A 56,753-nucleotide genomic window follows, 5' to 3' on the forward strand; every position below is an offset into this window, starting at 1 on the left:
GGACCGGGCGGCTCCGGCCGCCTCGGCGGAGCCGCCCGGCCCGGCGGAGCCGCCCGGCCCGGCGGAGTGCCGCCGCGCCTCAGCGGCCCTGCAGCGCCTTGACGTTGTCGCCGAAGGTCCAGCCCTTCGAGCCGTCCCAGTTGAGCGACCAGGTCATCAGGCCCTTGAGGGCGTTGCCGTAGTGGTTCCAGGCCTGTGACACCTGGCCCGTCGACATGTGGCCGCCACCCGCGCCCGGCTGGGCCGGCAGCCCCGGAACCTGCTTGTCGTACGGGACCCTGATCGTGGTGCCCTGGATGACGAGTCCCTTGTCCAGGCAGTCGGTCTGGGCCGTGAATCCCTCGACCGTGCCCGCCGAGTACGAATCGCCGGCGCACCCGTACATGCTGCCGTTGTAGTACTGCATGTTGAGCCACCACAGGCGCCCGTTGTCCGCGTACTTCTTCACGATGGGCAGGTACGCGCCCCAGATCGAGCCGTAGGTGACGCTCCCTCCGGTGACATAGGCCGTCTCCGGCGCCATCGTCAGGCCGAAGTTCGAGGGCATCTTCGCGAGTACCCCGTCGATGATGCGGATGAGGTTGGTCTGCGAGGCCGACAGGTGGCCGATGTTGCCGCTGCCGGTCAGACCGGTCTCGATGTCGATGTCGATGCCGTCGAAGTTGTACTTCTTGAGGATCGGCACGATCGTCTCGACGAACCGGTCGGCGACGGCGCTGGAGTTGAGGTCGATGCCGGCGGCCGCGCCGCCGATGGACATCAGAGTGGTCAGCCCGGACTCCTTCGCCTGGCACATCTCGGCCGGGGTCGGGACCTTCACGGTGGAGTCCATCCCGTCCTCCCACAGGACGGTGCCGTCCGAGAGGATGACCGGGAAGGCCGCGTTGATCACGTTGTAGCCGTGCTGCGGGATGCGGCTGTCGGTGACCGGGATCCAGCCGAGCGGCGGGTGCACACCGTTGGCCGCGCCGTCCCAGTTCTCCCAGTACCCCTGGAGCACCTTCCCGGCGGGCTTCGACTTGACCGCGCAGGTCTCGTCCTGCGCGCTGCTCGGTGTCGCACCCACCAGCAGTTGTACGACACATGCCGCCGCGAGGCCGACCCCCAGCAGGCGCGATGTCCGACCGAACATGCTCAGTTCCCTTCCTGTCTCGGCCGGGCGCCGCCGGGGCGGTGCTGCTGCCCGAGGCGGCCCGGCGCGGGGCGAGTTGGCGCGTGAATGGCATGCCCCTGACAATCCCAGGCGGAATGCGGTCTCGCATTTCACGGCTCGCCACACGCTAGGGAGGCCCAGACCTTCCGTCAATAGGTCTGGACCAAAGTCGCGACCGGACGGCGGCACCGAACCGGGCCACGAGCGGACCCGAAGCGCTTACCGGGGGGCCGGTTGTCGCCATACAAAGGCTTAGCTTAGGCTTGCCTAACTCCTTGCGATCTGCATCGGGGCAGCCCGTCGTACCCCCGTACGGCCGCTCCTTCGGCATGCCCTCACGCGGTCTCGGGGACCTGCTGCTCCATCCGTTCAAACATGAGGAACATCCATGTCCCGGTTCACCCGCGCGCGTCGCCGGACGCTCGCCGCAACTGCCGCCGCCGCAGCCCTCGTTCTCGCCCTCGGCGGCTGCTCGTCGAGCGACGACGGCAAGGAGACCTCCGGCGCATCCGGGAAGAGCAGCGGCGCGTTCCCCGTCTCCATCAAGAGCGCGCTCGGCACCGCGGAGATCAAGGAGCAGCCCGAACGGGTCGTCACCCTCGGCCAGGGCTCCGCCGAGACCGCCATCGCGCTCGGCCACACCCCGGTGGGCATGGAGAAGTACGAGTGGGGAAGCGACAAGACGGGCTATCTGCCCTGGATCCACGACGCGGTGAAGAAGTCCGGCGACAAGCTGCCGACCCAGTTCACGGGCGGTGAGGACATCGACTTCGAGGCCATCACCGAGCTGGAGCCGGACGTCATCCTCGCGCCGTGGTCCGGGATCACGCAGAAGGACTACGACATCCTCAAGGACATCGCTCCCACCGTCGCCTATCCCGACCTGCCGTGGAGCACGGACTGGGACCAGCAGATCGACATCATCGCCAAGGCGCTGGGACAGCCGGACGAGGCGAAGACCCTCACCTCGAAGATCGAGAAGCAGCTGTCCGACGCGGCGGCGACCCGGCCGGAGTACAAGAAGCACACGTTCTCGTACATCTACAACACCGGCCCCGGCACCCTCGGTGTGTTCAAGCCGAATGAGCAGCGCGTCAAGATGGTCTCCTCGCTCGGCCTCAAGGTCGACCCGGTGGTGAACACCTTCAAGGAGACCAAGGGCACCGACTCGGCGCTCATCGGCCTGGAGAACGCCGAGAAGCTGAAGGACAGCGATCTGCTCTTCACCTTCTACATGGACGACAAGTCCCGAAAGGAGATCGAGGCCCAGCCGCTGTACGCGGCGATGCCCGCGGTCAAGAACGGCGCCGTGGTGGCCGGCAAGGACAACTCCTTCGTCACCGCCTCCTCGATCATCAACCCGCTCACCGTGCCGTGGGTGATCGACCGTTACCTGCCGTTGATCGACAAGGCCGTCAAGGCCGCCGACAACGGCTGAGGCCGGCCACCACCCACATGGCCACCACCACGCACGCACCGCCGAGCGGTGCCGGTACCTCACGGACCGGCACCGCTCGGCGGGTGTTCTCCGTCGTCGCCGCAGTCGCCGTCCTGGTGCTCGCCGTGCTCGCGAGCGTCATGTTCGGCAGCCGCACCACCTCGTTGGGCGATGTGCTGGACGTTCTGTCCGGCAGCGCGGACCCGAATGTCACCACCATCGTCGAGAGCCGCTACCCGCGGACCGCGCTCGGCGTGCTGGCCGGACTCTGCCTCGCCGTCGCGGGCACCCTCATGCAGGGGGTGACCCGCAACCCGCTGGCCGATCCGGGCCTGCTCGGGATCAACGCGGGCGCCTCCGCGAGCATCGTCGCGGCGACGGCGTTCCTGGGGGCGTCGGGCGCCACGGCCACCATGTGGTGGGCGCTGCCCGGTGCGTTGCTCGCGGGTCTGCTCGTCCATGCGATCGGTTCCGCGGGTTCGGGCGGCGGTCTCGTCCGGCTGGTGCTCGCCGGCGCGGTGCTCTCCGCCGTGCTGATGGCGTTCATCCAGGCGGTGACCCTGGGCCGCCCGAAGGTGTTCGACAGCTACCGGTACTGGGTCGTCGGCGCGCTCGGCGGACGGGACTTCGACGTCTTCTGGTCGGTGCTGCCGTTCGCCGTGGCCGGTCTGGTGATCGCCGCGGTGCTCGGTCCCGGCCTCAACGCGCTCGCGCTCGGCGACTCGACCGCGGCGTCCCTGGGGGCGAATCCGGCGCTGGTGCGGGCGGGCGGGCTGCTCGCGGCCACACTGCTGAGCGCGGCCGCGACGGCGGCGGTCGGTCCGATCGCCTTCGTCGGACTGGCCGTTCCGCATGTGGTGCGGGCCGTGGTCGGCGTCGACTTCCGCATGCAGGTCCTTTTCTCGGCGCTGGCAGGTCCGGCGCTGCTGCTCCTCGCGGATGTCGTGGGCCGGGTGGTCATGCGCCCGCAGGAGCTGATGGTCGGTGTCGTGACCGCGTTCATCGGAGCGCCCGCACTGCTCGTCGCCGTACGCAGGATGAGGGGCAACGCATGACGTCGCAGCAGACCGCGGTCCGCACCGCTTCGCCCCGGAAGGTGCTGAGGGCCGGCGGGAGGGTGGCCGTGCCGGTCCGGCGGGTGTCGGTGCTGACGGCCCTGGTGCTGCTGGCGCTGCTGGTGGCGGGCGCCGTCGCCACGCTGTCGCTCGGGCGGCTGGGCATTCCGCTCGCCGACCTGGCCGGAGCGGTGACCGGCGGGGCCGAGGGCAAGAACGCGTTCGTGCTGGAGCGGCTGCGCGGCCCCCGGCTGACGGTCGCCGTGGGCACCGGTGCGGCGCTCGGGCTCTCCGGGGCGCTGTTCCAGTCCGTCACCCGCAATCCGCTCGGCAGCCCCGATGTGATCGGGCTGGCGTCCGGGGCCGGGGCGGGCGCCGCGATCTCCGCACTGCTCTTCCCGGACACCGTGCCGGTGGCGCTCGGCGCGCTGATCGGCGCCGTCCTCGCCATGGTGCTGGTCTATGTGTCGACCGGCACCGGGTTCCGCAACCCGGCCCGGCTGGTCATCGCGGGCATCGGGGTCGCCGCGATCGGCACCGCGATCACCCAGTACGTCGTCTACGCCATGGAGCGGGACCGGGCCGCCGTGCTCAGTGCCTACGTCAACGGCAGCCTGTCGGCACGGTCCTGGGAGGACGCCACCACGATCTGGCTGGTGCTGCTGGTGGTGGCCCCGCTCACCGTGCTCCTCTCGCGGCGGCTGGACATCGGGGAGATGGGCGACGACATCGCGGCCGCACTCGGCTCGGAGCCCCGCCGCACCAAGACGGCCGCCGTGGTGCTGGCGATCGTGCTCTCGGCGGGGGCGGTCAGTGTCGCCGGTCCCATCGCGTTCATCGCGCTGACGTCCCCGCAGGTCGCCAAGCGGATCACCCGGGTCTCCGGCCCGCACCTGGCGCTGTCGGCACTGACCGGCGCGCTGCTGCTGGTGCTGGCGGATCTGTGCGCCCAGCAGCTGCCGCTCTTCGACAACCTGCCCGTCGGCATCTACACGATGGCCATCGGGGGCGTGTACCTCGGCTGTCTGCTGGTACGGGAGTGGCGCCGGGGAGTTCTGTGAGGCGTGGCGCCGTACGCTACTCGCCGCCGAAGTAGCCGTACGGCGCCACGGACACGCCCTCGACGACACACCTCGGGTCGTCCTCCCCGGCCGTCGGGTCCACCTCACGCGCCTCCAGCACGCGCATGGACCAGACGGTGAACCCGGCGTGGAAGTCGTGGCCGATGTCGCACGGTGTGCTGGTGTACCCCCTGGCGTGCAGTTCGGCGACGACGTCGTCGATCAGCCGGTGGGTCAGCTGGATCCCGTCGCAGCTCGCCTCGGCCTCGCCGCCCTGCCCGCTGTAGCCGATCTCGACGAGTTCCACGGTGTCGTCGGACGCGTAGGTGATCACGAGCTTCGGTGTGGTGTCGTACACGGCAGGGCGGACGGCGGCGGTGCCGGGGGCCGGCCGGCCGACGCGCTCCTCGACCCGGGTCCGGTGGTCGCCGATCATGGCGAGGGCGACGCCGCGTCCAGGGATGATCTCCATGCCGGGCATCCTGCCACCGGCGCCCGGGCTTTTGCCTCCCGCCCCTCGCACGCACACCTCCTCCCGCCCCCGCACACCCCCACTTGAACACGTTCAAGAAAGCTCGTAGAGTCGGCGCCGAGCACAGTTGAACACGTTCAAGTCGGGGGGCGGCGATGTCCGTACTGGTCAATTCGATCGTGATGCTGGGCATGCTGGTGGTGGTCCCCGCGGGACTGCGGCTGACCGGTGCGGCCGAGCTGGACCGGATCCGGCGACTGTGGCCGCTCTTCGCCGTTCCCGGCGCCGTCTCGCTGTGGCTGCCGCGCGGCACCGCCGCCACCGCCCTCGCGCTCTGTTACGCGCTCGGCACCGTACTCCTCGCGATGCACGCCCCGTACCGACTGCTCCGCAGTCCGTCGAGGTCCACGGCGCCCGCCGAGATCGCCCTGCTCACCGCCCTGGTCACCCCCTCGGTCGCAGCCCTCGCGCTGGTCGCCGAACGCTCGGGGCACCCGCTCTTCGGCTTCGGGCTCGGCATCCTCGCGCTGACCGTGCCGCACTTCCACTTCGCCGGATTCGCCGCCGCGCTGGTCGCGGGGCTCGTCTGCCGGGTCTCCGGCAGTGGGGCGGGAAGGTTCGCCGCACTGAGTGTTCCGCTGGGCACCCTGCTCGTCCTGATCGGCTACTTCATCGGCGACTGGGCCGAACTGGCAGGCGCGGCCGTACTGACGGCGGGGATGTGGACCGTCGCCGTCCTCACCTGGTGGTCGGTCCGTACCGGGCAGCGGGACCGGGTCACCCGGACGCTGCTCGCCGTCTCGTCCGCCGTGCTCGCCGTCACCATGGTGCTGGCCCTGAGCTGGGCACTCGGAGAGGCCACCGGAATCCCGCACCCCTCACTGGCCTGGATGGCCGCCACCCACGGCCTCGGCAACGCGCTGGGCTTCGCACTCTGCTCGGTGCTCGCCTGGCAGCGGCTGCACGACCGCACCGACCCCGTAGAAAGCAGGACCGCATGAGCTCCCTCAGCTACTCCGAGGTCGGCGCCACCCGCCTCGGCCCGCTCCCCACCGGGTACCACCACCTCCACCACCGGGCCCCGGTCGGGCGCGGCCGGGCCGACCTCGAAGCGGCGGGCGCCGCGGTCACCGAATGGCGCATGCACCGCGCCAGCGGGGCCCGGGTCCACGCCTCGGCGCCCCGTGCGGGGGACGGGGTGCGCCTGCGGGTGTCGCTGGGCATCGGCCCGATCCGGTTCGCCGCACCCTGCCAGGTCGTCTGGACCGCGTACGAGCAGGACCGCATCGGGTTCGCCTACGGGACCGAGGTCCGGCACCCGGAACGCGGCGAGGAGTGCTTCGTGGTGGAGCTCGCGGACGACGGGACGGTGTGGTTCACCGTCATGGCGTTCAGCCGCCCGGCCGCCTGGTACACCCGGCTCGCCGGGCCCGTCGTACCGGTGCTCCAGCGGCTGTACGCCCGGCGGCTGGGCAGCACACTGCGTCGCATCGTGGACGGGGAGCGCGGCGGGCGGGGCTGAATCGCCGATACTGGAGGTGATGGAGTGGTTCACCGCAGACGGGTACTGGCTCAGCCGGCTGGTCTTCCAGCGGGCCCTGGCCGCTGTCTACCTGGTCGCGTTTCTCACCGCCGCGCTCCAGTTCCGGGCGCTGATCGGCGAACGCGGCATGCTGCCGGTCCCCGATTTCCTGCGCCGCACCGGCTGGCGCGACGGACCGGGGCTCTTCCGGCTGCACTACTCCGACCGCTTCTTCGCACTCGTCGCCTGGACCGGCTGCGCGCTGGCCGTCGCCCTGCTCGCGGGTGCGGACTCGTACGTTCCGCTCTGGGCGGCGATGCTGCTCTGGGCCCTGCCCTGGGCGCTGTACCTCTCGATCGTGCAGGTCGGCCAGACCTGGTACGGCTTCGGCTGGGAGTCACTGCTGCTGGAGACGGGCTTTCTCGCCGTCTTCCTCGGCAACGCGCACACGGCTCCCCCGGTGCTGGTGCTGTGGCTGCTGCGCTGGGTGCTGTTCCGGGTGGAGTTCGGCGCCGGGCTGATCAAGATCCGCGGCGACGAGTGCTGGCGCAGGCTGACGTGTCTGTACTTCCACCACGAGACCCAGCCGATGCCGGGGCCGCTGAGCTGGTTCTTCCACCGGCTGCCGAAGCCCGTTCACCGGGCCGAGGTGGCGGCCAACCACGTCACCCAGCTGCTGGTTCCGGTGCTGCTGTTCACTCCGCAGCCGGTGGCGAGCGCCGCCGCGGGGCTGATGATCGTCACCCAGCTGTGGCTGGTCGTCTCGGGGAACTTCGCCTGGCTGAACTGGCTGACGATCACCCTCGCCCTGTCCGCCGTCGACTGGTCCCTGTTCACCGCGCCGCCCGCGCAGTCCGCGCCGCCCCTCTGGTACGAGATCGTGGTCATGGCGGTGACCGCGCTGGTCGTCCTCCTCAGCTACCGACCGGCGCGCAATCTGGTCTCCCGCCGCCAGGTGATGAACCGCTCGTTCGACCCGTTGCACCTGGTCAACACCTATGGCGCGTTCGGCAGCATCAGCCGGGTCCGGCTGGAGGTGGTGGTCGAGGGCACGGACGAGCAGGTGCTCCACGAGGGAACCGTCTGGCGGGAGTACGGATTCCGCGGCAAGCCGGGCGACCCGCGCCGGATGCCGCGCCAGTTCGCTCCGTACCATCTGCGGCTGGACTGGCTGATGTGGTTCGCAGCGCTCTCCCCCGCGTACGCCCGGCCCTGGTTCGGCCCGTTCATGGAGCGGCTGCTGGAGAACGACCGGGACACCCTGCGGCTGCTGCGTCACAACCCGTTCCCCGATGCCCCGCCCGCGCATGTCCGCGCCAGGGTGTACCGCTACCGGTACACGACCTGGCGCGAACTGCGGGCCACCGGGCGCTGGTGGCACCGGACTTACGTACGGGACTTCATGCGCCCCGTCTCGCTCGGTCCTGCCTGGCTCAGCCCGACCAGGCGATCTTGAACACCCAGGCGTGCTCTCCGGTCCGGCGGGCCGCCGCCGGTACGTCGATCACCAGCGAGCCGCCCCGGACCCGCCAGTTGAGCGGCCGGTCGTGACCGAGCAGGGTGATCCGGTCACCGCCGCGGACCGGCACCGGAGCCTCGACGGTGAGGGTCGCGCCGGGCCGTGCCAGGGAGTGGATGTAGAACGCCCGGTTCGGCCGCAGCGTGAACCGCAGGTCCTCACCGAGCTGCGGCATCCGTGACCAGTACGTGGTGTCGTAGACCGCCTCCCCGTTGGTCTTCAGCCACTCCCCCGTCTCGCGCAGCCTGCGCTGCATGATGTCGGGGATCGTGCCGTCCGCCCTGGGCCCGATGTCCAGCAGGAAGTTGCCGTTCTTGGAGACGATGTCGACGAGCGAGTGCACGATCTCCTCGGCCGTCATGTACTTCTCGTCCGGCGTCTGGGCGTTGTAGCCGTAGCTGAACGGGTCGAGGCCGCGGCTGGACTCCCACTTGGCGGTGACGATCTGGTCGTACGTCGTGTACTCGGGCGTGGTGAAGTCGTACGCGCCGATCCCGGAGCGGTTGTTGACGGTGACCTCGACCGGGCGGGCCCGGTTCTTCGCCTGGTTGAAGTACTCGGCCAGCACCCGGTGACTGTCGTTGTCGCCGCCGATGTCGCACCAGAGGATCTCGGGGCCGTACCCGTGGATCAGCTCCAGCATCTGCGGGCCCTGGAACTGGGTGACGTAGTCCTTGCCCGCTGTGTGACCGGTGTACGGGACGGGCTCCAGGGTGTACGGATTGCGCGGGGCGTGGCCCATCCACGGGTGGTCGGGGTTGAACCATTCGGGCATGGAGAAGTACAGCCCGGGGTGGAGCTCGGGGGTGTAGCGGCGCGAGGCGTCGAAGAGCTCCTTGACCAGGTCGCGCCCGGGCCCCATCTTCACCGAGTTGCGGTCCGAGAGCTTGGTGTCCCAGAGCGCGAAGCCCTCGTGGTGCTTGGAGGTGAGGACGTGGTACTGGGCGCCGGCGTCCCGGAACAGCTCCACCCAGGAACGCGGGTCGAAGCGTTCGGCGCGGAACCGCGGGATGAAGTCGTCGTAGGCGAAGGACTCGCCGTAGGTCTCGCGGTGGTGGGCATAGGTGGGGTTGTTGGGGTCCTGCATCTGGTTCCAGTACCACTCGGCGTACTGCGTGCCGACCGGCGCCCAGGCGGGAACCGAGTAGACCCCCCAGTGGATGAAGATCCCGAACTTCGCCTGCTGGAACCAGTACGGCGCCTGGTGGGTGGAGAGGGAGGCGTCCGTCGGTGTGTAGTCGGGGACGCCGAGGGTGAGCGAGCGCCGGACCGTGGCCGCCCGCGCCCCTCGTCCGTGCGCGACAACGTTGCCTTCCCGGGCGGTGCCGGGTGCGGTGCCGGGTCTGCTGCGGATGCCGATGCGGACGCGGGTCTGTTCGCCGGGGGCGAGGCGGCTGACGCGGGCGGGCGCGACGGTGCGGGCTCCGGGCACGTCCACGGAGAGGGTGAGGCCGTCGGCGGCGAGGATGCCGACGGTGCCGGCGTTGACGACGGTGGCCTCCACGCTCTGGGCGCCGGAGTCCAGCAGCGAGGTGGTGGAGTGGGCGTCGCGAAGCGCCAACGCCCTTCCCTGGGCGGCCGGTTGGAGCGAGAGCGCGAAGATGTGCAGGGACGGCTTGCCGGCCTCGGCTGGCTGGGTGGTCGGCAGGGTGAGCGCCACGGCTTCCCTGGCCGGGTCGAGCGGGATCTCGCTGACCGCGATGGACACCGGGTGCTGGTCCTTGGCGCCATCGGCGGTGTAGCGGTAGGCGGCGGTGAGGGCGCCGCTGCCGCCGTACCAGTCGGGCCCGCCGAGCGGCGGGGTCGTCGTGGTGCCGTCCGCGTAGTGGACCGTGGCCCTGCCGGACGCGGCGCCGTAGCTGCACGAGGTGAGGAAGAGACCGGAGAGGTAGCGGCCGGGCGGCAGGTCGATGCGCTGGCCGAGGGCGACGACATTGTTCTTGGTCCCGGCCGTGGAGCCGGGGAAGAGGAAGGCGGTGCCGCCGATCTCCCGTTCTCCGGCGGGGAGTTCATCACCCGGGAAGGTGTAGCCGGATCCGTCGAAGTCGCCGCCGCGGGCGTCGGCGGTGTCGATTCCGTCGTTGTCGAACCACGTGTCGAGAGGCACGGGGACGGCGGCGGGAACGGTGCCCCACCCGCCGCCGTCCGTGCCGGCTCCGGTGCGCGTGGCGGCCGCGGGGTGCGGGGCCGCATCGGCGGTGGCGGGGGTGAGCAGGGCGGCGCCGACTGCCGCCCCTGCCGTCATTCCGAGTACATGGCGTCTGGGAAGTTCGGTCATGACATCCGATGATTGGAGCGCGACGCGAACCTGTCAATGCAATCTTCCAGACAGAACGAAACAGGCTTCCCACATCCATCCGATGACTGAGTGAGGGCGCGATCGGGTCGTTCTCTCAGGGCCCGGCCCCGGCGGCACACGTCACTTGGACTCCTCCCGGGCCCGCAGCAGCTTGGTGATCTGTCTGACGAGCTCGTCGTCGCTGGTCACGGCCTTGCCGGAGACCAGGGCTCCCAGGCGCTCGGCGGTCTGGAAGTCGTAGGCGCGCTCCCGGTCCGTACCGGGGACGCTGTCGTACTCGTCCTCCGCGCGGAAGCCGACGGTCAGATCGACCGCCTTCGCGATGATCCAGGTGAGGATGAAGGAGAACGCGATCACGGAGACGACGGCGACGAGCTGCTTGCCCAGCAGCCCCCAGCCGCCCCCGTAGAAGAGCCCTTCCTTGCCGCTGATCCGAGCGGTGGCGAAGAGGCCGACCATGATCAGGCCGATCAGGCCGCCGACGCCGTGCACGCCCACCACGTCGAGGGTGTCGTCCACGTCGAAGCGGTACTTGAGCGTGATGGCGAAGGCGCAGACCGCCCCGACCACGAGGCCGGTGATGACGGCGCCGAGCGTGTCGACCTCACCGCAGGCGGGGGTGATGGCGACCATGCCCGCCACTGCGGCGGAGACGACGCCCATGGTGGTGACCGTGCCGGTGCGCCATTTCTCGACCAGCGGCCAGGTGACCATGGCGCCCGCGGCGCCGAGCTGGGTGTTGATGAACGCGGCGGACGCGGTGCCCTGATCGGTGAGCGCCGAGCCGGATGCGACTGCACCACCACACCCACCCCGATCACCACCCCGGAGCGCAGCCGGCCGTCGTGGTGGCCGTCGCGATCGGCGGCGCCGGCGGGGCCGCCGCCCGCTACGGTGCCGAGCGGATCTGGCCGACCGGCGCTTCGGCGTTCCCCTGGACGGTTCTGCTGGTCAACACCGTGGGCTGCTTCCTGATGGGTGTCCTGATGGTCACCTCGAAGCTGCGCTTTCCCGGTTCACCGCGGCTGATCAGTCCGCTGCTGGGCACGGGTGTGCTCGGCGGGTTCACCACGTTCTCCCACTACACGGACAATGTGCGGCAGCTCTTCGAGAACGGCAGGCCCGGCTATGCGGTCGGCTGTCTGCTGCTGACGGTCGTGGCGGCCCTGGCCGCCGTGACGGCGGGCGCCTTCGCCGCGCACTTCGTCCTCGGACGTGGCTACGCGGCCCAGGACGGCACCCGATGACCGACTGGCTGCTCGTGCTCGCCGGTGGACTGGCCGGCGCACCGCTCCGCTATCTGCTCGGTGTGGACGCCAAGTTCCGTCTTCACACCGCTTTTCCGTGGGGCACCTTCGCGGCCAACGCGAGTGCGGCGCTGCTCCTCGGCTTCTTCTCCGAGGCCGTGACCGACGGGGAGCTGGGGCCCCGGCTCCAGCTGTTGCTCGCCACCGGCTTCTGCGGTGCCCTGTCGACCTGGTCGACGTTCTCGTACGAGCTGCTGACCTTCGCCTCGGCCCGTCGGCTGTCCATGGCGGCGGGGTATCTGGTGCTCACCGTGGGTGCGGGCGTCGGGCTGTCGTTCGCCGGGGCGGCCGTGGCGGGCGCGGTCCGGTGAGACGGCGGCGCCGAGACCGGCCGAGCTCCGGCCCGCGCGATGCGGACCGGAGCTCGGCTGCGGTGCTGTGAGGCCGTGTCAGTCGATGCCGGGCAGGATGTGCGGCTCGGCGAGGTCGTCCTCGTAGCCGGCCAGCCGGATCGGTGCGGACCTGGCCCAGACCTCGATGTTCCGGAGCTTCTCGGGCCTGCGGGGCCGGTCTCCGTGCCGTTCGGCAGGTCGCTTCTCTTGCTTCGTCAGTTCCGGTGTCGTCACCGCGCACTCCTTTGTGTCGCGTCACCCTGGGCGTCGCCGATGCTCCGGCCTCATCGCCGGGAGACCAGCCACCCGTAGGGGCAGGGGCAAGAACAGTTCGGTCGCGGTGGCGCCGGGTACGGGGCGGGACGGCGGCTTGGTTGACAAGCCTGTCCCAGGACGGTCGAGGAAGGTTTGTGGACTCCTCGATTACGTCCGTTCACATCAGGGTAACCAAATGAGCGCTTCCGCGCTCGATGGAACGTGTGCTCTAGGTCACTTTCAGCCACCGGGCAGGGTGCCGGACATGGCGAAGACCCGGCCGGGAGCGGCTCCCGACCGGGTCGACGACTGTTCGTGCACGCCGTATCGGCGGCGACTACCAGTTGGCGGGCGCGTAGTCCTTGAGGAAGCAGCCGTACAGATCCTCGCCCTCCTCGCCGCGCACGATCGGGTCGTAGACGCGGGCGGCGCCGTCGACCAGGTCGAGCGGGGCGTGGAAGCCCTCCTCGGCGAGGCGGATCTTGTCGGGGTGCGGGCGCTCGTCGGTGATCCAGCCGGTGTCGACGGCGGTCATCAGGATGCCGTCCTTCTCGAACATCTCCTGGGCACTGGTGCGGGTGAGCATGTTCAGGGCGGCCTTGGCCATGTTGGTGTGCGGGTGGCCGGCGCCCTTGTAGCCGCGGCTGAAAACGCCCTCCATCGCGGAGACGTTGACCACGTAGGCCCGCTTGGCGGCCGTCGCGGCCATGGCCGGGCGGAGCCGGCTGATCAGGATGAACGGGGCGGTGGAGTTGCAGAGCTGGACCTCCAGCAGCTCGATCGGCTCGACCTCCTCGACCGTCTGGATCCAGCTGTTGGTGTCGTGCAGGTCGGGCACCAGCCCGCCCGCGTCGATCGCCGTCCCGGCGGCGATCCGCTCCAGCGACGCGGAACCGGTGACCAGGGCGAGCTCGGTGACGTCCTGCGCGCTCAGCCCCTCCTTGCGGGCGGCCGGCAGGGCCGCGACCCGGTCGACGGTGCCGCTGCCGAAGGTGCCGATGACCTCGGCGGCGGGCAGCTCGCCCGCCGGGAGCGGCGCCGACTCGGCGTTGACCAGCTCGCTGTAGGCGTTGGGCGAGCGGCGCACGGTCTGCGCCGCGTTGTTGATCAGGATGTCCAGCGGACCTTCGGCGGCGACCGAGTCGGCGAGGGCGACGACCTGGGCGGGGTCGCGCAGGTCGATGCCGACGATCTTCAGCCGGTGGATCCACTCGTCGCTGTCCGGCATCGCCTTGAAGCGGCGGATCGCGTCGTTGGGGAAGCGGGTGGTGATGGTGGTGTGCGCCCCGTCGCGCAGCAGCCGCAGCGCGATGTACATGCCGATCTTGGCCCGGCCGCCGGTCAGCAGCGCGCGCCGGCCGGTGAGGTCGGTCCGGGCGTCGCGGCGCGAGCGGTTCTCCTTCGCGCACTGCTGGCAGAGCTGGTGGTAGAAGGCGTCCACCTCGACGTACCGGGTCTTGCAGATGTAGCAGGAGCGGGGCCGCTGGAGCACACCCGCGATCTCCGCGCGGGCGGACGACGACGGCAGGACGCCCTGCGTCTCGTCGTCGATCCGGTCGGCCGAGCCGGTCGCGGTCGCCTCGGTGACCGCCTTGTCGTGGGCGGTCTTGGCGGCGCGGCGCTCCTGGCGGCGGCGCTGCTTCACCGTCCGGTAGATCCCGGCCGTGGCGCGGCGCACGAGGATGGCGTCCGGGTGGTCGACCTCGATGCTGTCGAGTTCGTCGAGCACGCTCAGGCAGACGGCCAGCCGCTCCGGGTCGATACCGGGACCGAACTCCTCAGTTCCGGGAGCGAGCTCCGGGCTGTCCTCTGTCACCGTCATTGCCGTTCCTCTGTCATCCGTCTCTCGTGGCGCCGACCGCCGTACCTGCTCCTGCCGGGCCGAACGCCCCGATCAAGTCTGCCATGCACCGGCCGCTGCTCCGTTCGCGTGACTTCCCGCACGGCTCCACGGTCGGTCGGCCGTGGGTGGGGACGACCGTGGGGCGGCCGCGCCCGGCCGCCTCCTCCACTGATCGGTCACATATGCTTCGCTGCCATACGGCCGGGGTGGGCCGTGCCGTACGTACAAAAGGGGGGTGCACTGTGACCGGGCTCCCCGCGGACGGCTCTCCGGCGAAACCCGTGCGTTCGGACGTCGTCCCCGTGCAGCCGGGCCCTTCCCCGGTCGGCAACGGATCGGTCTGGGACGTCGATGCCGTGATCCTGCTGGTCGAGGACGACGCCGGCGATGCGCTGCTGGTCGAGGAGATGCTCGCGGACAGCGAGCTGGACTCCGCGCTGACCTGGTGCAAGACGCTGGCGGAGGCACGGCGCTTCCTGGCCGGGAGCCGCACCCCGTGCTGTGTGCTGCTCGATCTGCATCTGCCCGACGTGTTCGGCCTGGACGCCGTCACCCAGCTCGTCGAGTCGGCCCCGGACGCGGCCATCGTGGTGCTGACCGGCCGGGCCGAGTCCGATACGGGCCTGTCGGCCGTGGCGACCGGCGCCCAGGACTACCTAGTCAAGGGGCGGCTCGATCCGGAGGCGCTGGGCCGTTCGGTCCGCTACGCCCTCCAGCGCAAGCAGGTCGAGCGGGCGGCGGCGGCGCTGCGTGCCAACCGTCTGATGGCGCAGGAGAACGCCCGCCTGGAGCGCGGTCTGCTGCCGGTGCCGCTGCTGCTCGACGACTCCTTCGAGGCGGTCGCCCGGTACGAGCCGGGCAGGGCGCACGCGCTGCTCAGCGGGGACTTCTACGACGTGGTGCAGACGTCCGACGGCACGGTGCACGCGGTGATCGGCGATGTGTCGGGGCACGGGGCGGCGGAGGCGGCGCTGGGGGTGTGTCTGCGGGTGGCGTGGCGTACGGCGGTGCTGTGCGCGACCGGCCAGCTCGAACAGGTCCGGCTGCTGGAGGAGATCCTGGTCGCCGAGCGTTCCGACCCGCATGTCTTCGCGACTGTCACCTCGCTGGCCTTCGACCCGGACCGGTGCCGGGTGCGGGTGGTGCGGGCCGGGCACCCCGGGCTGCTGCTGCGCGGCGGGGCCCGGGTGAGCTGGGAGGAGCCCGAGCCCGGGATGGCGCTGGGTCTGGTGCCGGGGACGGGGACGGAGCGGTGGAGCGCCTCGGAGCTGTCGCTGCCCTCGGACGGCCGGCTCGTGCTGTTCACCGACGGGCTCTTCGAGGGGCGTTCGGGACCGGGCTCCCGGCTGGGCGAGGAAGGGCTGCTCGCCATGGCCCGCAGGCACGGGGCGCTGGCGGCCCGGGACTTCGTGGACACCCTGGTCGACGAGGCGGCCGCGGCGGCGTCCCCGTACGGCGGTCTCGCCGACGACGTCGCCGTGCTCCACCTGGGCTGGGGACGGAGCGGCGCGCGATGAGCGGCCACGACACCTCGCCGGGCACCCGGCCCGGCATTGCCTCACGCCTGTCGGTCCAGCGCTGGGTCCATCTGATACTCGCCGTCTTCGTACTGATCGTCTGCGCCGGCGGGCTCGTCGGTGGCCTGGTGCAGTCCCGGATATCCGACCGCACCACCGACCTGGTGGACCGCATCCAGCCCGCCCGTTCCTCGTCCTTCCAGCTGCAGAACGCCCTGCTGGAGCAGGAGACCGGGGTCCGTGGCTTCGCGCTCACCGGTGACGCGACCTTCCTGCGGCCCTACGAGGAGGGGATGCGCGACGAGAGCCTGCGGCTGGCCCGGGTGCGCGCGCTCGTCGGGGACGAACAGCCCTTCGCCGACGATCTCGACCGGATCGCCGCGGCCGCCCGGGAATGGCGCGGCCAGCACGCCGAGCCGCTGGTCGCCGCGGTCCGCCGGGACGGTCCGGCCTCCGAGTCCTCGGCCCCGATCCGGCAGAGCAAGGACGAGTTCGACACGCTGCGGCGGCTGTACAAGACCCAGCAGGCCCATCTCGACGTGGCGCGCGACCTGGCCCGCGCCGATCTGGGCACCGCCCGCACCACCAGGGACCGGGTGTTCATCGCGTTGGTCGTGGGCTTTCTGGCGGCCGTGGTCGCGCTGGGGCTGCTGCTGCACCGGATGGTGGGGCGGCCGCTGAGCCTGCTGGCCGCCGCCTCCGACACGGTCCGGTCGGGGGCGTTCCGCAACCGGATCGAGGTCGGCGGACCGTCGGACGTGCGGGCGGTCGCGGCGGCCGTCGAGGACATGCGCCGCCGGATCGTCGGGGAGCTCGCCGATTCCCAGGAGCGTGAACAGCTGCTGGCGGAGCAGGCCCAGGAGCTGCGCCGGTCGAACGCGGAGCTGGAGCAGTTCGCCTATGTCGCCTCGCACGATCTGCAGGAGCCGTTGCGCAAGGTCGCCTCGTTCTGCCGGCTTCTGGAGAAGCGGTGCGCCGAGTCGCTGGACGGCCGGGCCCGTCAGTACATCGACTACGCGGTGGACGGTGCGACCCGGATGCAGGTGCTGATCGACGACCTGCTCGCCTTCTCCCGCGTGGGGCGGGTGCACGACAAGTGGAAGCCGGTCGGCCTCGACCGGACCCTCGACCGGGCGCTGGCCGATCTCGCGCTGGTCGTCGAGGAGTCCGGCGCCACGGTCGTACGGGAGTCCCCGCTGCCCGAGGTGACCGGGGACGCGACGGCGCTCTCCATGGTCTGGCAGAACCTGATCGGCAACGCGGTGAAGTTCCGCCGGCCCGATGTGCCGTGCCGGATCACGGTCGGCTGTGTCCGGGAGGGCGAGGACTGGCACTTCTGCGTCTCGGACAACGGGATCGGCATCGCGCCGGAGTTCGCGCAGAAGGTCTTCGTGATCTTCCAGCGGCTGCACGGCAGGGACGAGTACGAGGGCACGGGCATCGGTCTGGCGCTGTGCCGGAAGATCGTGGAGGTCCACGGGGGGCGGATCTGGCTGGACGAGGAATCCTCGGAGGGCACCCGGATCCGTTTCACCCTGCCGGTCTCCCCCGCCGCGCCCGCGCGCTCCGCGGCGGAGCACCCCCTCGCGGACTCGGCGGCCGGGCAGGTCGGCCATGGCTGAGATCTGCCTGGTTCTTCCCGGAGTGGGGCCGTTCGTCGCGGGTAGGCGGACGTCGAGAAGCTGTCACCGAACACCCCTGCGTCGCCCTGGCTGGAGCACATGAACGAACAGGTCACCTCACGACCGGCCGGCTCCCCCTGCCCGGACCGGTCCACGGAGGTTCTGCACAGCGCCGAGGTGTTCGACGGCGAGCCCGGCTGCATCGCGCAGGCGCGGGCGTTGGCCGATCGTTTTCTGGTCCGGCTGGCCGCCGAGTGGCTCGCGGTCTTCGGCGAGCACACCCGCAGCGATCTGCTGCTGGCGGTGAGCGAGCTGGTCACCAATGCGGACCGGTACAGCCAGGGCCCCTATCTGCTGGAGCTGGAGGGCACCGCGGAGCGCGTCAGCGTCACGGTGTACGACTCCAGCACCGCCCTGCCGCTGTTCTACTCCCCCGACCCGGCGCGCCCCGGCGGTCACGGCATGGAGATCGTGGTGGCGCTGTGCGACCGGCTGACCGCCGAGCGGGTGCCGGTGGGCAAGCGCATCCGGGCCGAGTTCGAGCTGAGCAGCTGAGCTGTGGGGCGGGCGGGACGCCGCCCGCCCCACGACCAGGTCACGGGTCAGGTGGCGGGGCACCCCGCCACGACCGGGTTCGACGCGTCGCGGACGAGCGCTTCCTGCGCCGCCCGGATCCGTTCGACGTCGGGTTTCACGATCCGGCGGTCGTAGGTGAGCAGTCCGTTCAGCTCGCCCTCGACGTCCGAGATCTGGGTGTAGACGGCGCCGTTGCCGCCCTTGCAGGCGAGCTTCCGCACCTCGTCGAGCCTGGCCAGATAGTCGTCGGTGTACGTGGCCGGGTCGACCGCGATGTACGACTGCTGTACGGCCCAGGCGTGCCCCGGCACTGCCAGGCCCAGCCCCCCGTACTCACCGCTGACCAGGGCGCGCTTCCCGTCGGGCTGCGGCAGCGCGGGGCTCGGATAGCCGTGCGCGTCGGCGATGTCGCCGTTGCCGCCGTCCACCGCTCCGCAGCAGTTGAGCCCGCTCATGTTGTTCACCGGCCGGGTCGGGTCCCAGGACTTGGCCAGGTCCGCGATGCGGGCCTGGTCGTACTGGCCCCAGCCCTCGTTGAAGGTGACCCACATGGCGACGGACGGATGGCCGGCGTGTTCGTCGATCATCTCCTTCATCTCGCGCTCGTACTCGGCGCGGGCGGCGGTGGAGGGGTTGACGGTGTTCATCGCGGGCATGTCCTGCCAGACCAGCAGGCCCAGCCGGTCGGCCCAGTAGAACCAGCGATCGGGCTCGACCTTGATGTGTTTGCGTACGGAGTTGAACCCCATCGCCTTGTGCATCCTCAGGTCGTACGCGAGGGCCTCGTCGGTGGGCGCGGTGTGCAGCCCGTCGGGCCAGAAGCCCTGGTCGAGGGTGGCCATCAGGAAGACCGGCTCACCGTTGAGTACGGTGCGCGGGGTGCCGTTCACCTTCTCGACGGCGATCGACCGCATCCCGAAGTAGCTCCCGACCCGGTCCGATCCGACACGGACCTCCAGCCGGTAGAGATGCGGGTCGGCGGCGGACCACAGATGCGGGTCGGGCACGGCAGGTCCAGTGCGGCACCGGTACGTCCGCCGGCGGTCGCCACCTTGCGCTTCCCGTCGTACGCGGTCGCCGTGACGGGCACCCCGTCCCGTACCCCGCGCACCTCGACGGTGAGCTTCTCGCCCCGGACGTCGGGGGTCAGCTTCAGCGAGTCGGCGTGGTCGGCGGCGACCGGCTCCATCCACACCGTCTGCCAGATCCCGGACGACGGGGTGTACCAGATGCCGCTGGGATCGAGGCGCTGCTTGCCCATCGGCGGGTTCTCACCGTCCGCCGCGTCGGTCGGGTCGTGGACGCCGACGATGAGTTCCTGGATGCGGCCGGGCTTCAGCGCATCGGTGATGTCGGCGCCGAACTTGTCGTAGCCGCCCTTGTGTTCGGCGACCTTGCTGCCGTTGACATACACCTCGGATTGCCAGTCCACGGCCCCGAAGTTCAGCCGGAGCCGCTTGCCGGAGCCGATCTTCCAGTCCCGGGGCACGGTGAAGGTGCGGCGGTACCACATCCGGTCCTCGTGCCGCTCGATCCCGGAGAGCTGCGATTCGACCGGGTAGGGCACGAGGATCTTCTCGCCGAGCTTCCTGCCGACCGGGGGCCGCTCCCCCGCCTTCGCCGCGGCGAACTCCCAGGAGCCGTTGAGGTTCTGCCAGTTGTCCCGGGTGAGCTGGGGCCGGGGGTACTCCGGCAGCGCGTTGTGCGGGCCCACCTCGTCGGCCCACCGGGTGCGCAGCTCGTACGTGGAGCGGTTCGGCCCGCCGGACCAGAAGGCCCCGACGGCCTTTCCGTCCTCCCCGGCCAGGGCTCCCGCGCCGTCGTAGCGGACGTCGGCGAGCCCGGTGGCGTCACCGGCCTTGTTGCCGACGACGGGTTCCTCCAGCGCCACGGTCAGGCTGCGCGGGTCGGCCGGATCGGCCTCGACCGCGCCGAGCGGCCACTCGGCACCGCCGATGACGGCGTCGAGGTGGTTCACCAGCCCGGCGGGCGGGGGCGCGAGCTTCTGCGCGAAGTCCAGCTTGAGCGTGCGGCCGTCGGCGAGGACGGTGGCGGCGATGGCCCCGTCGTACGCGAACCCGTCGGGCAGCCGGAAGGCGGACTGCGGCACCGGTACCTTGCTGCCGCCGGGTTCGGTCCACTTCAGGTGGAGGTTGGATCCGCCCTGGTGCTCGAAGAACTCCACCTTGAGGTCGTACGCCCGGCCGGCGGTCAACTCCACCGGCTGCGAGGTCTGTTCCCTCTCCCAGTCGTCGACCCAGTGGTCGATGACCGGCTTCCCGTCGATCCAGAGCCGGAAGCCGTTGTCCCCGATCATCGAGAAGAGATGGGCGCCGGTCTTCTCCGGCACGATCTTCCCGGTCCAGCGGATGCTGACGTCGTCGTTCTGTCCGGTGGCCGAGGCCAGCCGGGGCTCCAGCGTCGGGAAGTCGATGTCCGGGTCGAATCCGGTCGCCCTGAGCTGCCCGAAGTCGAAGGCGCCGGGGGCGGACTGAGTGTAGTACTCGCCCTTGAGACCATGCACGTCGCCGGGGTCGGGGGCGGCCGAAGCGGTGGGCACGGCGGTCAGGCCGGCGGCGCCGAGAACTGTGGCGAGAAGCAGTACCAGTTTCTTTCTGATGCGCACGGATCCTCCTAGCTGAGGAAGGGTGGCGGCTCGTTGCGGCACGATGTACAACGTTGGAAGGAACGGCAGTTGGCATGACAGCACGACACCCGAGCCGGTGTCCAGGTGCATGACAAATAGAGGGGGTCGCCGTGGTCCGGCGCATCGGGTATCGGGCTCCCCGGCCCGCCCTCAGATGCGATACGCGCCCGTCGGCACGCCGTGGGCCACGCCGTAGGGGGTCGTGCAACGGGCCCGGAGCGTGGCGGGCCGGCCGGTGTGCGGGGAGCGGCGGTGGGTCCGGCGCTCCCGGGTCAGGCGCTCCCGGGTCCGGAGCCTTCGAAGACGCAGTCCCCGCACAGGCCGCCGCCCGGCGTGCGGTAGTACAGACAGCAACTGCGGCGGCGGAAGGCCACGTCGTGCGGGGCGCCGGTGTTCCGGAGGTCGGGGTGGTCGAAGAGTTCGGCGGCCAGTGCGCGGGCCCGCGCCGCCGCGTCGGGGCGGTGGTGGGTGCGCGCCCAAGCGAGGAGCTGGCGCAGGGCTCCGGCCAGCGCGGACCCAGCGTTGCCCCACAGCAGCCGGTCGGACAGCGGGCCGTCCCGGTGGACCGCCTCGGCCAGGGGTACGAGGTGGCCGTACTGGACGACTTCACGGATCCGGCAGGCGGTGGCGGGCAGCGACCCGGTGCCGTCCAGCCACAGATCGTCGGGGGCCGGCTGCCGGGGATCCCAGTGGACGTCGCCGGGCGAAAGGGCGGGGAAGCGGCCGGTCAGTGCCGCCGGTCCGAGCGCGACCGACCAGAGACGGGAGGCCAGCCCCAGGTGCGCGACCGAGGCGGCGACCCTCCGCTCGGAGGTGCCCAGCCGGGCGGCGACCGTGTCGATCCGGGCTGTGAGCGGGGCCTGCTCCCCCGCGTACAACCGCGCCAGCGGGCGGTGCGCCCCTTGCGGCGGCGCGGTGGTCCGCAGCGCGAAGAATCCGCCCATCGAGGCCGCCGCGGACCCGTCCATCACACGTGCTCCTTCCCGGCGTTCCGGCCGCCGGTCCCGACTGCGCGGCCGCCCCGGCATGCCACGGCCCGGCGCTCACCGTAACCCTGAGGGGTTACGGCCCCTGAGCCCTACGGGGGAGAACTACCCTCCGGAGGAGGACACTGGGACCACGGTCGTACTACTGAAGCAGTACGCCGAATCGCCGTCTCAAGGACGACGACGCAGCCGCGTTGAAGAGACATCGTGGTGTACATGAGTTCCCTTGCGCTGTCCGTGCTGCTGTCACTGGTCTCCGCGGTCGCGTACGCGGCCGGGGCGATCGTCCAGGAGCGCGTGGCGACGACCGGCGGGGGTCACTCGCCGGCACCGCTGCGCAACCGGGTCTGGTGGGTCGCCGTGGCGCTGAACGGCGTGGGCGCGGTGCTCCATGTCGTGGCGCTGGCCTACGGCCCGCTGAGCCTCGTCCAGCCGCTCGGTGCGCTGACCATCGTCTTCGTCCTGCCGATGGCGGCGCTCTTCGTACGCCGCCGGGCGGGAGCCACCGCGTGGCGGGGCGCGATCATGGCGACCGTCGGTCTGGCGGGCCTGCTCGCGCTCACGGGGAACGCCGAGTCGCACGCCCTGAACGGACGGGACCAGCTGATCGTCGCCGGTGCGACGCTCGGTGCGGTCGCGCTGCTCCTGCTGATCTCCACGGGCGTCCACCGGCCGGTGGTACGGAGCGTGGTCCTGGCCGGGGCGGCCGGCATCGCGTTCGGCATCGCCTCGGTGTTCACGAAGACCGTGGCGGTGGGGCTGTCCTCCGGTGCGGTGGGGGCCGGGCTGCCGGCGCTGCTGGCGATCGCCGGTTTCGCCGCCACCGGGCTGCTGGTCTCCCAGGCCGCGTACCGGGGCGCCGGGCTGACCGCGCCCCTGGCGACGGTGACCGTGGTGAACCCGGTGATAGCGGCGGTCGTGGGCCTCACGATGTTCGGCGAGCAGTTCCGGCACGGCACGGCCGGGACCATGCTCGCACCGGCCTGTGCGGTGGTCGCCGCGGGCGGTCTGATCCTGCTCACGACGGAGCGGCTGGGCGCGGAGCACCGGGCCGCTGAGGCGGCGGACGGCGGGCTCGCGGACGCCCGGGCGGACGGGGAGCCCGTCGGCATGGAGCCCGTCGGCATGAAGCATGGCGACATGGAGCACGGCGGCGTGGAGCACGGCGACATGGAGCACGGCGGCGTGGAGCACGAGGACGTGGCGGCCACGGAAACGGCACCCGGGCCTTCCTCGCCCGGCGGGACCGCCGGGGCGGTCCGGGGCACGTTCTCCGCGGCGCGTCGTCCCATGCCTGTGCTGATGCCGCTGGAGTGTCTGGGCCGGGTGGTCTTCGGGCCGGGGATGTCGCGGTACACCGGACCCGCGGGACCGGCCGATCCCGATGACGCGGCCGACCCCCAGGGCGCCGTTCAGACTCTGACGCCGCCCGCCCTGAGGTAGACCAGCGGGTCGATGTCCGATCCGTAGCCGGGGCCGGTGCGGATCTCGAAGTGCAGGTGCGGTCCCGTGACGTTCCCGGTGGAGCCAGAGCGCGCGATCCGCTGGCCCGCCGAGACATGGCGGCCCTCACGCACGTGCAGCGCGGACAGGTGCGCGTACTGGCTGTACTTGCCGTCGCTGTGCCGGATGACGACCTGGTAGCCGTACGCGCCGCCCCAGCCTGCCGAGACGACGGTGCCGGAGGCCACCGCCCTGATCGACGTACCGGTCGGGACCGGGAAGTCGACCCCGGTGTGATAGCCGCTGGCCCAGGAGCCGGACTGGTGGTACGGGGTGCCGATGCCGGCCGCGACGGGTGCCACCAGACCAGCGTGCTGCTCCGTACGCGGCTTCGGCCGGTGGCTCTCGGTCTTCTTCGGGTGCGGCTTCGGCTTCACGGTGTTCTGGTGCGGCTTCGCGGTGCTCGGGTGCGGCTTCGGCGTCGCGGTGTCGTGGCGGGGCTTCGTCGCGGCGGCCTGTTGCTTCGCTTCGGCGGCCTGCTGGTGCGGCTCTGCCTTCGGGCGCTCCGGTGCCGCCGAGCGCTGCGGTGCGGTGGACTTCCGGGGCTTCGGCTCGGCCTTCGGCTTCGCCTGCGCGCTCGTGCCCGGCCTCGCGGGCCGGGCAGTGTCCAGGCTCAGGCGCTGCCCGGGCAGGATCAGGTCCGGGTCGTCACCGACGACCTCGCGGTTCTGCGCGTAGAGGTGCTGCCAACCGCCCCGGACCCGCTCGCTCGCCGCGATCGCGGAGAGCGAGTCGCCGCGTGCCACGGTGTACGACTCACGCTTGCCGGGGATGGTGGTCGGCGTGGCGGGGGCGGAGGTCCGCTCGGCCGTGGGCTTACCGGAGGCGGCCCTGTCCGGGGAGGTCTTGCCCGGCGCCTTCACATGGCTGGTGCGCTGCGACTGCGGGGCGACGTCGGCGGCGTCCCCGCGGCTGCTCAGCCCCGCCTTGGCCGAGCAGCCGGGCCAGGCACCCGGCCCCTGCGCTTCGAGCACCTTCTCGGCGATGGAGATCTGCTCGCCCTTGGTGGCCAGGTCGGCGCGCGGGGCGTAGACCGTGCCTCCGTACGCCGCCCAGGTCGAGCGGGTGAACTGCAGCCCGCCGAAGTAGCCGTTGCCGTTGTTGATGTGCCAGTTGCCGGTCGACTCGCAGGCGGCGACCTTCTCCCACACATCCGGGGTCGCGGCGCCGGCCGAGGCAGCCGCGATGAGCGGGAGTGCGAGGCCCGCACCGCCCGCGGTGACCGTGAGCGAGGCACGGTTGATCCGGCTGGGCTGATATCTGCGGTGCCGTCCGTTCGCGGCCATGACTTGGCTCCCCCACTGGCAGTAGGACACGTCGCAAGCGCCCAACTTATGTGCCGGCAAAGGGCGGTGACAAGAGAGCGGCCGGACTCACCCGTCACGGACGGCCCAGCGGTCACCGCCCCCGCCGGGCGGTCACTGCGCGAGCACCCCCTTCCGGGAAGCGGCGCGGTGCCGGGCCGCGTCCACGAGGGCGGTCATGACCCGGGTGTCGTGGCCCATCTCGGGATGCCACTGGACCCCCAGCACCAGGCTGTCGTGGCCGGTGAGTTCCACGGCCTCCACGGTGCCGTCCGGGGCATGGGCGCTCGCCGTGAGGCCGGATCCCAGACGGTCCACGGCCTGGTGGTGGTAGGTGGGCACCACGTCCGGTTCCGCGACGGCCGCCGCGTACGCCGTACCGGCAACGGGAATGACGGGGTGTTCGCCGAAGTCGCCGGGGCCGCCGGTGTGTCCGTCCAGGTGCTGGTGCAGGGTGCCGCCGAGCGCGACGTTGAGCAGTTGCATGCCCCGGCAGATGCCCAGCAGGGGGACGTGCTGGGCGATCGCCGCCTCGATCAGGGCGATTTCCCACGCGTCGCGCTCGCGTGCGGGCGGACCGGTCCGGGGGTCGGGCACCTCGCCGTAGCGGGCCGGTTCGACATCGGCGCCGCCAGCGACGACCACACCGTCCAGTGCCGCCACGGCCTCCCGGGCCGCGTCGGCGGTGTCGTCGGGCGGCAGCATCACCGCCAGGCCGCCGGCCGCCCGTACCAGGCGCGGGTAGACGGCGGGCAGCAGGACGGCCGGGGTGTCCCAGACACCCCACCGGGCCGGTTCCTGATAGGTGCTGATGCCGATGACGGGCCGGTTCATGGGCCCCTCCTCTGGTTCGTTCGCTGTTCGGTCGTGGTGCCGCCGCTGCCACGTACGGGCGTGGCAGCGGCGGTGCGGGCGTGCGTACAACGCCCTTGTCTCGCGGTCCCGTTCAGTCCCGCGACAGTTCGGCCTCGGCCGCCGCAAGGGCGGCGAATTCCTCCTCCGGGGCACTCGCGACGAGGCGGTGGCGGCTGTAGAAGGCGAAGTAGGCCAGTGCCACCACGTACACGCCGAGCGCGATGAACGCGGCGTCCCGGTCCACCAGGAAGGTCGCCACCAGCGCCGAGCATGCCAGCACGAGGGCCACGGACGAGGTGAGCGCGCCGCCGGGCGTGCGGTAGGGCCGTTCCAGGTGCGGTTCGCGCCGGCGCAGCACGATGTGGGAGAGCGCCATCAGGGCGTAGCTGATGGTGGCGCCGAAGACGGCGACGTTCAGCATCCGGCCGCCGTTGCCGATCCAGGCGGCGAGTGCGAAGCCGATCGCGCCGGGGATCAGCAGGCCGAGGTAGGGGGACTTGCGGCGGTTGGTCAGGGAGAGGAAGCGGGGCAGGTAGCCGGCCCGGGAGAGTGCGAACAGCTGGCGGGAGCCGGCGAAGATCAGCGAGAAGAAGGAGGCCACCAGGCCCGCCAGGCCGGCGTAGTTGACGAAGCGGCTCAGGGCGGTGGGGCCGCCGTCGCCCTCCAGCGCGACGACCAGGGGGTTGCCCGCCTCCTGGATGGCCTTCGCGCCCTGTGCGCCGGTGGCGGAGAGGAAGGTGAGCACCGCCAGGCCCACCAGCACGGTGAGCGAGATGGCCAGCGCCCTCGGCATCGACCTGACGGGGTCCTTGGCCTCCTCGGCGGCGAGCGGCACGCCCTCGACGCCCAGGAAGAACCACATGCCGAAGGGGAAGGCGGCCCAGATACCGAGAAGCCCGAAGGGCAGCCAGGAGGAGGAGCCGAGTGCTCCGGTGTCGACCGGGATGTCGTTGAGGCGGTCGGCGTCGAATTCGGTGAACGCGCCGATCGCGAAGATCAGCAGGGCGGCCACGGCGACGGCGGTCACGATCAGGCTGAACCGCAGCGCCTCGCCGACACCCCAGAGGTGGATCCCGATGAAGACGGCGAAGCAGGCGAGATGGACGGGCCAGCCGGAGGTGAGCCCGAAGAGGCCGAGGGACTCGACGTAGTCGCCGATGAACAGCGAGATGGCGGCGGGGGCGAGGATGTACTCGATGAGGATGGCCGTACCGGTCAGGAAGCCGCCCCAGGTGCCCAGGGCCCGGCGGGCGAATCCGTAACCGCCGCCCGCTGTGGGCAGGATGGCGGAGAGTTCGGCCAGGGCGAAGACCAGGCACGCGTACATCAGGCCCATCAGCACGGTGGCCGCGGCGAGCCCGCCGAAGCCGCCCTTGGACAGGCCGATGTTCCAGCCGGAGTAGTCGCCGGAGACGACATAGGCGACGCCGAGTCCGGTCAGCAGGAGCCAGCCCGCGCTGCCCCGGCGCAGCGTACGGCGGTGCAGATACTCGTCCTTGCCGGTCACCGCGCCGGCCGTGTCGCCGGGTGGGCTGGTGGGTGTGTCGGTTCCCTGGGCCATGGGGCGCTCCAGATGTGTGTCGACGGCGCTGCGTCGAGGCGTGGCAGACGAAAAGGGCGCATCAAAGGTTCGTCGCCACACCTTTGTGGAACGTCAGGGGAAACACAAGGGGCGCGCGTTAAACAGTGGTTACGGATGTGCGCCCAGCTCGTGGCGGGTGCGCCAGGCGCCTCCGGAGGCGATTCACCACCGTCGGCCGGGCCCTCTTCCCAAGCAATGGTTCCCTGTCATACCTTATGGATCTCGGTGCACCCAAGGAGGAATCCCGTGGCAGACCGCACACCCCCGCTCGCCGTCGAGGAGCTGCGCTCGCTCGTGGCGAGCGGGGCCATCGACACCGTCGTCCTGGCCTTCCCCGACATGCAGGGCCGGCTCCAGGGCAAGCGGTTCGCCGCCGGGTTCTTCCTCGACGAGGTTCTGGAGCACGGTACCGAGGGCTGCAACTATCTGCTGGCCGTCGACACCGACATGAACACCGTCGACGGCTACGCGATGTCCTCCTGGGAGCGCGGCTACGGCGACTTCGCGATGGTCCCGGACCTCGACACCCTGCGGCTGCTGCCCTGGCACGAGGGCACCGCACTGCTCGTCGCCGACCTCGCCTGGAACGACGGCGGCCCGGTCGTCGCCGCACCGCGCCAGGTGCTTCGCCGCCAGCTGGACCGGCTGGCCGGCCTCGGCTACCGGGCCCAGGTGGGCACGGAGCTGGAGTTCATCGTCTTCAAGGACACCTACGAGCAGGCCTGGGACCGCGGCTACCGCGGGCTGACCCCGGCCAATCAGTACAACATCGACTACTCCATCCTCGGCACCGGCCGCGTCGAACCCCTGCTGCGCCGCATCCGCAACGAGATGCAGGCGGCCGGGCTGACCGTCGAGTCGGCCAAGGGCGAGTGCAACCTCGGACAGCACGAGATCGCCTTCCGCTACGACGAGGCACTGGTCACCTGCGACCAGCACGCCGTCTACAAGACCGGCGCCAAGGAGATCGCCGCGCAGGAGGGCGTCTCGCTCACCTTCATGGCCAAGTACGACGAGCGCGAGGGCAACTCCTGTCACATCCACCTCTCGCTCACCGACGACAACGGCGACAACGCGATGTCGGGTGACGGCCCGGACGGCATGTCGGACCTGATGCGGCACTTCCTCGCCGGACAACTCGCCGCCCTGCGCGACTTCTCCCTGCTCTACGCGCCGAACATCAACTCCTACAAGCGGTTCCAGCCCGGCTCCTTCGCGCCGACCGCCGTCGCCTGGGGCCACGACAACCGCACCTGCTCCCTGCGGGTGGTCGGCCACGGCCGCTCCCGCCGCTTCGAGAACCGGCTGCCCGGCGGCGACGTCAATCCGTACCTGGCCACCGCCGGACTGGTCGCCGCGGGGCTGTACGGCGTGGAGCACGAGCTGGCACTGCCGGAGGTCTGTACGGGCAACGCCTACACCGCCGAGTACGAGCAGGTGCCGACCACCCTGCGCGAGGCCGCCGACCTGTGGGAGGCCAGCCCCATCGCCAAGGAGGCGTTCGGCGAGGAGGTCGTCGCGCACTACCTGAACATGGCGCGTGTCGAACTCGCCGCCTACGACGCCGCCGTGACCGACTGGGAGCTGCGCCGCTCCTTCGAGCGCCTGTGACCGCCGTCCCGTCCCTCACTCCCGATCGAGGCCCGCACGTGTCCCACCAGTCCGCACCGCACAGCCTGGACATCCTGAACCCGGCCACCGCCGAGGTCATCGCCACCGTCCCGGCCACCGACGCCGCCGCTGTCGACGCGGCCGTCGCCCGCGCCGCCACCGCCCAGCGCGTCTGGGCCGCGGCGGCACCCGCCGACCGCGCCCGGCTGCTCCGCCGGTTCGCCGCCACCGTCGACGAACACATCGAGGAACTGGCCCTGCTGGAGGTCCGCGAGGCCGGTCACACCATCGGCAACGCCCGCTGGGAGGCGGGCAATGTGCGCGACCTCCTCGACTACTGCGCCGGCGGCGTCGAACGCCTGCTGGGCCGGCAGATCCCGGTCGCCGGCGGCATCGACTTCACCCTGCTGGAACCGCTCGGCGTCGTCGGGGTCATCGCCCCGTGGAACTTCCCGATGCCGATCGCCGCCTGGGGCGCGGCCCCGGCGCTCGCCGCCGGCAACGCCGTACTGCTCAAGCCCGCCGAGACCACCCCGCTGACCGCGCTGCGCCTGGCGGAGCTGGCCCTGGAGGCCGGGCTGCCCGGCGGACTGTTCCAGGTGCTGCCGGGCGAGGGTCCGGTGGCCGGCGCCGCCCTGGTGGACCACCCCGGGGTGGCCAAGATCGTCTTCACCGGCTCCACCCGGACCGGCAAGCACATCATGACCCGCTGCGCCGAACGCGTGAAGCGCCTCACCCTGGAACTGGGCGGCAAGAGCCCCAACGTCGTCTTCGCCGACGCCGACCTGGAGGCCGCGGCGGCCGGGACGCCGATGTCCTTCCTGGACAACGCCGGCCAGGACTGCTGCGCCCGGACCCGCATCCTGGTCGAGCGCTCGGTCCACGACCGCTTCCTCGATCTGCTGGCACCGGCCGTCGCCGCCGTGGTGGTCGGCGACCCGTCGGACGAGAAGACCCAGATGGGTCCGCTGATCTCGGCCGTCCAGCGGGAGCGCGTGAGCGGGTTCGTGGATGCCCTGCCCGACGGCGTACGGACGGTCCTCGGCTCGGCGCCCGACGGCCCCGGCTTCTGGTACCCGCCGACCGTGCTCGCCGGGGTGTCGCCCGATGCCCCGGTGGCCGTCGACGAGGTCTTCGGGCCGGTCGCCGTGGTGCTGCCGTTCGACGACGAGGCGGACGCCGTACGACTGGCGAACGCTACGGAATACGGTCTGGCCGGATCGATCTGGACGCGTGACGTGGCCCGTGCGCTGCGGGTCGGCCAGGGGCTGCGGGCCGGGAACCTCTCGGTCAACTCGCACTCCAGCGTCCGCTACGCCACACCCTTCGGCGGCTACAAACAGTCCGGGCTGGGGCGCGAGCTCGGCCCCGACGCACTCGCCGCCTTCACCGAAACCAAGAACGTCTTCATCAGCACGGAGGCCTGAGCACCATGACCGACACCACCGCTGTCTGCCGCCGCCTGGTCGGCCGCACCGCCGTAGTCACCGGAGCCGGGAGCGGCATCGGGCTGGCCACCGCCCGGCGCCTGGCCGCCGAGGGCGCGCACGTCGTCTGCGCCGATGTGGACGAGGCGAGCGGCAAGGCCACCGCCGAGGAGGTCGACGGCCTCTTCGTACGTACCGACGTCACCGACGCCGAGCAGGTCGAGGCGCTGTTCAAGGCCGCGTTCGACACATACGGCTCGGTCGACATCGCGTTCAACAACGCGGGGATCTCGCCGCCCGAGGACGACTCCATCCTGGAGACCGGTCTCGAAGCCTGGCGCCGGGTGCAGGAGGTCAACCTCACCTCCGTCTATCTGTGCTGCAAGGCCGCCATCCCGTACATGCGCCGTCAGGGCAGGGGTTCCATCATCAACACGGCCTCCTTCGTGGCCCGGATGGGCGCCGCCACCTCGCAGATCTCCTACACCGCGTCCAAGGGCGGCGTGCTGGCCATGTCGCGCGAGCTCGGAGTGCAGTTCGCACGGGAGGGCATCCGGGTCAACGCGCTGTGCCCCGGACCGGTCAACACCCCGCTGCTCCAGGAGCTGTTCGCCAAGGACCCGGAGCGGGCCGCGCGCAGGCTGGTGCACATCCCGCTCGGCCGGTTCGCGGAGCCCACCGAGATGGCCGCCGCCGTGGCCTTCCTGGCCAGCGACGACTCCTCGTTCGTCAACGCCACGGACTTCCTGGTCGACGGCGGGATCTCCGGCGCCTACGTCACCCCTCTCTAGACGGCGTGCGGTGGGGCCGCGGGACACCGCGCCCCCGACCGTACGACCACGCCGCCCGGCCGGGCGGCCACCGGGCCCGCGGCCGGGCGTCACCCGACGCCCGGCCGTTCCGTCTGCCCCGTCCCCGATGTCCGCCCACACCACAGGAGTGTCCTCGGCGTGCCCAGACCCCGTCCCGCATCCCGGCCCGTACGGCGTTCCGCCGCACGGCTGACCGTCACCGCGCTCGCGCTGGCGGCGGCCCTGACCACCGTCACCGCACCCGCCGGGGCCCACGACCGCCCCGGCCGCGCCTGTCCGCGGCTGTCCGTCTCCACGGGCTGGTACGGGGCCAACCAGGCCCGTGTCCAGCACCTCATCGACCGCTACGGAAGCTGCTCGCCGCACCACCGCGACGGCCGGGCCGCGCCGGTGGCGGTCTTCGACTGGGACAACACCGTCATCAAGAACGACGTCGGTGACGCCACCATGTTCTGGATGCTGCGCAACTCCCGGATCCGGCAGCCCGAGCACGGTGACTGGCGCACCACCAGCCGCTACCTCACCGACGCGGCGGCCGACTCGCTGCGCGCCGCCTGCCCGGACGGCACCGGCCGCGACCGCACCCTGCCGACCGCGACCGACACCGTCTGCGCCGACGAGATCCTCTCCGTCTACAGCGAGGCCACCACCACCTCGGGGCAGGACGCGTTCGCCGGCCACGACCGGCGCACGATGGAACCCTCGTACGCCTGGCTGGCCCAGCTCACCCACGGCTGGACGGCGGCGCAGGTGCGCTCCTTCGCCGCCGCGGCCCGCGCCGAGAACCTGGCCGCCCCCGTGGGCGCCACCCAGCGGGTCGGCAGCACCACCGACGCCACCGGCTATGTCCGCTACTACGACCAGCAGCGCGACCTGATCCGCACGCTGCGCCGGGCCGGATTCGACGTGTGGATCGTCTCCGCGTCACCGCAGCCCGTGGTCGACGTCTGGGCCAGGGGTGTCGATGTCGCGCCCGGGAACGTGATCGGCATCCGGTCCACCACCGAGCGGGGCCGCTACACCTCGCACCTGAGCGCCTGCGGCACCGCGCGCCCCGGCGAGGACTCGCAGATCACCTACATCGACGGCAAGCGCTGCTGGATCAACAAGGAGATCTTCGGTGTGCGCGGTGCGGCCGCCTCCCGGGTGCAGGACCCCGCGAGGCGCCCGGTGTTCGCCGCCGGGGACTCCGACACGGATGTGTCGATGCTCCGTGACGCGACCGGGCTGCGACTGGCCCTGAACCGCAACAAGGCCGAGCTGATGTGCCGTTCCTACGACGACGCGGACGGCAGGTGGCTGGTCAACCCCATGTTCATCGCGCCGAAGGGCCGGCTGAAGGGCGCCTATCCGTGTGCCACCACCGGCTACACCGCGTCGGACGGGACCTCGGGGCCGGTGCTCCGTGGCGACGGCAGTGTGATCCCCGATCAGCACGACACCGTCTTCGCGGGCTGACGCCCGGTACGCGTGGTGGCCGCGGCCCGGCTCCTGCTGCCCCGGCCACCACGCGCCCTGCTTCTCAGCCGCTGACGCTCGCCGCGCCGGTCTCGATGTGTCCGGTGTACCGCCGCGACCAGGAGGCGTCACCGCTGATCCTCACCGTGAAGTCGTACCAGCCCTTGGTCTGCGTCACCGCGTTGAAGTAGTCCTCCTTGCTGCCGCCGGCCGGGACGGTGTACGTCCAGGGGCCGTCGCTCCGGTACTGGCCGGAGGTCACGGTGAACGTGACGGCGCTCGCCGAGGTGTTGGTGAAGGTGAACCACAGGGCGGGCCTGCCGGTGTCCGGTGCGTCGGCGTAACGGGCGGCCACCTCACAGGACCTGCCCGCCGCCGTGGCGTCGCCGGTGAACCGGCGCAGGAACCTGTTGGGTCCGGCCATGGTGAAGTCGTACTTGCCGTCTCCGTTGCCCGTGCCGATGTTGAAGAAGTCCGTGGCGGTGCCGCCCGCGTCCACGGTGTACTGCCACGGCACCGTCGAACGGTAGGCGTTGGGGTGCACCGAGAAGTGTGCGGCCCGGGTCGCCGGTGCGCCCTTGTTGGTCATGGTCAGCCAGAGCTTGACGGCTCCCGCGGCACCGAACTCCAGCCGGTCCAGATCACCGCCGGGCTGGTAGGGCAGCGCACGGGCGGGCCGGGTGCCGGGCTCCTGCGCGGGCAGCGCGTTGTTCTGCGGTACGGGGTTGGGCAGGGGGCCGCAGGTGTTCATCCCGATCACCGGGGTGGCCGGCAGGCCGGACGGCACACCGTTCACCGGATGGGCGAAGTCGAAGACGCCGGTGAGGTCACCACTGACCCTGCGCCGCCAGGCACTGATGTTGGGACAGGCCGCCGGCTTCCCGAGAGCCGTGGTCCAGGTCTCCAGGAAGCGCAGCACGGAGGTGTGGTCGAAGACCTCGGAGGAGACCCAGCCGCCGCGTGTCCAGGGCGACATGACGATCATCGGGACGCGGAAGCCGAGGCCGATGGGGACTCCGCCGAGGAATTCCCCCTCGGTTCCGGCGGGCGGCGACGGCGGCGGTACGTGGTCGAAGAAGCCGTCGTTCTCGTCGTAGTTCAGGAGGAGCACCGTGGAATCGAAGACGTCCTGATCGGCGGCGAGCGCCCGGTACACGAGGTCGACGAAGTGAGCTCCGTCGCCGGGCGGGGCGTACGGGTGCTCGGAGAAGGCCTGGTTGGCGACGACCCAGGACACCTGCGGCAGGGTGCCGGCCACCACATCGGCCTTGATGGCGGCGGCGATGTCATCGGGGGTGGAGCCGGTCACCTTCTTCACCGACGCCATCCCGAGGTCGTGCAACGGGTCGCCGGCCGGTGCGTCCGTGAACTTGCGGAAGTAGGCGAGGCCGTTGTCGCCGTAGTTGTCGTCGGCGTTCTGGTAGACGCGCCACGACACACCGGCCCGTTGGAGCGCCTCGGCGTACACCTCCCAGGTGAGCCCGGACTCGTCACCGCCGTCCTTGCTGGACGCGTCCACCTTGCCGCTCCACAGGAAGGTGCGGTTGGGCCCGGTGGCACTGAGCGCCGAGCTGAAGTAGGCGTCGCACACCGTGTAGTTGTCGGCGAGTGCGTAGTGGAAGGGGATGTCCGAGCGCTCCAGATGGCCGAGCGAGCGGACGTTCCCCACACCCGTCACCCAGTTGTCCATCCGGCCCTTGTTCCAGGCCGAGTGCTGGGACGTCCAGCTGTGCGGCAGATCGCCGTTGCACTGGGCGATCGTCTCGGGATCGGCGCCGCCCGCAGCCGGAGTGGCGCTGAGCTTCCAGGGATACTGCCGCCCCGTGCCGTTGGGCTGGTCGAAGACGCTGCGGCCGCCGCCGATGGTGATCCCGGAGCGGTCCGAGAAGCCGCGCACGCCCTTGAGGCTGCCGAAGTAGTGGTCGAAGCTGCGGTTCTCCTGCATCAGCACCACGACGTGCCGGACGTCCTTGATGGTGCCGGTCGCCGCGGTCGCGCTCGCCGTGCTCGTCCGGACCACGGCGCCCGCGGCCACCGGGGGCATGGCGGCTCCCGCCGCCACGCCCGCGCCGAGCGCCACAAAACCTCTTCGGGTGATCGGTGTCATCTGCCTGCCTTCGCCGGATTCGGATGCGTCGTCGGGACGCCGAAGCCAGGGTGGCGCTCCAGATGGTCCGGCACCAGACCTTTGACAGGAGAGTTACCTGAAGTACTGCCAACTCATCAGCACCAGAGGCTGATTCAAAGGTATGCGATGGGATGTTTGCGGAAACGGATCACGGTCAGTGCTTGCCGTTCAGGGGCGTCCGCGTCGCCTCCGGCGCGGGGTCGGGCAGCACCCCCCGCAGTCGCGCGGTGAACGCCTCGGGGTCCTCGGCACAACCGGTGTGCCCGCCGGGGAACTCCACGAGCCTGCCGATCCCCCGGTCCGCCAGCCGGGCACCGGGAATCGCCGTGAGCAGGGTGCGGGAGTCCTCCCCGACACCGATGACCAGCTTCTCCGCCCCACGCCCCAGGGCCGCCAGGTCCGGCTCGTATCCGCTGAACGAACACAGCACATGCTCCAGGAACACCGGGAGGTTGGCCCCCATCCGCCGGAACGCCTCGGCCTCCCGCGCGGAGGGTTCGTGCGCCGCCCGGTGCCCGCCCCCGGCCGGCTCGGGCGCGTCCGGGTCCGTCAGCCCCTCGGTCATGGTGGCAAGCGCCGCGGCCACCCCGCCATCGCGGAAGGAGTCGCGTACGGCCGCGAAGAGCTTCCGCCCCCGTTCCGGATCGGGCAGCAGCTCCACCAACGGCGGTTCGTGCGCGACCACTCGGTGCAGCCGCTCCGGGTGGCGGGAGAGCAGGTCCAGAGCGACGATCGCGCTCGAACTGGAGCCGAAGACGGCCACCGGCCCGCCGTCCGGCGACAGCAGCTCGATCAGCCGGTGGGCGTCCTCGCTCTGCACCGCCACCCGCTGCTCCTCCGGCGCGCCGTCGAGAACGCTGCGCGAGTAGCCGCGCGGGTCGAACGCCGCGACCGTCCAGCTGTCGGCCAGCCGCGCCGCCATCCGGTCGTAGAGCCCCGCGTCACCGCTGCCGCCCGGCATCAGCAGCAGCAGCGGGCCCTGGCCGCGGACCTCGTAGTACAGCGTCGCACCGGGCACCTTCAGCTGTCCGGTGCGCTCCGGCAGCATGTGGTCAGCCATGCCCGTTGTCCCTCTCGTCAGCTTCTTCACCCGCGGCGGACGGCCAGTGCTCCAGCAGGAAGTGCAGGGCCTCGACGGTGCGCTCCCAGGACGTCTGTACATCGCGGGGCGCGCCGAAGCCGCCGCTCGCCTCCAGGGCGCAGTAGCCGTGGAAGGTGCTGCGCAAAAGCCGCACCGCGTCCGTCAGATCGGGCTCGGCCAGTCCGTAGGCGCGCAGCATCGCGCCCGTGGTCTCGACGGTGCGGTGGTACGCGGTCGACTCGGCGACGATCTCGGGGTCGACCCGCATCTGCGTCGCCTCGTACCGGCCGGGCCGCTCCAGCGCGAAGGCCCGGTAGGCGTCGGCGAACGCGACCAGGGCGTCCTTCCCGGCCCGGCCCGCGACCGCGGTGCCGATCCGGTCGATGAACTCCCCGGCGGCCAGCAGCGCGACCCGGGTGCGCAGGTCGTGCAGGTTCCTGACGTGCGAGTACAGGCTGGCGTCCTTGACCCCGAAGCCGCGGGCCAGTGCGGAGATGGTGACCTTGTCGAAGCCGACGGAGTCGGCCAGATCGGCCGCCGCCGCCACCACGCGTTCGGTCGTGAGACCCGCGCGAACCATTCGCCACCTCCGTCGAAACCCACCTAGACACCCTAGGCACTTTCCTAATATACACAGGTGACTCCATCCGGGCGACGCCGAACAGGCCGTTGCGGCAGCCCGAATCCATACTGAAGATCCCGGCATCGCTGAAGATCCAGGCATCCCCGAAACAGATTGCAGAGCACACAGATGAACGGCACTGCACAGACGAGCGGCACTGCACAGATCGGCGTCACAGGTCTCGCGGTCATGGGCCGCAACCTCGCACGCAACTTCGCCCGCAACGGATTCACGGTCGCGGTGCACAACCGGACGGCCGCGAGGACGGACGCGCTGGTCGAGGAGTTCGGCGACGAGGGCTCCTTCGTCCCCGCGCACACCCCGCAGGAGTTCGTCGCGGCGCTGGAGCGTCCGCGCAGGCTCGTCATCATGGTGAAGGCGGGCGATCCCACCGATGCGGTGATCCAGGAGTTCGCCCCCCTCCTGGAAGAGGGCGATGTCGTCATCGACGGCGGCAACGCCCACTTCGAGGACACCCGCCGACGGGAGAAGCAACTGCGTGAGCGCGGCATCCACTTCGTCGGCACCGGCATCTCCGGCGGCGAGGAAGGCGCGCTCGACGGACCGAGCATCATGCCGGGCGGCAGCAGGGAGTCTTACGACTCACTCGGGCCGCTGCTGGAAAAGATCTCCGCGAAGGCCAAGGACGGCGCCCCGTGTGTCACGCATATCGGCCCTGACGGCGCCGGACACTTCGTGAAAATGACGCACAACGGCATCGAGTACGCGGACATGCAGCTCATCGGCGAGGCCTACCAGTTGCTTCGCGACGTGGCCGGATACTCCCCCGCGCAGATCGCAGACGTCTTCCGCGTCTGGAACACCGGGCGGCTGGACTCGTACCTCATCGAGATCACAGCAGAAGTGCTCTCACATGTCGACGCGGCGACCGGTAAGCCCTTCGTGGATGTTGTGCTCGACCAGGCGGAGCAGAAGGGCACCGGCCGTTGGACCGTGCAGGTCGCCCTCGACCTGGGTGTCCCTGTCTCGGGCATTGCCGAGGCCGTCTTCGCCCGCTCCGTCTCCGGCCACGCCGCCCTCCGTGATGCCTCACGCCACCTCGCCGGACCCACCGCCCGCAAGCTCGGTGCGGACGAGGCGGCGGCATTCGCCGACCAGGTCGAGCAGGCACTGTACGCCTCGAAGATCGTCGCCTACACCCAGGGCTTCCACGAGATCGCGGCCGGCAGCGAGCAGTACGACTGGAACATCGATCTCGGCAGGGTCGCCGCGATCTGGCGCGGCGGATGCATCATCCGGGCCGCGTTCCTCGACAGGATCACCAGCGCCTACGAGGCCCGGCCTCAGCTGCCGAGCCTCCTCTCCGACAAGAGCTTCGCCGAAGAGATCGCCGCCGCACAGAACGACTGGCGCACCGTGATCGCCACCGCCGCCGCCCAGGGCGTCCCCACTCCCGCCTTCGCCGCCGCCCTCGCCTACTACGACTCCCTGCGCGCCGAACGCCTCCCCGCCGCCCTCACCCAGGGCCAGCGCGACTACTTCGGCGCACACACCTACCACCGTGTCGACCGCGACGGCACGTTCCACACCCTCTGGGGCGGCGACAGAACCGAGGTCGAGAGCTGACCGACACCCGCAAAGCCGATGACGGGGCGGATTCGCCCCGGCTTGCGATCACGGACGGTGAAGGGAGGCGAAGGGATCAGACGTGATGGGCAGGGCCGCGCTCTCGTCCACCGCTCCGCGACGCCCCGGGAGACGAGCGAGCGGAGCGCCCCGATCCACACACCGCCGACGGTGTTGCCCGCTTGCGCGTGAAGTACAAGGAGACCGCGCGGCGGGCTCGCGGTGAACCCCTGTCCGGAAGGGGCCGGATATGGCGGGACCGCTCTCCTGCAGAAGAGTGTCGCCGCCGGGGCGGTGCTGACCCGGGGGTGTGACCTACCCGAACACCACCGCCCGGTGTCCGGACCGGTCCGGGGCCGGATCAGACCGCGAACCGCTCCCTAACCCCCCGCTAACCCTCCACGGCCACGGCGCTGGCCGGCGGACTCCTAGCGTCGGAACAGAGGCGGCATTCCGGTCGGCTCCTTCGCTCGCACAGAGGTGGTCCTCATGCGTCGTACCTTGTCAGCCGTGGTGACCGGTCTGGTGGTCATCACGGGGGCCGCAGCCTGCTCCTCCTCTTCCGGTTCGTCCGGCGCCTCCCACTCGTCATCGTCCTCCACCGCCACACCTCCCAAGGAGGTGAATCCGGCCGGGGACATCCCTGACAACCAGGTGTACGTCGCGTGGTCGCCGTCGGGCGGCGGATACACGGTGAAGGTGCCCGAGGGGTGGGCCCGCCAACAGGTCGGCAGGGCCACCGTGTTCAGCGACAAGTTCAACAGCGTCCGGATCGACCCGAGTGCGGTCAACAAGGCGCCCACTGTCCGGTCGGTGCGCTCGGTCGATCTGCCGGCGATCCGGCGCAGCGCCAAGAACGTCGTGGCGGGGGACGTCAGCACCGTGAAGCGCGCGGGCGGCACCGCTGTGCTGGCCACCTACCGGGCCGACTCGGCGCCCGACCAGGTCACCGGCAAGAGCGTGCGCCAGGACGTGCAGCGGTACGTGTTCTGGAGGAACGGCAGCCAGGTCGTGCTGACCCTGTCCGGCGCGGTGGGAGCCGACAACGTCGATCCGTGGCACATCGTGACGGACTCCTTCCGGTGGGCATGATGACCGTGCCGACGACCGCCGCGCCGCCCCGCCTCGCCGCTGATTCCCTGTACCGGTTCTTCCGCGCGGGCGAGGAGGAGACGTTCGCGCTCCGAGGTGTCGGGCTCCGGGTCGAGAAGGGCGAGATCGTCGCGGTGACCGGACCTTCCGGCTCCGGGAAGACGACGTTGCTGAGCTGTCTGGCCGGGCTCGACGAGCCCGACGGCGGCACGGTCCACGTTGCCGGTGAACGCCTCTCCCACCAGCAGGAACATCTGCGCAGCCGGCTCCGCGCCCGTTACATCGGGGTGCTGTTCCAGTCCGGCAACCTGCTGGAACACCTCACCATCCGCGACAACGTCCGGCTGGTGCAGCGGCTTTCGGACAGTGCCGGCCGGCCCGGCGCGCAGGAGCTGCTCCGGGAGGTCGGGATCGCCCCACGTGCCGGTGCGCTGCCCCGGCAGCTGTCCGGCGGGGAGGCCGCCCGCGCCGGCCTGGCCGTCGCGCTGGCCAACGACCCGGCGGTCCTGCTGGCCGACGAGCCGACCGGCCAGCTCGACCGCGAGACGGCCCGGCAGGTGATGGCGGTACTGCTCTCCGCAGCCGACACACTGGGCGCAGCCGTCCTGATCACCACCCATGACGCGCGGGTGGCCGGTGCGCTCGACGAGCGCTGGTACATGGCCGACGGCCGTGTCGTACATCCCGGGATCCCGGACCGTCCGGACATCCACGAGCAACCCGAACCTCCCGACCGGGAACGTGAGTCGCGATGATCGGAATCTGGCTCTCGGGCCTTCTGCGGGTACGCAGCGGACGGCTGATCGCAACGGCGCTCGGGGTCATGGTCGCCGTCGCCCTGCTCGCCACGCTGGGCGGTTTCCTCTCCACTACGCGCGCCACCATGACGTCCCAGTCGGTGCGTTCGGTGTCCGTGGACTGGCAGGTGCAGGTGACCACCGGCGCAGATGCGCACACCATGCTGTCCACCGTACGGAACCTGCCCGGCACCAGGGCGGCCCTGCCGGTCGGCTACGCGCAGACCGGCGGTCTGACCGCACACACCGCTCCGCCCCGGCCACACCCCGACCTGAACAGAACCTGAACGCGCCGAGCGGGGCGCGAACACGCTGGGGGTGCCAGGCGCGGACCGCGTAATACTGGCCCGGTGACCACAGCACGCATTCTTGTCGTCGAGGACGACCACGGCCTGCGCGATGTCCTGGCGCGTGGCCTGCGCGACGAGGACTTCGACGTCGTGACCGCCGCCGACGGCGCCACCGCCCTGAAGGCCGTCGACACGTCGGTACACGCCGTCGTGCTCGATGTGGGGCTGCCGGACTCCGACGGGCGCGACGTGTGCCAGGCGATGCGCGGTGCGGGGCTCACCGTTCCGGTGATCTTCCTGACGGCCCACGGCAATCTCGCGGACCGGCTCTCCGGCTTCGCCTCCGGCGGCGACGACTACCTGGTCAAGCCCTTCCACCTCAGCGAACTCGCGGCCCGCGTCCGCGCGGTTCTCAACCGTGCCGGGCACCGCGGCAGCACCCTCGCCGACGGGGCCGGCACGATGCGACTGAACCCGATACGGCACGAGCTGACGGTCCACGACCGCCCCGTGTCCCTGACCCCGACCGAGTTCCGTCTGCTGGCGTGCCTGATGGCGGACCCGGGCTCCGTGGTGCGTCGCCGGACACTGCTGCGGGCGGGCTGGCCGGAAGGGGCGCAGGTCAGCGACAACACCCTGGACCAGTACCTGGCCCGCCTGCGCCGCAAGCTCCGCGAGTCGGACAGCCCCCGGGGCATCGGCACGGTCCGGGGCGTCGGCTACCGCTTCGGCTGAGACACCCACGAACCGATGAGCCGATGAAGCGCCACCTCACCCCCCGGACCCTCCGCGGCCGCCTCGCCCTGATGGCGCTCACCACCGGCGCGCTGTGGATCGGTGTCCTGACCACCGTCTTCAACCTCGCCCTCGACAAGCGGCTGCACGCCCAGGCCGACGAGGTCCTGCGCACCCGTGCCGAAGCCGTCGCGGCGACCGTGGACGTACGCCCGGACGGCCGGCTCGTCGTCCGGGAACCGGCCGAGGACCGGGCCCTGGACTCCGGGGTCTGGATCTTCCGGGGCGGCACGGTCGTCGAGAAACCCCCCACCGCCCCTGCCGGCCTGGAGGCGCGGGCGGCCCGCCTCGCCGCCGGCCGGCCCGAGACCTTCGCCGACGCCGAGGGCCCCGGCTCGTGGCGGCTCTACGCCTTCCCCGTCGACGCCCCCGCCCGGCCGGGACACGCGCCCACGCGGGTCGGTACGGTCGTCAGCTCGGTGAGCCTCGATCCCTACCGCAGCACGGCGGACACCGCTCTGGTCGGCTCGATCGCCCTGGCCCTGCTCCTGCTCGCCACCATCTATCTCCTGACCCGCCTCGTCGTACGGCGGGCCCTGCGTCCCGTGACCGAGATGAGCGAGCAGGCCACCCGGTGGAGCGCCGCGGGCGCCCCGGAGCGGTTCGGCGCCGAAGGCAGGCCTGCCGAACTCGCCGCGTTCGCCACCAGCCTGGACGCACTGCTGGACCGGCTGGCCGCGGTCCTGCGCCACGAGCAGCAGCAGGCCGCCGAACTGTCGCACGAACTGCGCACACCGCTCGCAAGGATCACCGCCGAAACCGAGTGGCTCACCGGGCGGCCTCGCACCGCGGAACAGCAGGAGACCTCCCTGTCGGCCATCGCGGGCGCCGCCTCGACCATGCAGCAGATCTGCGACTCGCTGCTCTCCGAGGTCCGTACCCGCAACACGCAAACCCCCGGCCGCTGCCGCTTTCGCGACCTCGCACACCGCCTGGCCCTGCGCAACGCGGCCCAGTTCCCCGACGCCCCACCCGTGACCGTCACGGTGGACGGCGCGCAGGACGTGACCATCGGCGTCTCGGAGGACGTCGTCGAACGCATCCTGACGCCGCTCCTGGACAACGCCCGCCGCTACGCGACCCGGTCGATCGCCCTCACCTGCGCACCGGGCGCGGGAGGGATCACGGTGTACGTGTCCGACGACGGCCCCGGCGTCCCGCCGGACTTCGTCGCCTCGCTCTTCGAACCCGGCCGTCGTGCCCGCCCCGAGGACGGACACGACGGAGCGGGCCTCGGTCTGGCCCTGGCCCGCCGACTGGCCAGGGCCGCGGGTGGCGACATCGCGCTGGACGCCACCGCCCCCGGCGCACGCTTCGTCGTCACCCTTCCGACGGGCTGAGCCTCCGCGCGCCGGACGCCTCCAGGGGGTCGTCCTCCGTCACATCGCGCCGGGTCCGGGTCAGGAAGACGACGAGGCCGAGGATGACGACGAGGAACAGGACGCTGGTCCCGACCGTGCCCAGTCCGAGACCGCCGTCCGCCGTGGGCTGCGACAGGTAGTCGCCCAGCGAGGCACCGAGCGGCCGGGTCAGGACGTAGGCGATCCAGAACGACCACACCGCGTTGAAGTCGAGCGTGCGGTGAGCGAGGGCGACGGCCGCGATCAGCGCCGCGAACACGATCGCGGAGAGCCAGTACCCCAGGTTCAGCTTCTCCGCCGTCAGGTCGCCGGCGGACGTGCCCAGGGCAAACGTGAACAGGATCGCCAGCCAGTAGAAGCTCTCGCGCCGCGCCGTCCGGATCGAGTGGATCGACAGCGTCCGCTCGCTCGCGTACCAGGCGAAGAACGTGATGGCGAGCGCAACCGCGAACACCACGGTCGTGGTCTGGAGCGGAACGCCGAGGTTGTCGGTCAGGTTGTCGCTGATCAGCGTGCCGACCACGCTGATCAGGACCACGGACAGCCAGTACAGACCCGGTACGTAGGAACGCGCCCGGAACTGGAAGACCAGAGTGACGACCAGCAGGGCACTCATGAGATACGAGGTGTTGGTCAGCCCCATGCCGAGATTGTCGTTGAGCAGATCGGCCGCGGTCTCGCCCACGGTGGTGCACAGCACCTTGATCACCCAGAAGTAGAGGGTCACTTCCGGGACCTTGTTCAGCGTCTGCCGCGCCCGGGAGCGCCTGCCGGGCGCGTACGCGTCCGTCGTGTCGGTTGTCATGGAACGGCACGTTGGCAGGGGCTCCCTGAACTTATCCTGACTGCGCTCCATCGAACCGGGGGCACCGGTCGCGCAAACCAGGAGCACCGGTCGCGACTTCATGCGTTCGTCGCATCGCATTGCGTCATGATCGACCGTGATCATCATGGTCTGCCAGGCTGCCGGCCCCTGCCACGCCCCAGGCCGATGCCCACCGGTGTCCTTGCCCGGTACCGGAACGCGCACTTCTCGGCCTCCGCGATGGGTAGGATCACGCCGCAGGTTCGAGCCGCGCCGCGCACGGCACAGACCGAATCATCGGGGGTGTACGGCATGAGTACGGACGGCAATGGTTACTGGGGGCCGACGGGCGGCCCCGGCCCCGGCGGACAGCCGGGCCCAGGTCCCGGCCATCACCCCTACCCCGGGGCCGGACACCACCCGTACCCCGGCGGTCCCGGTGTGGGGCCCTACCCGCCACAGCCCGCGCCCGTGCCGCCGCAGGGGTACCCGGGGCATCCGCAGGGCTGGGGCCCGTACCCGCCACAGCCGCACGGCGGTGGCCCGCAGCCACCGTTCCCGCGCCCGCCCCGGCCGCCGCTGACGCACGGGCAGCGGATCCTCAAGTGCGTCTACAACCCGTTCTACGCCGCCCAGCGGGCCTTCCGCCCATCGCGCCCGGACGCCGTCGAGGACCTGACGGTGCGCAAGATCCAGATGTGGCGGACCGGGCTCGGCATCGCCGCCTGGCTCGTGCTGGTCATGTCGTACAAGCCGGTCGACACCGCCAAGGGCGTCGAGACCGTCGCGGGCGACAAGTTCGACCAGAGCTGGATCAGCACACTCATCCTCGTGTGCGCCTTCCCACTCGTGATCGCCCTGTTCGCGTTCGCCGCGCAGGGTGCGCGGCGCGGGCTCTACCTGCGTCGGTCCCTGAAGTCCCTCGGAGCAGTAGCGGCTCTGATGGGGTCCATGGCCACATTCCCCCTCGCCGTCGCACCCGACCCGGAGACCGCCGGCTTCCGTGACGCCATCGGGACCCCCGGCATGGTCGTCCTCATCACCCTCTGCGCATGGTCTCTGGGATTCGCCCTGTACGGGATCATGCTCTGCCTCATGCACGTGTTCCGAACCGCCGACATCCACGAAGTGCTGCCGCCGATCCTCGCCACCATGCTGGTGTGGGTGATGGCCGCCCTCGACGTGATCAACAACGAGAACGCCGAGGTTCCCGTCCTTGCCCGGATCCTGTTCCTGCTCGGCGCTCCGGTGACGGTGACGGTGTTGTCGTACTGGGAACTGTACCGGCTGCGGAAGTACCACAACCTGACCGTGCGACGGGCCCTCGGCCGCTAGTAGGGCTTGCTACGTGTCCGGGCAAGTGGTCGCTCTGGTGGCTTCCTGCTGACCTGAGGGCAGATGAACTCGCGTAGCGTCGGCGTCGGTTGGAGGGGTTCGCGGGGGAGGTGACCACGGGGAGGCGTTCACGCTTGTCGCGTGCCGACCAGCGGGTGAAGGGCGGGTCCATGCCGCGTCCGACACCGCTTCGTGCCCGCTGCCGGATCGCCGAGGGGGCATCACCGGCCGAAGTGGCGCTCGCGCGACAGTGAAGTCGACCGGGATGTCCCAGCCGATCTCACCCGCCGCATCGGCCGCGGCCTCGATCTGCTGACCATTCCTAGTCTCCAGAGAATCCGAAGATTCCCAGGTGAGTCGGCATGCCATCGGAGTAGAGGACGACGTAGTAGCCGGTCCACCTCATCTGGCACTCGCCGAAAAGGCTCCGTTTGTGTTCCTCATGGCTCTCAGCCTCATTGGCAGCGGCAGCGAGCTCTTCGTACTGCCCGACCGTCGGGCGGTCGGTGCCGAAATGGTGAGCCACGCGGTTGAGCGCCAGAGGGCGCAGGGTTCCGTGGTCAGCGACACCGGACCGCGTCGGCGGGTCATCCGTGGAAACAACCCTGGCGATGTCGAGGATCGTATGGGTGCCTTCTGTGCCCATGAACTCCTCGTCCGCATACAGGCCCTTCAGGCTTGGGAAGCGGGCACCGTCGCCGTACTCCTCCTGGAACACCTTGGTCTGCAAAGTTCCCAATGCCGCCGCCACATCGCCGTCCTACCTGGTGACGTAGTCCCATCCACTGGCACCCATCGAGCCATCCTCCCCGGAGATCACGAATGGCCGAACAGTAACGGCGGGCACTGACAACGCCGGGGCATGGCGCCGACAGAACGACAGCCGAGAACCGACGACACCCGGAGTGACGGGCGCCTCCGCCTTCACTCGTTTCTTCACACGCGCCCACGGGGTGTCACCACGTGAGTATCAACGGTATGGCTGGCAGACACTTTGCTGCCCGGCCGGGCTCCATCGACCGGGCAGGGCCTGCTTTTTGGGCCCGTCGAGCGGCCCGGACACGGGAGGAGTCGGCGATCGGGGGGCGAGCCGTGTCTGTCCCACGTCCAGTTGGTGAGGATGGAGACCCGCGGGGCGGGCGGAGCCCCGTCCGCGGTGCGGTCTTCGTCGCGGACGTCGGCGTCCGGGGCCGACAGCGCAAGGGTCATGGCCTCCCGAAATATGCGGTCTGACAGAATGAGCTCCGAAAACTCAGGCGACGCGCGTCAGGAAACCGGTGTGAATCCGGTACGGTCCCGCCACTGTGACCGGGCTGCAACAGCCCGGAAGCCAGATACTGGCCGCGCCGCCTTCTCGTACGACCAGGGGACGAGGACATCCCCCGGAAAGGCTCGGCCATGCCCCCGATACGCCGTGTACCCCTCGCGCTCATACCCCTGCTCCTGCTGCCGCTCACCGGCTGCGGCACCGGCGGCGAGAGCAAGGCAGAGGCCGCACCGGCCGCGGACGGATTCCCCTACACCGTCACCAATTGCGGTACGAAGACGACCTTCGACGCCCCGCCGGAGCGGGTCGTCACCATGAACCAGCACGTCACCGAGATCATGCTGGCCCTCGGGCTCCAGGACCGGCTGGCCGGGACCGCCTACCTGGACGACAGCATCCTGCCGGAGTACCGGTCCGCGTACGACAGGACCAAGGTGCTCGCGAAGGAGTATCCCTCCAAGGAGGTGCTGCTCGGCGCCAACCCCGACTTCGTCTACGGCGGGTACAGCAGCGCCTTCGACAAGGCCAAGGGCCAGGACCGGGCGGGGCTCCAGAAGGACGGCATCAACACCCGGCTGAACATCGAGAACTGCACCGAGGGCAAGGTCGGCATCGATCAGCTCGCCACCGAGATCACCCAGGTCGCCAGGGTCTTCGGCGTACCGGAGCGCGGCAGGAAGCTGATCGCCGGGGAACGACAGAAGATCACGACGGTCGAGACGGAGCTCAAGGGCTCCGCACATCCCTCGGTGTTCGTGTACGACTCCGGCGAAAGCTCCGCGTTCACGGCGGGCGGCAAGGGCATCGGCAACGAGATCGTCCGGCTCGCCGGGGGCCGGAACGTCTTCGCCGACCTCGACGCCACCTTCGGCGACGTGTCCTGGGAACAGGTCATCAAGCGCAAGCCCGAAGTGGTCGTGATCTACGACTACGGAGGCACCACGGTCGAGGCCAAGAAGAAGCGGCTGCTGAACGATCCGGCACTCGCGGACGTGCCGGCGATCAGGAACAAGAAGTTCGCGGTACTCCCGCTGTCCTCGGCCGTGCTCGGTGTCCGGGTCGCCGACGCCGTACAGGACCTGGCCGGGCAGCTGCACCCCGGCACGCCGTGAGCGCGGGGTCAGCCCGCTCCGGCCCGAAATCCGTCCTCCGCTCCACCCCCGTCGTGATCGGCGCCCTCACGGTGCTGCTGCTCGCGGCGGTGGTGGCCGGTCTGGCGCTCGGCCCGGTACGGATTCCGCCGGGCGAGGTACTGAGTACGGTCCTGGGCGGTGAACGCTCCGGTGCGTTCCCGACGATCGTGTGGGAGGTACGGCTGCCCAGGGTGCTGCTCGGGGCCGTCGTCGGCGCCGGGCTGGCGCTGTCGGGCGCGGTGCTCCAGGCGTTGGTGCGCAACCCGCTGGCCGATCCGTTTCTGCTGGGCGCCTCGTCCGGGGCGTCGGCGGGCGCCGCCATGGTGATCGTGCTGGGGGTCGGCGCCGGGGTGGCCACTGACGTGGCGCTGCCCGTCGCGGCGTTCGCCGGGTCCATGGCCGCGCTGGTCGCCGTCTACGCGATGGCCCGGCGCGGCGGCACCATGACAACGGGCCGGCTGATTCTGGCCGGGGTGGCGATCCAGTACGTGCTGTCCGCGTTCACCAGCCTGATCCTGGTGCTGTCCTCGCGGGCCGAGCATGTGCGGGCGATCCTGTTCTGGACCCTGGGCGGCCTGGGTGGCGCCCGCTGGGACCAACTGGCGTTGCCCGCAGTGGTATTGGGCGTCGGTGCCGTGCTCCTGATCAGCCTGGCCCGTCCGCTGGATCTGCTGCTGACCGGGGAGGAGGGGGCCCGCAGCCTCGGCCTGGACCCCGGCCGTTTCCGGGGCGGGGTCTTCGTGCTGGTGTCACTGATCATCGGCGTGCTGGTCGCCTACAGCGGGGCGATCGGCTTCGTCGGCCTGATGGTTCCGCACGCCGCCCGGCTGATCGTCGGCGCGTCCCACCGCCGGCTTCTGCCGGTGACGGCGCTCGGCGGGGCCGTCTTCCTGCTGCTGGCCGATCTGCTGGCGCGGACCGTGGCGGCCCCCGAAGAGATTCCCGCCGGGGTGGTCACCGCCCTGGTGGGCGGCCCGTTCTTCCTCTGGCTGCTGCGCCGCTCCAGCCGTACCGAAGGGATCACCGGATGAGCCCGGCACCGTCGCCGACGGCGCTCGCCGCCGACGGGATCAGCTACGAGGTGGCCGGCCGTACCCTGCTCGACTCGGTCACCCTGGACGCCGCCCCCGGCGAGACGGTCGGCCTGGTCGGGCCGAACGGCAGCGGCAAGACGACCTTCCTGCGCTGTGTGTACGGTGCCCTGCGCCCGGCAGCGGGTCGGGTCCTGCTGGACGGAGCGGACGCCGCTGCCCTCGGTGTGAAGGAACGGGCCCGCCGCGTCGCCGTCGTACCGCAGGACAGCCCCGGCACCTTCGGCCTGACCGTGCGCCAGATCGTGGCGATGGGACGAAGCCCGCACAAACGGTTCTGGGAGCAGGACGACGCCGACGACGCCCGCCGCATCGACCAGTCGCTCCAGCGCGTCGGCGCGGCGCCCCTGACCGACCGGCGGTTCGAGGAGCTGTCCGGTGGAGAACGGCAACGCGCCCTGATCGCGCGCGCCCTGGTCCAGGAACCGGGGCTGCTGGCGCTCGACGAACCCACGAACCATCTGGACATCCGCTACCAGCTGGAGATCCTCGGCCTGGTGAGAACCCTGGGCACCACCAATCTGCTGGTGCTGCACGACCTCAACCTGGCTGCTTCCTACTGCGACCGGCTGTTCGTCCTGAGCGCCGGACGACTGGTGGCGTCCGGTCCCCCGCACGCGGTACTGACGGAGGAACTGCTGGCCGAGGTCTACGGGATACGGTCCCGGATCGGCGTCCACCCGGTCACCGGTTCCCCCAACGTCGTCTACCTCCCGCTGTCATGACTGACGGCACTTCCCCCGTCTGGACGCCCCTGCCGCACGGACCACGCTGGCAGCTCACCGAAGGCGATCCGCCCGCGAGCGAAGCAGGGCGGTGGCTGGCGGCCGACCGACTGGCCGATCCGGCGGGCGAGGAGCTGTCCACGCTGCTGGAGCGCGAACGTACAAGCAGCGGCCACCGCACCGGCCATGCGACCGCGCTGACCCTGATGGCGGTCTATGCGGGCTGGGTGACTGCCGCCGCCGTGCTCCATTGGGCGCTGTACGACGAGGTCCCGGACCTGCGGTCCGGCAATGTCCTGGTGCGCCCCGCCGCGCACGGGATCGGCGGAGTCCGGGTGCGCAGGGCCCGGCTGCTGGTGCCCCGGGCCGGGGAGGACTCAGTACGGCTGCTGCACCGCACCGTACTCGACGGACATCTGCTGCCCATCGCCGATGCGTTGCACCGTCGTACCCGCGCAGGGGCCAGGCAGTTGAGTGGAGGGATCGCCCATGGCTGCGCCACGGCGCTGTGCGCGTACGGCGCCGAGGTGGATCTGCTGGCCGCCCGCTGGCGGCAGTTCGTGGACACCGCACCCGGCGGACTCGCGGCGCTGGGCGAGGTGGCACGGGTCCGGCGAGCGCCGGACGGCCCGGAGCGGCTGGTCTATCTGCGCAACACCTGCTGTCTGTACTACACGAGCGCGGAGGCGGTGCGCTGTGCGAGCTGTTGTCTGACAGGCCGCGAGGACCGGCTACGGGCGTACGCGAGGCCGGAGTAGCGCCGGCGACTCCGAGGTCCGGGCGCCGGTTGCAGCGGATGCGGCGCTCAGTCCCGGCGGACGGCCTCGGCCTTGAGCCGTTCGGTGAGCCGGGCGGCCAGGGCGAGACCGACTGCCGCGAGGGTCGAACGCAGCCGCTCGGCGCAACCGTCCGGTTGTCCGGAGCGAGCCGGTGGACGGCCACCGCGCACGGCCCGGCAAGGTCCGGGCGCGGTGGCCGCGGCTCAGCGGTGGGTGAACACCGGCCGGGGAAGCCGTGGACGGCATGTCTCTGGAGAAGACCGACGCGATCATCGGCAAGTCGCGCGCCGAGACGTATCGGTGGACCCCGGTGCGGCGGACCTATGTCCCGAAGAAGAATGGGAGAAAACGTCCGCTCGGACTGCCCACGTGGTCGGACAAGCTGGTCACCGAGGTTGTTCGCCTTCTGCTGGAGGCGTACTACGACGTTCAGTCCTCACGTCACTTCCACGGACTCCGTCCCGGCCGGGGCTGCCACACCGCACTCAACGAGGTGGTGGAAGTCTGGAAGGCACCCTCGCCTTCCTCCGCGCCGAGCACGAGGAAACCCGACGACGGGCCCGACGCCCCTCCGTCGACCTGAGCATCCCCCGAACTCGTACCGCCGGAGAATCCACCCACAAGAGGACTAAGCCCGAAGCGCCGCCAACTTCCTCACCACAACGTCGATTGCCCTTACATACCGCTCCGGCTCACCAGGCTGAGCCTGCCCCGACGTCCCCACGATCTCGCTGTACGCGACGAGTCTGAAGATCAGTGCACGAACCAGCATCTGCTGCCAGTCGGGATGATCACTGCCACTCGTCAGCAGATCGCAGGGAAGATCGAACCACAACAGACCATCCGCGACCACGATGGCCTCGGCGAACACTGGAGGCCGCCAATACGGAGAAAAGTCGATCACAGCAGGCACTTCGTCCGCAGCGAAAAGCACATTGCCGGTGAGATCGCCGTGAATGAGCTGAGCTGCGTCCGGCTGCACCGGGCGCCTCAGCTCCAGCAGAGCCGAGAACGGCGCGGCTAGGTCTTCGATCACGTCGATTTCCTGCTCGCCCCATGCGACCCGATCGCCCACAGCCCATGGATGGGTACGCCGATCAAGGAAGTCGGGCCGGGGCACCTGCCGCAGTGCAGCATGGAAGGCACGGCCGGCGCCGAGCACACCGTCCCAATGCCCCTGCGGACCAGTCTCACCGGCCAGGAACGCGCCGGCGGCCCAGCCGTCCACGACGCTCCGCCCGTCGGCAGCCCGGAGCGGCAACGGGACTCGGAAGCCACTGTGCGGCGCCAGCCTCTCGAACAGGGAAGCAGCCCACTCGACCTCGTCCTCGGATCCGTCAGCGGGCTTGAACACGAACCCACCGGCGAGGACGCTTCGTCCTTGCCCACCAACCAGCGGGACAGGAGTGCCCCTCACACCGAAGGCGTCGAGGACGGAACGGGGCGGGACAGCGTTGCTCGGCAGCTCAGTCACGCCGGGCATCCTGCCGACACCACCTTGTCCAGCGCACCTCCTTTTCGCCCGGCACATCACGCACTTGCGGGCATCGCCAGCCACAGCAAGGGCGCCCCGCCTTTCGCATCCGGCTGCTCGGGGAGCCACAGGGCCCCTGGGGCACGCCCCAAGGCCTGTGCCGCGTCCACGAAGTTGACCTGTGGTGAGGTCAGCCTGTCAGCTGCCCGTACCCAGAACCGGTTCCTGCCGGCCAGCAGCATCGCCGACCGATCCGGTTCGCTGCCCGAGGACGCAGCAAGGACCGTGTCCGACGGGACAGCGCGCACAGTCCTGCGGGCCGCCTCAAGGATCGTCTCGCCCACCAGGTGGAGCAGCTGGACATCCAGCCGCTCCAGGCCGGCAACCGGTTCCGTGTCAGAGGCGATGCGCAATGCGGCCCGCTGCTCCCGCTCGTCCCACTCCAGGTGCAAGAAGCCTCCCTCGGCCTGGACAGCCGGGTTCGGGGACAGAAAGACCACGTACAGGCCGAAGAGCGGCCATCGTACGGGCAGGTCGACAGGCATTTCGTCGCCCCCATCGCACTCTGCCTCGTGCGGCCAGGGGACGAGGTCGTCGTCCGGGTGGACCATGTGCCGCCCTGCGGCCCGCCATGCCCCGATCGACGCCAGCCGCGCGGCATCGACGGACCTCTGTGCTGTCGGGAAGGTGCCTTCGATGCCCGTCCCGTTACTGGTGTAGTGGTGCGCCACTACCTCCTCGACCCGGGCCACCGGCAGCCAGCACCACGACGGGACAGCGGCCCCGGCTGCCACGCGTTCCGCGTCCAGGCGCTCGAAGATCCCCGGATACCTCTGGTCTGCCTCCCGCTCCAGTTTCTCCAGCCGCGCCGCGGCGGCCCTGTACATCGCAGGAAGCCACCGCAGCGTCTCCGGCGTCTCACCGTCACGGTGCTCGACGAAGCTCTCGGCATACATGGTCCGGCCCATCAGTGCTCTCCACAACGCAACATCGGCAACGCAGCAGCTCCGGGCGGCAGGAGCTGCCACTTCGCCACTGTGCCCCATGTAACCGCCAGTGCGGGCGCCCAGAGGCCGTATCGGGCCCGAACCGAGGAAACCGGCCAAGGTCGGCCGACCGCCGGCGACTGTCCTCCCGGAACCAATGGCGGCGCTGTTGCGGGAGGCCCGGCCGACCTGGACGTCGGCCCCGGGACCGAGCCGAGCGAGACCGCGCCGAAGATCCGGCTCCACCGGACCGTACGCGCGGCGGCGACCGAAACCGACTCCCCCTCCAGGTCATGCGCGCCGCGCTCCGTTCCCCGGCCCGGGAAAGCCGGTGACGATCTCCGCCTCGGTATGAGCTCGAACGCCTGCACCACCGCCCCGGCAAGATCATCGGCGCTCGCACACGTGGCCGCCGGCTCCCCAGGGCTGGTTCCGTTCACCGGGCGATGGAGCCGCGCCGCCGCGACAACGGCAGCACCTGACCCTTGAGCACCTGCGAGAGCCGGACACTCTGCGTCCGGTCAGGCACAGGTCCGGACACTGCCGGACACCGGCCAGGCGACCTTTGGACTACCTTTATTGCACATCAATTGCAATTAATAATAGAAGGCAGGAAGGTGGGACGTGGAGTCTCCAGTGGTGCTCGGCATTGAGTCCTCGTGCGACGAGACCGGCGCCGGCCTCGTATGCGACGGGCGCCTGCTCGGGCATGCGGTGGCGTCGAGCATGGACGAGCACGCACGCTTCGGCGGAGTGGTCCCGGAGATCGCCGCGCGGGCGCACCTCCATTCCTTCACGCCCGTCATCCGGGAGGCCCTGGACCGGGCCGGGCTGGGAACGGCGGACATCGGCGCGGTGGCCGTGACCACCGGGCCCGGCCTCTCGGGCGCGCTCCAGGTGGGACTGGCCGGCGCGAAGACCCTGGCGTTCTCGCTGGGGGTGCCGCTGTACGGGGTGCATCATCTGGCCGGTCATGTCGCCGCCGACACCCTGGAGCACGGACCGCTGCCCGATCCCTGCATGGTCCTGATCGTCTCCGGCGGACACACCTCTCTGTTGCTCGTACGGGATCTGGCCCGGGACCCGATCGTGCACCTGGGCGACACCGTCGACGACGCGGCGGGCGAGTGCTTCGACAAGGTGGCCCGGGTGTTCGGACTGCCGTACCCGGGCGGGCCGGCCATCGACCGCAGCGCACGGGAGGGCGATCCGCGCGCCGTGGCGTTCCCCCGGTCGCTGACCGGAGCACGCGACGCGCGCTACGACTTCTCCTTCTCCGGGCTCAAGACCTCCGCCGCCCGCTGGGCCGAGCAGCACCGGCTGCGCGGCGAGGAACTTCCGCTCGCGGACGGAGCCGCATCACTCCAGGAGGCCGTGGCCGATGTGCTGACGCGCAAGGCGGTGGCCGCCTGCCGCGAGCACGGCGTGGGAACTCTGGTCGTCGTAGGCGGGGTGGCCGCCAACTCCCGGGTGCGGGCTCTGGCGGAAGAACGCTGCCGTGCCGCCGGGATCGCGCTGCGAGTGCCGCCACTGAAACTGTGCACCGACAACGGGGCGATGATCGCGGCCGTCGGTGACCTGCTGGTCCGGGCGGGAGCCGAGCCCGCCTCGCTGGACGTGTCCATCGACCCGTCCGCCCCGCTGGAACATGCGGCACTGCACCCCGTTGCACTCGCCGCCACGAGGTCAGCGTGAACACCGTGACCGTCGGCCGGATCCCGGGCGCGGAGCTGTCGGGCTGGCCGGAGGGAGCAAGACCGTCCCGTACACACAGGGCGTCCACCGGATCCGGGCGGGCGGCGGGGCCACCGGCCCGCGGTCGGACTCGCTCGGCCGGGTGACCCGGGTTGCGACGCCGTGGCGCCTGTGCGTAAGTAGCAGCGGACCCATGTCCCGTCCGCACCACAAGTCCACAGCTCTTTCCCGACGTTGCCACCCCAGGGAGCCCTCGTATGCCCGACGCCACCGCGGATTCGGATCCCACCGCGGCCCAGCCCGTCGTCGCACCGCTTACCAGCGCCGCACTCATCCTGGTCGCCACGATCGAGCCCGGTGGTGAACCCGCTGTGCGCGAGGTGCTGCCCGATCTCGCGGCCTTCGCCCGCTCCATCGGCTTCCGGTTCCCCGACGCCGGGCTGGCCTGTGTGACCGGCATCGGTTCGGGGGCCTGGGACCGGCTGTTCGACGGGCCGAGGCCGGAGCAGCTCCACCCGTTCCAGGAACTGCACGGCGCCAAGCATCACGCGCCGGCCACCGCGGGGGATCTGCTGTTCCACATCCGGGCCGAGCGGATGGACGTGTGCTTCGAGTGGGCGACCCAGTTGCTCGACCGGCTCGGCGGTGCGGTGACCGTGGTCGACGAGACGCAGGGGTTCCGCTACTTCGACCACCGGGACCTGCTCGGTTTCGTCGACGGCACGGAGAACCCGGTGGGGGCGGACGCCGTCTCGGCGGCCCTGGTCGGCGCCGAGGACCCCGCGTTCGCGGGCGGCAGTTACGTCATCGTGCAGAAGTACCTGCACGACCTCACGTCCTGGAACGCGCTGAGCACCGAGGAGCAGGAGCGGGTGATCGGGCGCACCAAGTTCGACGACGTCGAGTTCGCCGACGACGCCAAGCCCGCCGACTCGCACATCGCCCTCAACACGATCACCGACCCGGGCGGCACCGAGCACGACATCCTCCGCGCCAACATGCCGTTCGGCAGTTTCGGACAGGGCGAGTTCGGCACGTACTTCATCGGTTACGCCGCCGATCCGGGAATCACCGAGCAGATGCTCCGCAACATGTTCCTCGGCAGTCCGCCCGCCACCCACGACCGCATTCTCGACTTCTCGACCGCGGTCACCGGCACGCTCTTCTACGCCCCCAGCGCCGACTTCCTCGACGCCCCGCCGCCCCCGCCCTCGTCGGCCGGGGCCGACACCGTGCCGGAGCCCGCGTCCGCGCCGGTGACGGCGAAGACCCCGGCCTCGGCCGCTCCGGCCGACGGTTCGCTGCGCATCGGCAGCCTGCAAGAAAGCGCCCAGTGATGAACAATCTCCACCGCGAACTAGCCCCTGTCACGGAAGCCGCCTGGGACCAGATCGAAGAAGAGGCCCGGCGCACCTTCAGCCGCCATGTGGCGGGCCGCCGGGTCGTCGACGTCACCGGTCCGGACGGCCCCGAACTGGCGGCCATCGGCGACGGTCATCTGCGTGACATCGATCCGCCCACCCCGGACGTGATCGCCCGGGCCCGCACCTCGGTGCCGGTCATCGAGTGGCGCGTGCCGTTCACGGTGACCCGGTCGGCCGTGGACGACGTCGAGCGCGGTTCGGACGACAGCGACTGGCAGCCCGTCAAGGACGCCGCCCGCACCTGTGCGTTCGCCGAGGACATGGCGATCATCGACGGCTATGCCTCGGCCGGGATCACCGGCCTCCGGGATGGCTCCTCGCACTCGCCGCTGACGCTGCCCGCCGATGCCCGGGACTACCCGGCCACCGTCAGCCAGGCGCTGACCCAGTTGCGGCTGTCCGGTGTCGACGGCCCGTACCGGCTGCTGCTGGGCGCCGACGCCTACACCGAGGCGACCGAGACCTCCGACCACGGGTACCCGGTCGCCACCCACCTGGCCCGGCTGCTGGACGACCAGATCCTGTGGGCGCCCGCCGTCAAGGGCGGGGTGCTGCTGTCGACCCGTGGCGGCGATTTCGAACTGCGCCTGGGCCAGGACCTGTCGATCGGCTACCAGGACCACGACGCCACGAACATCCGGCTCTACTTCCATCAGGCGTTCACCTTCCGGATGCTGACGCCCGAGGCCGTGGTCCCGATCATCGCCTGACCTACCGCCCCCGGTGTCCGGTCGCCCTGACGTTCCAGGTCAGAGTGTCGGTGGCCAGGGCACGGACGGCGGGGTCGCGGATGGCGTCCGTGCGGTCGACGGCCTCGGCGGTCACCCGGTGGCCCCGGCCGTCCGCGCGGACGCCGAGCGCCGCCGGGGTGAGCGCGGTCCGTCCGCGCGCGGACACCTTCTCGACGCCGTCCACGTACCAGCGCAGCTCCGGCCTGGCGAGACCGGTCCGGTGGGTGCGGGATCCGGCGGCGGTCCCGGCGGCGGAGGTGTTGAGGTCCGCCAGGCTCACGGCGATGCGCCGGCCAGGACCGACGGTGTGCTTGGTGTCGACGGTGCTGCTCAGCCCGTTGCCCGCACGGTAGAACCCGGCGATCATCGCCTCGCGCCCGGGCAGGTTGAACTCGGTGTTGTTCAGCTCCCGCATGATCGACGACTCGGTGGGGCGGTTGAGCCCGACCGGGTAGTAGGCGCTGCCCTCGAACGTACCGACCGTGCCGCCCGCCGGATCGCTCTGCCCGAGCCAGCGGTACCACTTGGCCTGCTTCTCGGTGAGCTGCGCGGCGGTGTAGGTGGTGGAGTTGATCCCGCCCGGCTCGCCGCCGGTCCACGTCCCGTACTCGGGATACGTGTACTCGTCGTCCAGCAGGCCGACCGAGTGCCCTATCTCATGGGCGGCGATCAGGCTGGACGAGGCGTGGTCGGAGGAGAGGGTCGAGACCCCGTTGAAGGGGCGGCCCTCGGCCAGGAGGCCGGAGTAGCCCGCGCCCCCGTACTTGGTGGAGTTGGCGATCACGACCACCAGGTCGGCGGCCGGCGCCTTCGCGGCGTACGCGGCCACCTTGTCGATGTCGGTACAGATCAGCCGCTCGATGTCGGAGCACCAGAAGTAGCTGCCGAGCGCGGTGTCCTTGACGGTGTCCGCACCGGGATCGCCGCTGATGCCGGACTCGTTGGAGACCGCGTCGACGGTCCATACGTTGAACAGGCCCTGGTAGCTCTTGTAGGGCTCCAGGGCGGTGATGTCGGCCCACTTGGCGGTGGCGTCGGCGTGGAAGTCGCCCTGCTGGTCGGCCGTATAGCCGTCGCCGATGATCACGATGTCCAGCCGGTCGTCGGACGGACCGGTCACCGCCTGTTCGCCCACCGTGCCGTCGACGGCGGCCTCGGCCGCGCTCAGTGGTGCGGCGGACTTCCCTTTCCGTACGGGGGTGTTGGCGGGGACCTCGACGGTCCGGCCCGAGCCGCCGGGTTCGGGGAAGTACTCTGCGGCGACACGCCGGTCGCCGCCGGAACCCGTGGGGGCGGCCGAGGCCGGCGCGGTGGCGGCTGTCGCCGCCAGGAGACCGGCGAGGGCGAGCCCCGCCAGGGCTCCTGCCGCGCGATGCGTGCGGGGGCGTATTCGCATGGA

Annotated in this window: 47 protein-coding genes, 3 pseudogenes and 1 riboswitch; of the genes and pseudogenes, 31 read left to right on the forward strand and 19 right to left on the reverse strand. The window is 70.9% G+C overall.

Annotation, left to right across the window (positions count from 1 at the left end; genetic code table 11):
* Positions 1-79 precede the first annotated feature (79 nt).
* Entirely contained in the window at positions 80-1,132 is a 1,053-nt protein-coding gene (locus tag EES42_RS24785) for a chitinase (protein WP_124720464.1), read from the reverse strand.
* A gap of 409 nt (positions 1,133-1,541) precedes the next feature.
* On the opposite strand from EES42_RS24785, the gene EES42_RS24790 reads away from it, so the two are divergent.
* The 3 genes from EES42_RS24790 to EES42_RS24800 are packed head-to-tail and all read left to right on the forward strand — an operon-like array spanning position 1,542 to position 4,707.
* A complete protein-coding gene (locus EES42_RS24790) occupies positions 1,542-2,591 on the forward strand; it encodes an iron-siderophore ABC transporter substrate-binding protein (RefSeq protein ID WP_124720465.1) in 1,050 nt (349 codons plus the stop codon).
* A gap of 17 nt (positions 2,592-2,608) precedes the next feature.
* Positions 2,609-3,646 carry a FecCD family ABC transporter permease gene (locus tag EES42_RS24795; RefSeq protein ID WP_124720466.1) on the forward strand — a complete coding sequence of 346 codons (1,038 nt, stop codon included), beginning with the start codon at positions 2,609-2,611 and terminating at the stop codon, positions 3,644-3,646.
* A complete protein-coding gene (locus EES42_RS24800) occupies positions 3,643-4,707 on the forward strand; it encodes a FecCD family ABC transporter permease (RefSeq protein WP_124720467.1) in 1,065 nt (354 codons plus the stop codon). Before EES42_RS24795 ends, EES42_RS24800 begins: the two co-directional genes overlap by 4 nt.
* 16 nt (positions 4,708-4,723) lie before the next feature.
* On the opposite strand, the gene EES42_RS24805 is transcribed toward EES42_RS24800, so the two are convergent.
* Positions 4,724-5,179 (reverse strand): hypothetical protein, encoded by a 456-nt coding sequence (locus tag EES42_RS24805; RefSeq protein WP_124720468.1) that lies wholly within the window; start codon positions 5,177-5,179, stop codon positions 4,724-4,726.
* Between the two features lie 155 nt (positions 5,180-5,334).
* On the opposite strand from EES42_RS24805, the gene EES42_RS24810 reads away from it, so the two are divergent.
* The 3 genes from EES42_RS24810 to EES42_RS24820 are packed head-to-tail and all read left to right on the forward strand — an operon-like array spanning position 5,335 to position 8,157.
* Positions 5,335-6,180: a YndJ family protein gene (locus EES42_RS24810; protein ID WP_124720469.1), complete on the forward strand. Its 846-nt coding sequence runs from the start codon at positions 5,335-5,337 to the stop codon at positions 6,178-6,180.
* On the forward strand, positions 6,177-6,701 hold the full coding sequence (locus tag EES42_RS24815) for a DUF1990 family protein (protein WP_124720470.1): 525 nt from the start codon (positions 6,177-6,179) through the stop codon (positions 6,699-6,701). Before EES42_RS24810 ends, EES42_RS24815 begins: the two co-directional genes overlap by 4 nt.
* Before the next feature lie 19 nt (positions 6,702-6,720).
* Complete coding sequence (locus EES42_RS24820; RefSeq protein WP_124720471.1) at positions 6,721-8,157, forward strand: lipase maturation factor family protein; 1,437 nt, start codon at positions 6,721-6,723, stop codon at positions 8,155-8,157.
* Here EES42_RS24820 and EES42_RS24825 read toward each other — a convergent pair.
* Together EES42_RS24825 and EES42_RS24830 are read right to left on the reverse strand one after the other, a co-directional pair.
* Complete coding sequence (locus EES42_RS24825; RefSeq protein ID WP_124720472.1) at positions 8,135-10,498, reverse strand: alpha-L-fucosidase; 2,364 nt, start codon at positions 10,496-10,498, stop codon at positions 8,135-8,137. The two genes, EES42_RS24820 and EES42_RS24825, sit on opposite strands and share 23 nt — an antisense overlap.
* A gap of 141 nt (positions 10,499-10,639) precedes the next feature.
* Positions 10,640-11,308 (reverse strand): annotated as a pseudogene (locus EES42_RS24830) (ammonia channel protein); the annotation flags it as partial.
* Between EES42_RS24830 and EES42_RS24835 the strand changes: the two are divergent.
* Together EES42_RS24835 and EES42_RS24840 are read left to right on the forward strand one after the other, a co-directional pair.
* Positions 11,308-11,766: a fluoride efflux transporter FluC gene (locus EES42_RS24835; RefSeq protein WP_124720473.1), complete on the forward strand. Its 459-nt coding sequence runs from the start codon at positions 11,308-11,310 to the stop codon at positions 11,764-11,766. The pseudogene EES42_RS24830 and the gene EES42_RS24835 overlap by 1 nt on opposite strands.
* A complete protein-coding gene (locus tag EES42_RS24840; RefSeq protein WP_124720474.1) occupies positions 11,763-12,137 on the forward strand; it encodes a fluoride efflux transporter FluC in 375 nt (124 codons plus the stop codon). Before EES42_RS24835 ends, EES42_RS24840 begins: the two co-directional genes overlap by 4 nt.
* Before the next feature lie 78 nt (positions 12,138-12,215).
* Here EES42_RS24840 and EES42_RS44865 read toward each other — a convergent pair whose 3' ends face one another.
* Together EES42_RS44865 and EES42_RS24845 are read right to left on the reverse strand one after the other, a co-directional pair.
* Complete coding sequence (locus tag EES42_RS44865) at positions 12,216-12,392, reverse strand: hypothetical protein (RefSeq protein ID WP_164495310.1); 177 nt, start codon at positions 12,390-12,392, stop codon at positions 12,216-12,218.
* Positions 12,393-12,750: 358 nt separating this feature from the next.
* Positions 12,751-14,235 (reverse strand): SDR family NAD(P)-dependent oxidoreductase, encoded by a 1,485-nt coding sequence (locus tag EES42_RS24845; RefSeq protein WP_124720475.1) that lies wholly within the window; start codon positions 14,233-14,235, stop codon positions 12,751-12,753.
* A gap of 323 nt (positions 14,236-14,558) precedes the next feature.
* Between EES42_RS24845 and EES42_RS24850 the strand changes: the two genes are divergently transcribed.
* The 3 genes from EES42_RS24850 (at position 14,559) to EES42_RS24860 (ending at position 17,950) form a co-directional block, all read left to right on the forward strand.
* Positions 14,559-15,773: a fused response regulator/phosphatase gene (locus EES42_RS24850; protein WP_241196610.1), complete on the forward strand. Its 1,215-nt coding sequence runs from the start codon at positions 14,559-14,561 to the stop codon at positions 15,771-15,773.
* Complete coding sequence (locus tag EES42_RS24855) at positions 15,770-17,395, forward strand: sensor histidine kinase (RefSeq protein WP_124720477.1); 1,626 nt, start codon at positions 15,770-15,772, stop codon at positions 17,393-17,395. The genes EES42_RS24850 and EES42_RS24855 overlap by 4 nt, the downstream gene beginning before the upstream one ends.
* Before the next feature lie 99 nt (positions 17,396-17,494).
* Positions 17,495-17,950, forward strand: coding sequence for an ATP-binding protein (locus EES42_RS24860; RefSeq protein WP_124720478.1), 456 nt, complete (start codon positions 17,495-17,497; stop codon positions 17,948-17,950).
* A 47-nt stretch (positions 17,951-17,997) separates the two neighbouring features.
* On the opposite strand, the pseudogene EES42_RS24865 reads toward EES42_RS24860, so the two are convergent.
* Both EES42_RS24865 and EES42_RS24870 read right to left on the reverse strand, forming a co-directional pair.
* Positions 17,998-20,597, reverse strand: a pseudogene (locus tag EES42_RS24865) (PA14 domain-containing protein).
* A 293-nt stretch (positions 20,598-20,890) separates the two neighbouring features.
* Positions 20,891-21,586: a (2Fe-2S)-binding protein gene (locus tag EES42_RS24870; protein ID WP_124720479.1), complete on the reverse strand. Its 696-nt coding sequence runs from the start codon at positions 21,584-21,586 to the stop codon at positions 20,891-20,893.
* Between the two features lie 234 nt (positions 21,587-21,820).
* On the opposite strand from EES42_RS24870, the gene EES42_RS24875 reads away from it, so the two are divergent.
* A complete protein-coding gene (locus EES42_RS24875) occupies positions 21,821-23,047 on the forward strand; it encodes a DMT family transporter (protein ID WP_206433562.1) in 1,227 nt (408 codons plus the stop codon).
* On the opposite strand, the gene EES42_RS24880 is transcribed toward EES42_RS24875, so the two are convergent.
* The 3 genes from EES42_RS24880 to eat all read right to left on the reverse strand — a co-directional run bounded on the left by EES42_RS24880 (position 23,017) and on the right by eat (position 26,827).
* Positions 23,017-24,393 (reverse strand): peptidoglycan DD-metalloendopeptidase family protein, encoded by a 1,377-nt coding sequence (locus tag EES42_RS24880; protein ID WP_124720481.1) that lies wholly within the window; start codon positions 24,391-24,393, stop codon positions 23,017-23,019. The two genes, EES42_RS24875 and EES42_RS24880, sit on opposite strands and share 31 nt — an antisense overlap.
* Before the next feature lie 132 nt (positions 24,394-24,525).
* Complete coding sequence (locus EES42_RS24885; RefSeq protein WP_124720482.1) at positions 24,526-25,245, reverse strand: gamma-glutamyl-gamma-aminobutyrate hydrolase family protein; 720 nt, start codon at positions 25,243-25,245, stop codon at positions 24,526-24,528.
* 112 nt (positions 25,246-25,357) lie between these two features.
* Complete coding sequence (eat, locus tag EES42_RS24890) at positions 25,358-26,827, reverse strand: ethanolamine permease (RefSeq protein ID WP_124720483.1); 1,470 nt, start codon at positions 26,825-26,827, stop codon at positions 25,358-25,360.
* A 267-nt stretch (positions 26,828-27,094) separates the two neighbouring features.
* Here eat and EES42_RS24895 point away from each other — a divergent pair, with 267 nt between their 5' ends.
* The 4 genes from EES42_RS24895 (at position 27,095) to EES42_RS24910 (ending at position 32,156) form a co-directional block, all read left to right on the forward strand.
* Positions 27,095-28,459 carry a glutamine synthetase family protein gene (locus tag EES42_RS24895; protein ID WP_124720484.1) on the forward strand — a complete coding sequence of 455 codons (1,365 nt, stop codon included), beginning with the start codon at positions 27,095-27,097 and terminating at the stop codon, positions 28,457-28,459.
* A 38-nt stretch (positions 28,460-28,497) separates the two neighbouring features.
* Complete coding sequence (locus EES42_RS24900; protein WP_124720485.1) at positions 28,498-29,886, forward strand: aldehyde dehydrogenase family protein; 1,389 nt, start codon at positions 28,498-28,500, stop codon at positions 29,884-29,886.
* Positions 29,887-29,891: 5 nt separating this feature from the next.
* Positions 29,892-30,677, forward strand: coding sequence for a 3-oxoacyl-ACP reductase (locus EES42_RS24905; protein ID WP_124720486.1), 786 nt, complete (start codon positions 29,892-29,894; stop codon positions 30,675-30,677).
* Between the two features lie 159 nt (positions 30,678-30,836).
* Positions 30,837-32,156: a haloacid dehalogenase-like hydrolase gene (locus EES42_RS24910; RefSeq protein WP_124720487.1), complete on the forward strand. Its 1,320-nt coding sequence runs from the start codon at positions 30,837-30,839 to the stop codon at positions 32,154-32,156.
* Positions 32,157-32,220: 64 nt separating this feature from the next.
* Here the strand turns inward: EES42_RS24910 and EES42_RS24915 are convergent, their stop codons facing one another.
* From EES42_RS24915 to EES42_RS24925, 3 genes are all read right to left on the reverse strand, one after another.
* Positions 32,221-34,263 carry a phosphocholine-specific phospholipase C gene (locus tag EES42_RS24915; protein ID WP_124720488.1) on the reverse strand — a complete coding sequence of 681 codons (2,043 nt, stop codon included), beginning with the start codon at positions 34,261-34,263 and terminating at the stop codon, positions 32,221-32,223.
* Between the two features lie 175 nt (positions 34,264-34,438).
* Positions 34,439-35,344 carry an alpha/beta fold hydrolase gene (locus tag EES42_RS24920; protein ID WP_241196569.1) on the reverse strand — a complete coding sequence of 302 codons (906 nt, stop codon included), beginning with the start codon at positions 35,342-35,344 and terminating at the stop codon, positions 34,439-34,441.
* On the reverse strand, positions 35,337-35,945 hold the full coding sequence (locus EES42_RS24925) for a TetR-like C-terminal domain-containing protein (RefSeq protein ID WP_124720489.1): 609 nt from the start codon (positions 35,943-35,945) through the stop codon (positions 35,337-35,339). Before EES42_RS24925 ends, EES42_RS24920 begins: the two co-directional genes overlap by 8 nt.
* 171 nt (positions 35,946-36,116) lie before the next feature.
* Here EES42_RS24925 and gndA point away from each other — a divergent pair, with 171 nt between their 5' ends.
* From gndA to EES42_RS24955, 6 genes are all read left to right on the forward strand, one after another.
* A complete protein-coding gene (gene gndA / locus EES42_RS24930) occupies positions 36,117-37,574 on the forward strand; it encodes an NADP-dependent phosphogluconate dehydrogenase (protein ID WP_124720490.1) in 1,458 nt (485 codons plus the stop codon).
* Between the two features lie 489 nt (positions 37,575-38,063).
* Complete coding sequence (locus tag EES42_RS24935; protein WP_124720491.1) at positions 38,064-38,666, forward strand: hypothetical protein; 603 nt, start codon at positions 38,064-38,066, stop codon at positions 38,664-38,666.
* Positions 38,666-39,421 carry an ABC transporter ATP-binding protein gene (locus EES42_RS24940; RefSeq protein WP_124720870.1) on the forward strand — a complete coding sequence of 252 codons (756 nt, stop codon included), beginning with the start codon at positions 38,666-38,668 and terminating at the stop codon, positions 39,419-39,421. The genes EES42_RS24935 and EES42_RS24940 overlap by 1 nt, the downstream gene beginning before the upstream one ends.
* Complete coding sequence (locus tag EES42_RS24945) at positions 39,418-39,750, forward strand: hypothetical protein (protein ID WP_206433563.1); 333 nt, start codon at positions 39,418-39,420, stop codon at positions 39,748-39,750. Before EES42_RS24940 ends, EES42_RS24945 begins: the two co-directional genes overlap by 4 nt.
* A gap of 63 nt (positions 39,751-39,813) precedes the next feature.
* Positions 39,814-40,488 carry a response regulator transcription factor gene (locus tag EES42_RS24950; protein WP_124720492.1) on the forward strand — a complete coding sequence of 225 codons (675 nt, stop codon included), beginning with the start codon at positions 39,814-39,816 and terminating at the stop codon, positions 40,486-40,488.
* 23 nt (positions 40,489-40,511) lie between these two features.
* Positions 40,512-41,888, forward strand: a complete 1,377-nt coding sequence (locus tag EES42_RS24955) for an ATP-binding protein (RefSeq protein WP_124720493.1) — start codon at positions 40,512-40,514, stop codon at positions 41,886-41,888.
* On the opposite strand, the gene EES42_RS24960 is transcribed toward EES42_RS24955, so the two are convergent.
* The gene (locus EES42_RS24960) at positions 41,869-42,714 is read right to left on the reverse strand and encodes a COG4705 family protein (protein WP_124720494.1); all 846 of its coding nucleotides are present in this window, start codon (positions 42,712-42,714) and stop codon (positions 41,869-41,871) included. The two genes, EES42_RS24955 and EES42_RS24960, sit on opposite strands and share 20 nt — an antisense overlap.
* 312 nt (positions 42,715-43,026) lie before the next feature.
* Between EES42_RS24960 and EES42_RS24965 the strand changes: the two genes are divergently transcribed.
* On the forward strand, positions 43,027-44,049 hold the full coding sequence (locus EES42_RS24965) for a hypothetical protein (RefSeq protein ID WP_124720495.1): 1,023 nt from the start codon (positions 43,027-43,029) through the stop codon (positions 44,047-44,049).
* Between the two features lie 322 nt (positions 44,050-44,371).
* On the opposite strand, the gene EES42_RS24970 is transcribed toward EES42_RS24965, so the two are convergent.
* Positions 44,372-44,800 (reverse strand): hypothetical protein, encoded by a 429-nt coding sequence (locus EES42_RS24970; RefSeq protein ID WP_241196570.1) that lies wholly within the window; start codon positions 44,798-44,800, stop codon positions 44,372-44,374.
* A gap of 486 nt (positions 44,801-45,286) precedes the next feature.
* Positions 45,287-45,410: riboswitch (cobalamin riboswitch) on the forward strand.
* A 37-nt stretch (positions 45,411-45,447) separates the two neighbouring features.
* Here EES42_RS24970 and EES42_RS24975 point away from each other — a divergent pair.
* The 5 genes and pseudogenes from EES42_RS24975 to EES42_RS24995 form a co-directional block, all read left to right on the forward strand.
* Complete coding sequence (locus tag EES42_RS24975; RefSeq protein WP_124720496.1) at positions 45,448-46,428, forward strand: ABC transporter substrate-binding protein; 981 nt, start codon at positions 45,448-45,450, stop codon at positions 46,426-46,428.
* Complete coding sequence (locus EES42_RS24980; RefSeq protein ID WP_124720497.1) at positions 46,425-47,480, forward strand: FecCD family ABC transporter permease; 1,056 nt, start codon at positions 46,425-46,427, stop codon at positions 47,478-47,480. Before EES42_RS24975 ends, EES42_RS24980 begins: the two co-directional genes overlap by 4 nt.
* Positions 47,477-48,265, forward strand: a complete 789-nt coding sequence (locus EES42_RS24985; RefSeq protein ID WP_124720498.1) for an ABC transporter ATP-binding protein — start codon at positions 47,477-47,479, stop codon at positions 48,263-48,265. Before EES42_RS24980 ends, EES42_RS24985 begins: the two co-directional genes overlap by 4 nt.
* Positions 48,262-49,023, forward strand: coding sequence for a (2Fe-2S)-binding protein (locus EES42_RS24990; RefSeq protein WP_124720499.1), 762 nt, complete (start codon positions 48,262-48,264; stop codon positions 49,021-49,023). Before EES42_RS24985 ends, EES42_RS24990 begins: the two co-directional genes overlap by 4 nt.
* A gap of 250 nt (positions 49,024-49,273) precedes the next feature.
* Positions 49,274-49,540, forward strand: a pseudogene (locus EES42_RS24995) (reverse transcriptase); the annotation flags it as partial.
* Between the two features lie 132 nt (positions 49,541-49,672).
* Here the strand turns inward: EES42_RS24995 and EES42_RS25000 are convergent.
* Positions 49,673-50,518 carry an aminoglycoside phosphotransferase gene (locus EES42_RS25000; RefSeq protein ID WP_124720500.1) on the reverse strand — a complete coding sequence of 282 codons (846 nt, stop codon included), beginning with the start codon at positions 50,516-50,518 and terminating at the stop codon, positions 49,673-49,675.
* A 56-nt stretch (positions 50,519-50,574) separates the two neighbouring features.
* Positions 50,575-51,486, reverse strand: a complete 912-nt coding sequence (locus EES42_RS25005; RefSeq protein WP_124720501.1) for a hypothetical protein — start codon at positions 51,484-51,486, stop codon at positions 50,575-50,577.
* Positions 51,487-52,128: 642 nt separating this feature from the next.
* On the opposite strand from EES42_RS25005, the gene tsaD reads away from it, so the two are divergent.
* The 3 genes from tsaD (at position 52,129) to EES42_RS25020 (ending at position 55,333) form a co-directional block, all read left to right on the forward strand.
* Entirely contained in the window at positions 52,129-53,199 is a 1,071-nt protein-coding gene (gene tsaD / locus EES42_RS25010; RefSeq protein ID WP_124720502.1) for a tRNA (adenosine(37)-N6)-threonylcarbamoyltransferase complex transferase subunit TsaD, read from the forward strand.
* Between the two features lie 257 nt (positions 53,200-53,456).
* The gene (locus tag EES42_RS25015; protein ID WP_124720503.1) at positions 53,457-54,536 is read left to right on the forward strand and encodes a Dyp-type peroxidase; all 1,080 of its coding nucleotides are present in this window, start codon (positions 53,457-53,459) and stop codon (positions 54,534-54,536) included.
* Positions 54,536-55,333 (forward strand): family 1 encapsulin nanocompartment shell protein, encoded by a 798-nt coding sequence (locus tag EES42_RS25020; RefSeq protein WP_124720504.1) that lies wholly within the window; start codon positions 54,536-54,538, stop codon positions 55,331-55,333. The genes EES42_RS25015 and EES42_RS25020 overlap by 1 nt, the downstream gene beginning before the upstream one ends.
* 1 nt (position 55,334) lies before the next feature.
* Here the strand turns inward: EES42_RS25020 and EES42_RS25025 are convergent, their stop codons facing one another.
* Positions 55,335-56,750 carry a M64 family metallopeptidase gene (locus EES42_RS25025; protein ID WP_124720505.1) on the reverse strand — a complete coding sequence of 472 codons (1,416 nt, stop codon included), beginning with the start codon at positions 56,748-56,750 and terminating at the stop codon, positions 55,335-55,337.
* Positions 56,751-56,753: the final 3 nt, after the last annotated feature.

Source organism: Streptomyces sp. ADI95-17, from assembly GCF_003846175.1.
In the GTDB taxonomy this organism is placed as follows: Bacteria; Actinomycetota; Actinomycetes; order Streptomycetales; family Streptomycetaceae; genus Streptomyces; species Streptomyces sanglieri.

What these genes read in the sequence shown, in the direction of transcription:
- EES42_RS24785 (WP_124720464.1), bottom strand. Translation starts at nt 1,132, where the DNA reads ATGTTCGGTCGGACATCGCGCCTGCTGGGGGTCGGCCTCGCGGCGGCA.
- EES42_RS24790 (WP_124720465.1), top strand. Translation starts at nt 1,542, where the DNA reads ATGTCCCGGTTCACCCGCGCGCGTCGCCGGACGCTCGCCGCAACTGCC.
- EES42_RS24795 (WP_124720466.1), top strand. Translation starts at nt 2,609, where the DNA reads ATGGCCACCACCACGCACGCACCGCCGAGCGGTGCCGGTACCTCACGG.
- EES42_RS24800 (WP_124720467.1), top strand. Translation starts at nt 3,643, where the DNA reads ATGACGTCGCAGCAGACCGCGGTCCGCACCGCTTCGCCCCGGAAGGTG.
- EES42_RS24805 (WP_124720468.1), bottom strand. Translation starts at nt 5,179, where the DNA reads ATGGAGATCATCCCTGGACGCGGCGTCGCCCTCGCCATGATCGGCGAC.
- EES42_RS24810 (WP_124720469.1), top strand. Translation starts at nt 5,335, where the DNA reads ATGTCCGTACTGGTCAATTCGATCGTGATGCTGGGCATGCTGGTGGTG.
- EES42_RS24815 (WP_124720470.1), top strand. Translation starts at nt 6,177, where the DNA reads ATGAGCTCCCTCAGCTACTCCGAGGTCGGCGCCACCCGCCTCGGCCCG.
- EES42_RS24820 (WP_124720471.1), top strand. Translation starts at nt 6,721, where the DNA reads ATGGAGTGGTTCACCGCAGACGGGTACTGGCTCAGCCGGCTGGTCTTC.
- EES42_RS24825 (WP_124720472.1), bottom strand. Translation starts at nt 10,498, where the DNA reads ATGACCGAACTTCCCAGACGCCATGTACTCGGAATGACGGCAGGGGCG.
- EES42_RS24835 (WP_124720473.1), top strand. Translation starts at nt 11,308, where the DNA reads ATGCGACTGCACCACCACACCCACCCCGATCACCACCCCGGAGCGCAG.
- EES42_RS24840 (WP_124720474.1), top strand. Translation starts at nt 11,763, where the DNA reads ATGACCGACTGGCTGCTCGTGCTCGCCGGTGGACTGGCCGGCGCACCG.
- EES42_RS24845 (WP_124720475.1), bottom strand. Translation starts at nt 14,235, where the DNA reads ATGACGGTGACAGAGGACAGCCCGGAGCTCGCTCCCGGAACTGAGGAG.
- EES42_RS24855 (WP_124720477.1), top strand. Translation starts at nt 15,770, where the DNA reads ATGAGCGGCCACGACACCTCGCCGGGCACCCGGCCCGGCATTGCCTCA.
- EES42_RS24860 (WP_124720478.1), top strand. Translation starts at nt 17,495, where the DNA reads ATGAACGAACAGGTCACCTCACGACCGGCCGGCTCCCCCTGCCCGGAC.
- EES42_RS24870 (WP_124720479.1), bottom strand. Translation starts at nt 21,586, where the DNA reads ATGGACGGGTCCGCGGCGGCCTCGATGGGCGGATTCTTCGCGCTGCGG.
- EES42_RS24875 (WP_206433562.1), top strand. Translation starts at nt 21,821, where the DNA reads ATGAGTTCCCTTGCGCTGTCCGTGCTGCTGTCACTGGTCTCCGCGGTC.
- EES42_RS24880 (WP_124720481.1), bottom strand. Translation starts at nt 24,393, where the DNA reads ATGGCCGCGAACGGACGGCACCGCAGATATCAGCCCAGCCGGATCAAC.
- EES42_RS24885 (WP_124720482.1), bottom strand. Translation starts at nt 25,245, where the DNA reads ATGAACCGGCCCGTCATCGGCATCAGCACCTATCAGGAACCGGCCCGG.
- eat (WP_124720483.1), bottom strand. Translation starts at nt 26,827, where the DNA reads ATGGCCCAGGGAACCGACACACCCACCAGCCCACCCGGCGACACGGCC.
- EES42_RS24905 (WP_124720486.1), top strand. Translation starts at nt 29,892, where the DNA reads ATGACCGACACCACCGCTGTCTGCCGCCGCCTGGTCGGCCGCACCGCC.
- EES42_RS24915 (WP_124720488.1), bottom strand. Translation starts at nt 34,263, where the DNA reads ATGACACCGATCACCCGAAGAGGTTTTGTGGCGCTCGGCGCGGGCGTG.
- EES42_RS24920 (WP_241196569.1), bottom strand. Translation starts at nt 35,344, where the DNA reads ATGGCTGACCACATGCTGCCGGAGCGCACCGGACAGCTGAAGGTGCCC.
- EES42_RS24925 (WP_124720489.1), bottom strand. Translation starts at nt 35,945, where the DNA reads ATGGTTCGCGCGGGTCTCACGACCGAACGCGTGGTGGCGGCGGCGGCC.
- gndA (WP_124720490.1), top strand. Translation starts at nt 36,117, where the DNA reads ATGAACGGCACTGCACAGACGAGCGGCACTGCACAGATCGGCGTCACA.
- EES42_RS24935 (WP_124720491.1), top strand. Translation starts at nt 38,064, where the DNA reads ATGCGTCGTACCTTGTCAGCCGTGGTGACCGGTCTGGTGGTCATCACG.
- EES42_RS24940 (WP_124720870.1), top strand. Translation starts at nt 38,666, where the DNA reads ATGACCGTGCCGACGACCGCCGCGCCGCCCCGCCTCGCCGCTGATTCC.
- EES42_RS24945 (WP_206433563.1), top strand. Translation starts at nt 39,418, where the DNA reads ATGATCGGAATCTGGCTCTCGGGCCTTCTGCGGGTACGCAGCGGACGG.
- EES42_RS24955 (WP_124720493.1), top strand. Translation starts at nt 40,512, where the DNA reads ATGAAGCGCCACCTCACCCCCCGGACCCTCCGCGGCCGCCTCGCCCTG.
- EES42_RS24960 (WP_124720494.1), bottom strand. Translation starts at nt 42,714, where the DNA reads ATGACAACCGACACGACGGACGCGTACGCGCCCGGCAGGCGCTCCCGG.
- EES42_RS24965 (WP_124720495.1), top strand. Translation starts at nt 43,027, where the DNA reads ATGAGTACGGACGGCAATGGTTACTGGGGGCCGACGGGCGGCCCCGGC.
- EES42_RS24975 (WP_124720496.1), top strand. Translation starts at nt 45,448, where the DNA reads ATGCCCCCGATACGCCGTGTACCCCTCGCGCTCATACCCCTGCTCCTG.
- EES42_RS24985 (WP_124720498.1), top strand. Translation starts at nt 47,477, where the DNA reads ATGAGCCCGGCACCGTCGCCGACGGCGCTCGCCGCCGACGGGATCAGC.
- EES42_RS24990 (WP_124720499.1), top strand. Translation starts at nt 48,262, where the DNA reads ATGACTGACGGCACTTCCCCCGTCTGGACGCCCCTGCCGCACGGACCA.
- EES42_RS25005 (WP_124720501.1), bottom strand. Translation starts at nt 51,486, where the DNA reads ATGGGCCGGACCATGTATGCCGAGAGCTTCGTCGAGCACCGTGACGGT.
- EES42_RS25015 (WP_124720503.1), top strand. Translation starts at nt 53,457, where the DNA reads ATGCCCGACGCCACCGCGGATTCGGATCCCACCGCGGCCCAGCCCGTC.
- EES42_RS25020 (WP_124720504.1), top strand. Translation starts at nt 54,536, where the DNA reads ATGAACAATCTCCACCGCGAACTAGCCCCTGTCACGGAAGCCGCCTGG.
- EES42_RS25025 (WP_124720505.1), bottom strand. Translation starts at nt 56,750, where the DNA reads ATGCGAATACGCCCCCGCACGCATCGCGCGGCAGGAGCCCTGGCGGGG.